Source organism: Aeribacillus sp. SP014 (assembly GCF_054055575.1).
The window spans coordinates 1,796,442-1,854,112 of sequence record NZ_JBSRXI010000001.1; the positions used below are offsets into that span (position 1 = coordinate 1,796,442).

The 57,671-nt window shown below is 38.7% G+C and carries 57 protein-coding genes (2 of these 57 cut by a window edge); 37 read left to right on the forward strand and 20 right to left on the reverse strand.

Annotated elements, in window-relative coordinates:
* On the reverse strand, window positions 1-1,034 hold the 5' portion of the coding sequence (locus ACVIJU_RS08825; RefSeq protein WP_327848549.1) for a metal ABC transporter substrate-binding protein. 4 nt of this gene lie to the left of the window's left edge; 1,034 of the gene's 1,038 nt are visible here — the first part of the coding sequence; its start codon is at window positions 1,032-1,034; its stop codon lies off the left edge, out of view.
* Window positions 1,035-1,258: 224 nt separating this feature from the next.
* Here ACVIJU_RS08825 and ACVIJU_RS08830 point away from each other — a divergent pair, with 224 nt between their 5' ends.
* The 5 genes from ACVIJU_RS08830 (at window position 1,259) to ACVIJU_RS08850 (ending at window position 4,884) form a co-directional block, all read left to right on the forward strand.
* Window positions 1,259-2,032, forward strand: a complete 774-nt coding sequence (locus ACVIJU_RS08830) for a sulfite exporter TauE/SafE family protein (RefSeq protein WP_094245630.1) — start codon at window positions 1,259-1,261, stop codon at window positions 2,030-2,032.
* Window positions 2,033-2,133: 101 nt separating this feature from the next.
* Complete coding sequence (locus tag ACVIJU_RS08835) at window positions 2,134-2,955, forward strand: LysR family transcriptional regulator (RefSeq protein ID WP_456687489.1); 822 nt, start codon at window positions 2,134-2,136, stop codon at window positions 2,953-2,955.
* Between the two features lie 40 nt (window positions 2,956-2,995).
* Window positions 2,996-3,721: an NAD-dependent protein deacylase gene (locus tag ACVIJU_RS08840; protein WP_066251276.1), complete on the forward strand. Its 726-nt coding sequence runs from the start codon at window positions 2,996-2,998 to the stop codon at window positions 3,719-3,721.
* Between the two features lie 8 nt (window positions 3,722-3,729).
* The gene (locus ACVIJU_RS08845) at window positions 3,730-4,191 is read left to right on the forward strand and encodes a DUF6884 domain-containing protein (protein ID WP_063389636.1); all 462 of its coding nucleotides are present in this window, start codon (window positions 3,730-3,732) and stop codon (window positions 4,189-4,191) included.
* A 27-nt stretch (window positions 4,192-4,218) separates the two neighbouring features.
* On the forward strand, window positions 4,219-4,884 hold the full coding sequence (locus ACVIJU_RS08850; RefSeq protein WP_269467019.1) for a potassium channel family protein: 666 nt from the start codon (window positions 4,219-4,221) through the stop codon (window positions 4,882-4,884).
* A 736-nt stretch (window positions 4,885-5,620) separates the two neighbouring features.
* Here ACVIJU_RS08850 and rnjA read toward each other — a convergent pair.
* Complete coding sequence (rnjA, locus tag ACVIJU_RS08855) at window positions 5,621-7,288, reverse strand: ribonuclease J1 (protein ID WP_063389638.1); 1,668 nt, start codon at window positions 7,286-7,288, stop codon at window positions 5,621-5,623.
* Window positions 7,289-7,294: 6 nt separating this feature from the next.
* On the reverse strand, window positions 7,295-7,504 hold the full coding sequence (locus tag ACVIJU_RS08860) for a DNA-dependent RNA polymerase subunit epsilon (protein ID WP_063389639.1): 210 nt from the start codon (window positions 7,502-7,504) through the stop codon (window positions 7,295-7,297).
* A gap of 375 nt (window positions 7,505-7,879) precedes the next feature.
* Here ACVIJU_RS08860 and ACVIJU_RS08865 point away from each other — a divergent pair, with 375 nt between their 5' ends.
* The gene (locus tag ACVIJU_RS08865) at window positions 7,880-8,650 is read left to right on the forward strand and encodes a Cof-type HAD-IIB family hydrolase (protein ID WP_339229072.1); all 771 of its coding nucleotides are present in this window, start codon (window positions 7,880-7,882) and stop codon (window positions 8,648-8,650) included.
* A 178-nt stretch (window positions 8,651-8,828) separates the two neighbouring features.
* Here the strand turns inward: ACVIJU_RS08865 and def are convergent, their stop codons facing one another.
* The gene (gene def, locus ACVIJU_RS08870; protein ID WP_063389641.1) at window positions 8,829-9,383 is read right to left on the reverse strand and encodes a peptide deformylase; all 555 of its coding nucleotides are present in this window, start codon (window positions 9,381-9,383) and stop codon (window positions 8,829-8,831) included.
* Between the two features lie 98 nt (window positions 9,384-9,481).
* Window positions 9,482-9,616: a YjcZ family sporulation protein gene (locus tag ACVIJU_RS08875; protein WP_130157987.1), complete on the reverse strand. Its 135-nt coding sequence runs from the start codon at window positions 9,614-9,616 to the stop codon at window positions 9,482-9,484.
* 518 nt (window positions 9,617-10,134) lie between these two features.
* Between ACVIJU_RS08875 and pdhA the strand changes: the two genes are divergently transcribed.
* The 4 genes from pdhA to lpdA all read left to right on the forward strand — a co-directional run bounded on the left by pdhA (window position 10,135) and on the right by lpdA (window position 15,028).
* Window positions 10,135-11,256, forward strand: coding sequence for a pyruvate dehydrogenase (acetyl-transferring) E1 component subunit alpha (gene pdhA, locus ACVIJU_RS08880; RefSeq protein WP_063389642.1), 1,122 nt, complete (start codon window positions 10,135-10,137; stop codon window positions 11,254-11,256).
* A gap of 2 nt (window positions 11,257-11,258) precedes the next feature.
* Window positions 11,259-12,236 (forward strand): alpha-ketoacid dehydrogenase subunit beta, encoded by a 978-nt coding sequence (locus tag ACVIJU_RS08885; RefSeq protein ID WP_063389643.1) that lies wholly within the window; start codon window positions 11,259-11,261, stop codon window positions 12,234-12,236.
* A gap of 74 nt (window positions 12,237-12,310) precedes the next feature.
* The gene (locus ACVIJU_RS08890; protein WP_063389644.1) at window positions 12,311-13,609 is read left to right on the forward strand and encodes a dihydrolipoamide acetyltransferase family protein; all 1,299 of its coding nucleotides are present in this window, start codon (window positions 12,311-12,313) and stop codon (window positions 13,607-13,609) included.
* A gap of 3 nt (window positions 13,610-13,612) precedes the next feature.
* Entirely contained in the window at window positions 13,613-15,028 is a 1,416-nt protein-coding gene (lpdA, locus tag ACVIJU_RS08895; RefSeq protein ID WP_066251282.1) for a dihydrolipoyl dehydrogenase, read from the forward strand.
* A gap of 303 nt (window positions 15,029-15,331) precedes the next feature.
* Here lpdA and ACVIJU_RS08900 read toward each other — a convergent pair whose 3' ends face one another.
* The gene (locus ACVIJU_RS08900; RefSeq protein WP_063388609.1) at window positions 15,332-16,552 is read right to left on the reverse strand and encodes an IS110 family RNA-guided transposase; all 1,221 of its coding nucleotides are present in this window, start codon (window positions 16,550-16,552) and stop codon (window positions 15,332-15,334) included.
* Window positions 16,553-16,946: 394 nt separating this feature from the next.
* Window positions 16,947-17,321, reverse strand: a complete 375-nt coding sequence (locus tag ACVIJU_RS08905) for a hypothetical protein (protein ID WP_311067228.1) — start codon at window positions 17,319-17,321, stop codon at window positions 16,947-16,949.
* Between the two features lie 502 nt (window positions 17,322-17,823).
* On the opposite strand from ACVIJU_RS08905, the gene ACVIJU_RS08910 reads away from it, so the two are divergent.
* Window positions 17,824-17,955: a GapA-binding peptide SR1P gene (locus tag ACVIJU_RS08910; protein WP_082830423.1), complete on the forward strand. Its 132-nt coding sequence runs from the start codon at window positions 17,824-17,826 to the stop codon at window positions 17,953-17,955.
* A 735-nt stretch (window positions 17,956-18,690) separates the two neighbouring features.
* Here the strand turns inward: ACVIJU_RS08910 and ACVIJU_RS08915 are convergent.
* Together ACVIJU_RS08915 and ACVIJU_RS08920 are read right to left on the reverse strand one after the other, a co-directional pair.
* On the reverse strand, window positions 18,691-19,620 hold the full coding sequence (locus tag ACVIJU_RS08915; protein ID WP_446650983.1) for a DMT family transporter: 930 nt from the start codon (window positions 19,618-19,620) through the stop codon (window positions 18,691-18,693).
* 173 nt (window positions 19,621-19,793) lie between these two features.
* Window positions 19,794-21,266 carry an aminotransferase class I/II-fold pyridoxal phosphate-dependent enzyme gene (locus ACVIJU_RS08920; RefSeq protein WP_456687490.1) on the reverse strand — a complete coding sequence of 491 codons (1,473 nt, stop codon included), beginning with the start codon at window positions 21,264-21,266 and terminating at the stop codon, window positions 19,794-19,796.
* A gap of 197 nt (window positions 21,267-21,463) precedes the next feature.
* On the opposite strand from ACVIJU_RS08920, the gene ACVIJU_RS08925 reads away from it, so the two are divergent.
* A complete protein-coding gene (locus ACVIJU_RS08925; protein WP_327855913.1) occupies window positions 21,464-22,429 on the forward strand; it encodes an NAD(P)H-dependent flavin oxidoreductase in 966 nt (321 codons plus the stop codon).
* 50 nt (window positions 22,430-22,479) lie between these two features.
* Here ACVIJU_RS08925 and ACVIJU_RS08930 read toward each other — a convergent pair whose 3' ends face one another.
* Window positions 22,480-23,115, reverse strand: coding sequence for a YktB family protein (locus ACVIJU_RS08930; protein ID WP_063389651.1), 636 nt, complete (start codon window positions 23,113-23,115; stop codon window positions 22,480-22,482).
* 163 nt (window positions 23,116-23,278) lie between these two features.
* On the opposite strand from ACVIJU_RS08930, the gene ACVIJU_RS08935 reads away from it, so the two are divergent.
* On the forward strand, window positions 23,279-24,073 hold the full coding sequence (locus ACVIJU_RS08935; protein WP_063389652.1) for an inositol monophosphatase family protein: 795 nt from the start codon (window positions 23,279-23,281) through the stop codon (window positions 24,071-24,073).
* 464 nt (window positions 24,074-24,537) lie between these two features.
* On the opposite strand, the gene ACVIJU_RS08940 is transcribed toward ACVIJU_RS08935, so the two are convergent.
* Complete coding sequence (locus ACVIJU_RS08940) at window positions 24,538-24,723, reverse strand: DUF5325 family protein (protein WP_063389653.1); 186 nt, start codon at window positions 24,721-24,723, stop codon at window positions 24,538-24,540.
* Between the two features lie 149 nt (window positions 24,724-24,872).
* Here ACVIJU_RS08940 and typA point away from each other — a divergent pair, with 149 nt between their 5' ends.
* Together typA and ACVIJU_RS08950 are read left to right on the forward strand one after the other, a co-directional pair.
* Complete coding sequence (gene typA, locus ACVIJU_RS08945) at window positions 24,873-26,711, forward strand: translational GTPase TypA (protein WP_456687491.1); 1,839 nt, start codon at window positions 24,873-24,875, stop codon at window positions 26,709-26,711.
* A gap of 23 nt (window positions 26,712-26,734) precedes the next feature.
* The gene (locus ACVIJU_RS08950; RefSeq protein WP_232515525.1) at window positions 26,735-27,055 is read left to right on the forward strand and encodes a YlaH-like family protein; all 321 of its coding nucleotides are present in this window, start codon (window positions 26,735-26,737) and stop codon (window positions 27,053-27,055) included.
* Window positions 27,056-27,142: 87 nt separating this feature from the next.
* Here the strand turns inward: ACVIJU_RS08950 and ACVIJU_RS08955 are convergent, their stop codons facing one another.
* The gene (locus ACVIJU_RS08955) at window positions 27,143-27,343 is read right to left on the reverse strand and encodes a YlaI family protein (RefSeq protein ID WP_063389656.1); all 201 of its coding nucleotides are present in this window, start codon (window positions 27,341-27,343) and stop codon (window positions 27,143-27,145) included.
* 553 nt (window positions 27,344-27,896) lie between these two features.
* Entirely contained in the window at window positions 27,897-28,496 is a 600-nt protein-coding gene (locus tag ACVIJU_RS08960) for a YhcN/YlaJ family sporulation lipoprotein (protein ID WP_066250243.1), read from the reverse strand.
* Window positions 28,497-28,749: 253 nt separating this feature from the next.
* Here ACVIJU_RS08960 and ACVIJU_RS08965 point away from each other — a divergent pair, with 253 nt between their 5' ends.
* A complete protein-coding gene (locus ACVIJU_RS08965; RefSeq protein ID WP_456687492.1) occupies window positions 28,750-30,096 on the forward strand; it encodes a PhoH family protein in 1,347 nt (448 codons plus the stop codon).
* A 273-nt stretch (window positions 30,097-30,369) separates the two neighbouring features.
* Here the strand turns inward: ACVIJU_RS08965 and ACVIJU_RS08970 are convergent, their stop codons facing one another.
* Window positions 30,370-30,867, reverse strand: a complete 498-nt coding sequence (locus tag ACVIJU_RS08970; protein WP_066250247.1) for a molybdopterin-dependent oxidoreductase — start codon at window positions 30,865-30,867, stop codon at window positions 30,370-30,372.
* Between the two features lie 280 nt (window positions 30,868-31,147).
* Here ACVIJU_RS08970 and ACVIJU_RS08975 point away from each other — a divergent pair, with 280 nt between their 5' ends.
* From ACVIJU_RS08975 to ACVIJU_RS08995, 5 genes are all read left to right on the forward strand, one after another.
* Window positions 31,148-31,432: a YlaN family protein gene (locus ACVIJU_RS08975; protein ID WP_063389660.1), complete on the forward strand. Its 285-nt coding sequence runs from the start codon at window positions 31,148-31,150 to the stop codon at window positions 31,430-31,432.
* Between the two features lie 226 nt (window positions 31,433-31,658).
* Window positions 31,659-32,831 (forward strand): FtsW/RodA/SpoVE family cell cycle protein, encoded by a 1,173-nt coding sequence (locus ACVIJU_RS08980; protein WP_456687493.1) that lies wholly within the window; start codon window positions 31,659-31,661, stop codon window positions 32,829-32,831.
* Between the two features lie 69 nt (window positions 32,832-32,900).
* Window positions 32,901-36,344: a pyruvate carboxylase gene (gene pyc / locus ACVIJU_RS08985; RefSeq protein WP_063389662.1), complete on the forward strand. Its 3,444-nt coding sequence runs from the start codon at window positions 32,901-32,903 to the stop codon at window positions 36,342-36,344.
* A 443-nt stretch (window positions 36,345-36,787) separates the two neighbouring features.
* The gene (locus ACVIJU_RS08990) at window positions 36,788-40,393 is read left to right on the forward strand and encodes a dynamin family protein (RefSeq protein WP_456687494.1); all 3,606 of its coding nucleotides are present in this window, start codon (window positions 36,788-36,790) and stop codon (window positions 40,391-40,393) included.
* Between the two features lie 64 nt (window positions 40,394-40,457).
* Window positions 40,458-40,724 carry a YpbS family protein gene (locus ACVIJU_RS08995; RefSeq protein WP_327862924.1) on the forward strand — a complete coding sequence of 89 codons (267 nt, stop codon included), beginning with the start codon at window positions 40,458-40,460 and terminating at the stop codon, window positions 40,722-40,724.
* A 305-nt stretch (window positions 40,725-41,029) separates the two neighbouring features.
* On the opposite strand, the gene ACVIJU_RS09000 is transcribed toward ACVIJU_RS08995, so the two are convergent.
* Window positions 41,030-41,197, reverse strand: coding sequence for a hypothetical protein (locus tag ACVIJU_RS09000; RefSeq protein WP_165381958.1), 168 nt, complete (start codon window positions 41,195-41,197; stop codon window positions 41,030-41,032).
* Window positions 41,175-41,594, reverse strand: coding sequence for a reverse transcriptase-like protein (locus tag ACVIJU_RS09005; protein ID WP_063389665.1), 420 nt, complete (start codon window positions 41,592-41,594; stop codon window positions 41,175-41,177). Before ACVIJU_RS09005 ends, ACVIJU_RS09000 begins: the two co-directional genes overlap by 23 nt.
* A gap of 353 nt (window positions 41,595-41,947) precedes the next feature.
* On the opposite strand from ACVIJU_RS09005, the gene ACVIJU_RS09010 reads away from it, so the two are divergent.
* Entirely contained in the window at window positions 41,948-42,166 is a 219-nt protein-coding gene (locus ACVIJU_RS09010; RefSeq protein WP_456687495.1) for a zinc-finger domain-containing protein, read from the forward strand.
* A gap of 70 nt (window positions 42,167-42,236) precedes the next feature.
* On the opposite strand, the gene cspD is transcribed toward ACVIJU_RS09010, so the two are convergent.
* From cspD to metA, 3 genes are all read right to left on the reverse strand, one after another.
* Entirely contained in the window at window positions 42,237-42,440 is a 204-nt protein-coding gene (cspD, locus tag ACVIJU_RS09015) for a cold-shock protein CspD (RefSeq protein ID WP_063389667.1), read from the reverse strand.
* Window positions 42,441-42,821: 381 nt separating this feature from the next.
* A complete protein-coding gene (locus tag ACVIJU_RS09020) occupies window positions 42,822-43,961 on the reverse strand; it encodes a diglucosyl diacylglycerol synthase (protein ID WP_063389668.1) in 1,140 nt (379 codons plus the stop codon).
* A 60-nt stretch (window positions 43,962-44,021) separates the two neighbouring features.
* Window positions 44,022-44,930, reverse strand: a complete 909-nt coding sequence (metA, locus tag ACVIJU_RS09025) for a homoserine O-acetyltransferase MetA (protein ID WP_063389669.1) — start codon at window positions 44,928-44,930, stop codon at window positions 44,022-44,024.
* Between the two features lie 181 nt (window positions 44,931-45,111).
* Between metA and ACVIJU_RS09030 the strand changes: the two genes are divergently transcribed.
* The 13 genes from ACVIJU_RS09030 (at window position 45,112) to ACVIJU_RS09090 (ending at window position 55,440) form a co-directional block, all read left to right on the forward strand.
* Entirely contained in the window at window positions 45,112-45,585 is a 474-nt protein-coding gene (locus ACVIJU_RS09030) for a glutathione peroxidase (RefSeq protein WP_063389670.1), read from the forward strand.
* 97 nt (window positions 45,586-45,682) lie between these two features.
* Window positions 45,683-46,807, forward strand: coding sequence for a conserved virulence factor C family protein (locus ACVIJU_RS09035; RefSeq protein ID WP_066250259.1), 1,125 nt, complete (start codon window positions 45,683-45,685; stop codon window positions 46,805-46,807).
* Between the two features lie 59 nt (window positions 46,808-46,866).
* Complete coding sequence (locus ACVIJU_RS09040; protein WP_063389672.1) at window positions 46,867-47,301, forward strand: BrxA/BrxB family bacilliredoxin; 435 nt, start codon at window positions 46,867-46,869, stop codon at window positions 47,299-47,301.
* A 373-nt stretch (window positions 47,302-47,674) separates the two neighbouring features.
* Window positions 47,675-48,256, forward strand: coding sequence for a YpjP family protein (locus ACVIJU_RS09045; RefSeq protein WP_066250261.1), 582 nt, complete (start codon window positions 47,675-47,677; stop codon window positions 48,254-48,256).
* A gap of 15 nt (window positions 48,257-48,271) precedes the next feature.
* Window positions 48,272-48,787 carry a phosphatidylglycerophosphatase A family protein gene (locus ACVIJU_RS09050; RefSeq protein ID WP_063389674.1) on the forward strand — a complete coding sequence of 172 codons (516 nt, stop codon included), beginning with the start codon at window positions 48,272-48,274 and terminating at the stop codon, window positions 48,785-48,787.
* Between the two features lie 207 nt (window positions 48,788-48,994).
* On the forward strand, window positions 48,995-49,789 hold the full coding sequence (locus ACVIJU_RS09055; protein WP_066250264.1) for a thymidylate synthase: 795 nt from the start codon (window positions 48,995-48,997) through the stop codon (window positions 49,787-49,789).
* Entirely contained in the window at window positions 49,786-50,277 is a 492-nt protein-coding gene (locus ACVIJU_RS09060) for a dihydrofolate reductase (RefSeq protein ID WP_066250267.1), read from the forward strand. Before ACVIJU_RS09055 ends, ACVIJU_RS09060 begins: the two co-directional genes overlap by 4 nt.
* 269 nt (window positions 50,278-50,546) lie before the next feature.
* On the forward strand, window positions 50,547-51,815 hold the full coding sequence (gene ilvA, locus ACVIJU_RS09065; protein ID WP_063389677.1) for a threonine ammonia-lyase IlvA: 1,269 nt from the start codon (window positions 50,547-50,549) through the stop codon (window positions 51,813-51,815).
* 87 nt (window positions 51,816-51,902) lie between these two features.
* Complete coding sequence (locus ACVIJU_RS09070; protein WP_063389678.1) at window positions 51,903-52,154, forward strand: DUF2535 family protein; 252 nt, start codon at window positions 51,903-51,905, stop codon at window positions 52,152-52,154.
* Between the two features lie 214 nt (window positions 52,155-52,368).
* Complete coding sequence (locus tag ACVIJU_RS09075; protein ID WP_456687496.1) at window positions 52,369-53,217, forward strand: DegV family protein; 849 nt, start codon at window positions 52,369-52,371, stop codon at window positions 53,215-53,217.
* 107 nt (window positions 53,218-53,324) lie between these two features.
* Window positions 53,325-53,897 (forward strand): SCO family protein, encoded by a 573-nt coding sequence (locus tag ACVIJU_RS09080; protein WP_094245660.1) that lies wholly within the window; start codon window positions 53,325-53,327, stop codon window positions 53,895-53,897.
* Between the two features lie 131 nt (window positions 53,898-54,028).
* The gene (locus ACVIJU_RS09085; protein WP_339199787.1) at window positions 54,029-54,856 is read left to right on the forward strand and encodes an SGNH/GDSL hydrolase family protein; all 828 of its coding nucleotides are present in this window, start codon (window positions 54,029-54,031) and stop codon (window positions 54,854-54,856) included.
* Window positions 54,857-54,861: 5 nt separating this feature from the next.
* Window positions 54,862-55,440 carry a YpmS family protein gene (locus ACVIJU_RS09090; RefSeq protein WP_066250274.1) on the forward strand — a complete coding sequence of 193 codons (579 nt, stop codon included), beginning with the start codon at window positions 54,862-54,864 and terminating at the stop codon, window positions 55,438-55,440.
* Window positions 55,441-55,472: 32 nt separating this feature from the next.
* On the opposite strand, the gene ACVIJU_RS09095 is transcribed toward ACVIJU_RS09090, so the two are convergent.
* Window positions 55,473-56,852 carry an RsmF rRNA methyltransferase first C-terminal domain-containing protein gene (locus ACVIJU_RS09095; RefSeq protein WP_130157591.1) on the reverse strand — a complete coding sequence of 460 codons (1,380 nt, stop codon included), beginning with the start codon at window positions 56,850-56,852 and terminating at the stop codon, window positions 55,473-55,475.
* Window positions 56,853-57,079: 227 nt separating this feature from the next.
* Between ACVIJU_RS09095 and ypmT the strand changes: the two genes are divergently transcribed.
* Window positions 57,080-57,220: a protein YpmT gene (gene ypmT / locus ACVIJU_RS09100; protein WP_456687930.1), complete on the forward strand. Its 141-nt coding sequence runs from the start codon at window positions 57,080-57,082 to the stop codon at window positions 57,218-57,220.
* Window positions 57,221-57,371: 151 nt separating this feature from the next.
* Window positions 57,372-57,671, forward strand: the start of a protein-coding gene (locus ACVIJU_RS09105; RefSeq protein WP_066250280.1) for an MFS transporter. 906 nt of this gene lie beyond the right edge of the window; the window shows 300 of its 1,206 coding nt (coding positions 1-300); it begins with the start codon at window positions 57,372-57,374; the stop codon falls past the right edge of the window.

The window sequence follows — 57,671 nt, forward strand, 5'->3', positions numbered from 1 at the left end:
TTTAAAGCTTCAGATAACGTTTCAAGATTGCGTTTCATAATGCTGAAGTAGTCTTCGTTATTGTTTAAATCTGTTTCCGAAACACTTTCTAAATTATGTAGCGTTAATGATTTGGCACCAATTTCTTGTTGGATGATTTTTGCTACTTTTTCAGATACATTTTGTTCAAAGATCACATGTTTTAAATGATGTTTTTTCGATAGTTCAATGATTTTGACAAGCTGCTTTTGACTAGGCTCATCTGTTGGAGATAATCCCGATATTGGAATTTGTTCAATATCGTAGCGGTCTTCCCAATAACCATAAGCAGCATGAGCCACAAGAATATATTTTGTTTTCGATTTTTTAATTGTTTCTTGAAATGATTGATCCAGTTCTTCAAGATCTTGTTTAAGTTGAGCGAAATTTTGTTCAAAATATTCTTTTTGATCAGGAGCCGCTTCCGTTAAAGCGTTCTTGATGTTTTCCGCAAGAGTAATGGCCCTATTTGGATCAAGCCATACATGAGGGTCAACATCTCCATGTGCATGATCGTGTTCCTCTTCGTTTTGGTTCCCATGTTCTTCTTCATGATCTGAATCTTCTTCATGATGTGAATGCTCTTCTTCTCCACTTTCATGGTCATGTTCATCTTCGGACGCACTTAATAATGGGATTCCTTCAGCTGCTTTTACAATTTTGACATTACCGTCTTTCAGCGTTTTTTCTGCCTTATCAGCAAATCCTTCTATACCAGCTCCAGTATAGATAAATAAATCCGCTTTCGCAATTGCTTCCAAAGTTTTTAATGTAGGTTCATACGTGTGGGCTTCTACATTCGGTGGGTAAACACTTTCGACGTGAACGTATTTACCGCCGATTTTTTTAGTGAAATCTGTCAGTGGATAGATTGTTGTATAAATTTCAATTTCTTTTTGATTGTTTTTGTCCTCATTATTATTGTTCGTTTCGGAAGCATTGTTGTTATTTTGGCCGCAGCCGATAGGAAAGATTGCAAGCATTGCCATTAAAAATGCAAAAAAGACTTTTTTCATCGATTTGAACTCCTTTCAAAATATATGTGTACCCCGCTGTATTAAATCGTAATGATTTCGATTTAATTATATATAACATTTTCTAAATGGGCAAGGCTAGAAGCACTAAAAACAAAAATATCACAAACTATAACATTTTGTTATACCCCATGTTGAATAAGCATTTCACACCAATCCTTCTCACTGGTACCCTTTAATTAGGATATTAACAGAGGTGAACTTGAATGGTGGAAATGGTTTTGCTGCTCGCTCTTGGACTTTTGTCAGGCGCTTATGGGGTAATGGTGGGAGCAGGGGGAGGATTTGTGTTTGTTCCTGCTCTCTTATTGCTGTTGAAATTGCCTCCTGAAATTGCAGCTGGTACGGGTCTTGTTGTGGTTTTTCTCAATTCTATATCAGGGTCGATGAATTATATACGGCAAAAGCGTGTTCATTTTTCTATCAGTTGGCCGATCATCTTCGGCTCCATCCCGGGAACGTTTATCGGCACTTGGCTGTTGGGAATTATTTCACCCGACTTTTTTTATTGGATATTTGCCGCTGCTTTATTCATGCTCGGGATGTTTTTGCTTTTAAAAAAAGCTCCGGAAGAGCCGGAACATAGTATGAAAGCAGGTTTTTTCAATGAGGGCAGAAACCGTTTAAAAGCTGTTTTTTTATTCATCATCGGACTTTTGTTGGGAACTTTATCGAATTTTTTTGGAATTGGCGGCGGATGGTTGCTCGTCCCCATTTTAATTTATTTATTGAAGATTCGTCCTCACGACGCAACTGCGATTTCTCTTTTTGCATTATCGATCTATTCACTTGTTGGTGCGCTGAATCAAATTGCATTAGGGAATGTTAATTGGACGGCCTGCTTGTGGGGCGGAATAGGAGTGATGATCGGCTCTCAACTGGGAGCTATCTTATCAACAAAAGTGCCTGGAAAATGGATTTTGCAAATGTTGTCTTTTTTGCTGATAGGTGTTAGCATGAAGTTGTTTTTAAGTGTTTAAATTGTAAGGAAGTGATTCCGAATTGGATTTGGAAAGTTTAAAAATGTTTTTGTCTTGTTGTTGAGGAAGGGAGCATCAGCCGTGCTGCAAAGCTTGTCTATGTGTCCCAGCCGGCTGTTACGAGAAAAATCCATCAACTAGAGGATTATTATGGAACCCCATTGTTTGACCGTTCGAACGGAAAAATGACTTTGACAAAAGCCGGCAAAATATTATATCCGATTGCCAAAAATATTGTGGAAGAAATTCAACAATCAAAAGAAGCAGTAAAGGAAATAACCGGACACAAAGATTTTACACTAAGTGTCGGAGCGACGTTGACAATTGGGGAATATCTTTTGCCTAGTCTGCTCGGAAAATTTAAAAAAGAAGTGCCAGATGTAAAGCTTTCATTAGCGATTTCTAATACTCCGGGCATTATTGATCGGCTTGTTGACCGCAAAATTGATATCGGATTTGTAGAAGGAGTTGTAGAAAACAGCATTTTTCATGTAAAAAAGCTTGTCGATGACGAGCTTATTTTAGTATGCGGAAGAGAGCATCCTTTGAAGGAGAAAAAACAAATTGACATTGAAGAGCTGGCAAAAGAAAAAATGATCTGGAGAGAAAAAAATTCAGGAACCCGTCTCATTATCGAAAATACTTTAAAAAAATATGGGGTGTTAGATAAAATAAATTATTATATGGAGCTAGGAAGCACGCAGGCTGTAAAAGCTGCTATAGAATCCGGGCTGGGAATCGGCTTTTTGCCGAGGATTACGGTGTCAAGAGAACTGAAATACGGCTACTTACATGAATTGAAAATAAAAGATGTGGAAATTAAACGGCATTTATCGATATTGTCTCGGACTGAACGGTTCCGCAAAGAAATTGTTGACGAATTTATTGATTTCATTTATAAAAAAATGGTAAGTTCAGGTTAAAATAATTGTTTTCACAATTAATAAAAAAGGATGAAAAAAGATGGCTTTGATATCCGAAATCGCTGATCTTTTGCAACAATCTGAACATGCTGTTGTATTTACTGGCGCAGGGATGTCCACTGCCAGCGGAATTCCGGATTATCGTTCAAAAACTGGTTTGTGGCGCAAAAAGGATCCGAGTAAATTGGCAAGCATTGAAGCGATGGAGACAAACCGTGATGAATTTATTCAATTTTATAAAGAACGCCTTCAATTATATAAAAGCAAATCTCCGAATGAAGGACACTACTTGCTGGCAAAATGGGAAAAGGAAGGGAAGATTCAATCGATTATTACTCAAAACATTGATGGGTTCCATCTCTTAGCAGGAAGCAAAAACGTAATTGAACTTCATGGAACACTTCAAACGTTTCACTGCCACAATTGCGGCCAACGCTTTCTAAATGATGTATACTTGAAAAATCAATATTATTGCGGCTGCGGGGGCTTTATTCGTCCTTCCATTACACTGTTCGGAGAGCTGCTTTCGGAAGATGCTTTTAGAGATGCGGAGCTTGAATGTGAAAAAGCAGACATTATGATCGTGCTTGGTTCATCTTTAACAGTTCGGCCAGCGAACGAAATACCGCTCTTGGCAAAAAGGATGGGAGCGGTATTAGTGATTGTCAACCAAGAACAAACAGACTTCGATGAATGGGCTGATTTTGTTTTTCATAACGATATTATACAATTTTTGAATGAATTGAATAATCGATTGAACAGGTGAAATGTTAAATGAGAAGGATTTGTGTCATACCTTGCGGAACAAAAAAAGTATGGGATAAAGAGCCCAGTGCAGGTGCTGTTTCCGCAGAAAAAGCGTATATAGGAGTTTTTCACCGCCTTTGCCAGGCGTATGCTAAAAAATTTTTCGATGAATGGGTGATTTTGTCTGCCAAGCATGGCTTTTTGCGGCCAAATGATTTTGTGCCTGGTCCTTACAATGTTTCCTTTAGCATGAAAAAGCATCCTGAATTAATGACAATCAACCAATTGAAGGAACAAGCGGTTGAAAAAAATTTGTTAGATGTAGATGATATTGTTCTTTTGGGAGGAAAGAAATTCCGTCCATATATAGAACAAGTGTTTACAAATAAGACAGCTTTTCATTATCCTCTTTCCGATTGCAAAGGAATAGGGTTTATGCAGCAAAAGTTGAAACAAGCGATTGATTTTGGCCAAGAAATACAAGAATAATGTCATTCAAGTTGTAATGGGGGAGTATTGATGAAAAAGGAGTTTGCCGTAATCGGGTTGGGGCGGTTCGGCGGAAGCATTTGCCGAACGTTATCGGAAGAAGGAGCAGAGGTGCTTGCCATTGATGTGGATGAGGATCGAGTAAACGAATTTGCCAATATTGTTTCACATGCTGTTGTAGCGGATACAACGGATGAAGCCGTATTAAAAAGCTTGGGAATCAGAAATTTTGATCATGTGATCGTAGCCATCGGCGACAATATTCAAGCGAGCATTTTGACAACCATTATGTTGAAAGAACTAGGAGTTAAGCATATAACGGTGAAAGCTCAAAACGACTATCATGAAAAGGTTTTGTCAAAAATAGGAGCAGATACAGTTGTTCACCCTGAACGGGATATGGGGCGGCGGCTTGCCCATAATCTTCTTTCGAACAATGTGTTGGACTATCTTGAGCTGTCGGAAGAGCACAGCATTGTTGAAATTGCTGCTAACCGCAACATTGCCGGCCATTCTCTCATCGAGCTCGATATTCGTGCGAAATACGGAATCAATATTGTTGCGATTAAACGAAATAACGAAATTATCGTATCGCCGCAAGCTACAGAAGTAATCAAGGCAGGAGATATTTTAATTGTCATCGGAGCTGACGTCGATATTGATCGGTTTGAAAAGAAAGTGCTAGGAGAATAATGAAAACTTCTATACATTCTTTCGGAGCTTTAAATGTTTCATCCGCATTTGGCAAAATCAAAATCTACTGAAGAACGAACTGAACTTATCCAGTCAAGTAAAAACAATCATTTGAAGCTTACATGGTAATTGAATGAGAAGCAGCTGTCTAGAATGCCTCAAGACAGTTCTTCTCATTCTTTTTTTGTTTGCCGGCTCAAAATCCTTCCTTATTGCAAGAATGTCGTTGTTTTTTCTGGCAATCGAATACATGTCTTCTTTAACTACAAATTGATTTCTTTATTATCTCCCTTTACTGCTGCCACTTGCAGCACCTGCTCCTGAAAAATTCTGATTATGACATTATCCAAGTCGAATTTTTTCATGAAATGTTTTTCAAATGATTGCGTATAAATTTATATGATGGCACAAACGTACATAAAATGTCTTTCTGCTCTTCTATTAAACACTTGTATATCGAAAAAATTAACCATAAAACTTTTCGGTATTTTTCATTTACATGTTTTGATCTCCGTCTTTCTTCTCTGCAAGCACTCACTTTTTCGTTTTTTTATAAGAACTTTTAGCTGACGGCTGCCCGCTTTAAAACCATCTACCTAAAAAAGCAAGAGCGGCCGGATGCTGTGTGTTATGAGCCGACAAAATAACAACTGGACATTTTTGCAAAATAAATCCCTCTTATGTTAAACAGTACGTTCCACTGTCAACACAAGAGGGATCGATCACAAGTTATTACTTAAATTTCCATTATAATTGGCAAGATCATCGGTCGGCGTTTCGTTTTTTCATATAAAAACGGAGCGAGTGTATCGGCGATTTCATTTTTGATTTCCGACCACTGCGTAGTTCTTCTTTCCAATACTTTATTTAAGTGCTTAGTAATCAGTTCTTGGGCATCTTTAATTAAATCTCCGGATTCTCTCATATAAACGAAGCCGCGCGATATAATGTCAGGTCCTGCAGCAATTTTGAACTCTTTCATATTGATGCTGACGACAACGATTACGAGTCCTTCTTCAGATAAAATTTTTCGGTCTCTTAACACAATGTTTCCAATGTCGCCAATTCCGCTTCCGTCAATATAAACGGATCCGGATGGAATTTTACCGGCAATGGATGCTTCGCGGTCGTTCATCGCCAGCACATCTCCGTTATCCATAATAAAACAGTTTTCCTTTGGAACTCCGCAATCGACAGCTAGTTTCATATGCATGATCTGCATTCTATATTCTCCATGAATCGGCATAAAATATTTTGGCTTCATTAGCCGCAGCATTAATTTTTGCTCTTCCTGTCCGCCGTGGCCAGATGTGTGGATGTCATTTAACGACCCGTGAATTACTTCCGCACCGGCGCGGAAAAGCAGATTGATCGTTCTTGAAACCGATAAAGTGTTCCCTGGGATGGGCGATGATGAGAAAACGACAGTATCGCCGGGAATAATTTGGATTTGCCGATGAGTTCCATTTGCAATTCGGGATAGAGCGGCCATTGGTTCGCCTTGGCTTCCTGTACATAAAATCACGACCCGATGAGCGGGCAGACGGTTTATTTCATTTGCATCAACAAACGTATCTTTCGGGCAGCGAATATACCCGAGTTCTTGACCAATTTGGATAGCTGCTTCCATACTTCTTCCAAAAACAGCTATTTTTCGATTGTTTTTAACAGCTGCTTCTGTTACTTGCTGAAGTCGATGAATATTGGATGCAAATGTTGCAAAAATGATGCGGCCGCTTACTTTTCGGAAAATGTCGTGAATGCTTTCGCCGACCCGTCTTTCAGACATTGTAAATTCAGGAATTTCGCTGTTTGTGCTGTCCGATAAAAGACAGAGCACACCTTCTTTGCCGATTTCCGCCATTTTAGTTAAATTTGCAGGTTCCCCGACTGGAGTAAAATCAAACTTAAAATCTCCTGTATGAACGATATTTCCTGCGGGAGTTTTGACAACAATTCCATATGAATCTGGAATGCTGTGAGTTGTACGGAAAAAAGTTACGGCAGTTTTTCTGAACCGAATCACATCATCCTCCTGGATGATGTTTAGTTTAGCTTGTCTTAAAAGTCCATGCTCTTCAAGCTTATTGCGAATCAGTCCGATCGCCAGTTTACCGCCGTAGATTGGTACATTAATTTCCCGTAGCAAATAAGGTATACCGCCTATATGATCTTCATGGCCATGTGTGATGAACAAGCCTTTAATTTTTTCTTGGTTTTTTACTAAGTACGTATAGTCCGGAATCACATAGTCAATCCCTAGAAGTTCGTCTTCTGGAAACTTAATTCCAGCATCAATTAAAATGATTTCATCTTGAAATTGCACACCGTACGTATTTTTTCCGATTTCGCCCAATCCGCCGAGGGCGAATGCTGCTACTTGGTCTCTTTTTACAAATTTCATATACTATCATTTCTCCAATACAGAAAAATTTTCGCTTTGTTTTTCAAATTCATAAAACGGACCGCTGATCGGTTGAATATATTCTATGTTTATGGAGCGGCCTTTTAATTTTTCACGAACTTCTCTTTCTGATTCCGCTTCAACGAAAAATGTTTTCGTTCTTTCCCGAACAGGCGGTTCATTCGGGTTTTCCTGATAAAAAACTTTAAACATCATTTGCGTAATCTCTCCTTACTTTCCATGTTAAACTAGCTTTTATTATTATAGTCGATTCTGATGGCAAATCCAACCTTCATTGAAAATAACGAAAACCGGGCTAAAGCCGCCCGGTTTCTTTAAGCAATCGATTTTCTGCGAAGCAATTGCTTCCACTGTTTTTTAATTTTTTTCTTTAAACGTTTTAACATATCAACTCCTCCTTCATTAAGATGTCAAAGTCGAGTCCGATTGTATTTACTTATATTATATGCTATTTTTTTATTTTTTTTATGGCTAAACGTGGAAAAGCTCTATTGACATAAAGCGTTTGCATACTATACCGTTTTGTTTAGTGTAAATAAGGTTTTCACGAAAGAGAAAAGGAGATTGAACATGGGGAAAAAATTTATTTTTTTTGATATAGACGGTACTTTATTGGATCATGATAAACGTTTGCCGGAATCTACTCTTGACGCGGTCACCCGTTTGAAAAAAGCCGGACATCACGTCGCCATCTCAACCGGCCGCGGCCCTTTTATGTTTAAAAAGCTAAGAGAAGAGCTCGAAATCCATTCTTATGTCAGCTATAACGGACAGTATGTTGTGCATGAAGGAGAAGTTATTTATGAAAATCCTTTGAAGGTCGATGCGTTGGAGCAATTAATCGAAGCGACTGAAAATACTGATTACCCGCTTGTATTTTTGAGTGAAGAAGATATGAAAGCAAATGTGGAAGATCATCCGTTTATTCATGAAAGTTTGAAATCTTTGCACCTCTCGCATCCTGAGTACAGACCTGATTATTTTCAAGAAAAACATATTTACCAAGCGCTTTTGTTTTGCAAAGAAGGAGAAGAAGAACAGTTCAATATTTCTGAAGAGATAAAATTTGTCCGCTGGCACCAGCTTTCAACTGATGTTGTTCCAAAAAAAGGATCGAAAGCAGAAGGGATCAAAAAGATAATGGATATGCTTGGCGTTAGCCGTCAAGATGTGGTTGCTTTTGGAGACGGTTTGAATGATATAGAAATGATCTCGTTTGCTGGAACAGGCGTTGCTATGGGTAATGCTGTTTCGCATGTGAAAAAAGTAGCTGATTTTGTTACAAAGCCTGTTGATGAAGATGGAATATTTTATGCTGCAAAGCAATTGCAGTTGATATAAATCCGAAGCTAAACTTAAAAAAAATGCCTTGCAAAGGCGATTTCAAATGGTAGTGTGCACAAAAAATTTCTCTTTATGAACAAAAAATCCCGAAAGAACTATTCGGGATTTTTTGCATGGATTTTCGTTTTGCTTCAAAATATTCCGCGGCTTGGATGCCGGGCGCTAACTTCTGGCTTCATCTGTCAATTGGAGTTGCATTTTCCGGTTCTTTAAAAGGATTCTCTTTATTGATCCGATCATAAAACATAATGCCGTTTAAATGATCTATTTCATGCTGAAACACAATAGCGACAAGACCTTTTAAACGAAGGTCGACTTCATTGCCTTCAAGGTCAACCCCTTTGACGCGGATGCGTGCATAACGCGGAACATATCCTGGAACCTCTCTGTCAACGGAAAGGCATCCTTCACCGCTTGTTAAATAACTTTGTTCCACTGAATGGCTTACAATTTTTGGATTGAACAGGCCGTACGAATATAATTTTCCTTTTTCATCCGTCACATGAACGGCAATCATTCGTTTTGATACATTAATTTGCGGGGCGGCAAGACCGATCCCAGGCCGCAATCCATATTTTTCTGCAATCTCTGGATCTTGACTGTTTTTTAAGTATTGAAGCATCTCCGCTAAAATTTTTTTCTCCTCTTCAGAAGCGGGCAATTCCACTTCCTTGGCAACTTGACGAAGAGTTGGATGTCCTTCCTTAATAATATCTTCCATTGTAATCATTGCTAATCACTCCTGAACCTATATCAACAAATTTCATTATACATAAATCTTTTAAAAGAAACAAAAAAAGAATTGCCCGAAAATCGGACAATCATCAATTAATAGTTTAAGCAGGCAGCGCCAACAATAATGAGCAAAATAAAAAGCACAGCGATCAATACAAATGTCCAGTTTGAAACTGGAAAATATCCGTATGATGGGTAATGATAAGACGGATTGTAATAATAATGCATCTCTTTCACCTCCACATAAGGACTCCATATCGCCTTATTTAGGTCAAATGTCTATATCATCGTATGATGAAGCAAAATAAAGGTATAGACGTTTGCCTAGAAGACTTCCTTATTTATATAAATTCTTCTGTAATTTATATAGAGAAGCAACACGCTCTCCAGATAAATGATTCGCTTCCGTCTGTATCTGTAATAGTGATACAGAATTATCTGTTGTATTAGTACAGATTTAAAAGTAAAAATATTTCCAATTATCTTGAAAGCGTTTTATATATTGTTTTAAAAATAAACAAATTAATTGACGCATGTGAAAAAAGGGTGTACACTATGAAGTGAAATCGATGTGTATTACTATTTTAAATAAAAAAATTAATACAGTTTGTAAAGCGATCTTGCAATGTACTTGACGATTTTGGCAATTAAAGATCCGCAATGTGTGTCTCCATGAACAATTTGGGGTAATCTAGTTTTATGGATGAATTTAAAGGCTGAGAAAATGAAACGAAGAGGTGTGTTGAATGGCAAAAAAGGCGAAAAATGTTGTCGTTGACAGCGAAAAGCAATTTGATGCGATTCGCAAGGAATTCCAAACGTTCCAAATTTTAAACGAAAAAGGCGAAGTCGTGAATGAAGATGCGATGCCTTCCCTTTCTGATGAAGAATTAAAGGAATTAATGAGACGAATGGTATTTACCAGAGTGTTGGATCAGCGTTCAATTTCTTTAAATCGTCAAGGTCGTTTAGGTTTTTACGCACCGACTGCCGGACAAGAAGCATCACAAATTGCTTCTCATTTTGCCTTGGAAAAAGAGGACTTCATTCTCCCGGGCTATCGTGATATACCGCAGTTAGTTTGGCATGGATTGCCTTTGTATCAAGCATTTTTATATTCCCGCGGGCATTTTCATGGAAACCAAATGCCTGAAGACGTAAACGCTTTTTCACCGCAAATTATTATCGGCGCCCAATATGTGCAAGCTGCAGGGGTAGCATTAGGCTTGAAAAAACGCGGCAAAAAAGCAGTTGCTGTTACGTATACAGGTGATGGAGGAACGTCTCAAGGCGACTTTTACGAAGGAATAAACTTTGCTGGGGCATTTAAAGCACCTGCTATTTTCATCGTTCAAAACAACCGGTTTGCAATTTCAACACCTGTAGAGGTGCAAACTTCAGCTGAAACACTTGCACAAAAAGCTGTTGCAGCTGGAATCCCTGGTATACAAGTAGATGGAATGGATCCGCTTGCTGTTTATGCAGCTGTGAAGGAAGCGCGTGAACGGGCAATAAACGGTGAAGGTCCGACATTAATTGAAACATTATGCTACCGCTACGGTCCGCATACAATGGCAGGAGACGATCCAACGAGATATCGGGCAAAAGAGCTTGATGACGAGTGGGAGGCAAAAGATCCGCTTGTTCGTTTCAGAAACTTCCTTCAAGCAAAAGGATTGTGGAGCGAGGAAGAAGAAAACGAAGTTATCGAAAAGGCGAAAGAAGATATAAAAGAAGCAATCAAAAAAGCGGATGAAACTCCAAAACAAAAAGTGACAGACTTAATCAACATTATGTTTGAAGAAGGAAGCTGGCCTTATAACCTAAAAGAACAATATGAAATTTATAAAGAGAAGGAGTCGAAGTGAGCATGGCGCAAATGACAATGATTCAAGCAATCACTGATGCGTTGCGTACGGAACTGAAAAACGACGAAAATGTGTTAGTATTTGGGGAAGATGTTGGTGTAAACGGCGGTGTGTTCCGTGCAACAGAAGGACTTCAAAAAGAATTCGGCCCAGACCGAGTTTTTGATACACCTCTGGCAGAATCAGGAATTGGCGGCTTGGCAATCGGTTTAAGCACACAAGGCTTTCGTCCGGTAGCTGAAATTCAATTCTTCGGTTTTGTTTATGAGGTTATGGATTCCATTTCTGGACAAATGGCGCGTTTGCGTTATCGCTCCGGGGGCCGCTGGCATGCTCCGATCACCATTCGTTCTCCTTTCGGCGGCGGCGTTCATACCCCTGAGCTTCATGGGGACAGCTTGGAAGGCTTGATGGCGCAGCAGCCTGGTTTAAAAGTCGTTATTCCTTCCACCCCTTATGATGCAAAAGGGTTGCTTATTTCAGCAATTCGGGATAATGATCCGGTCATTTTCTTGGAGCATATGAAGCTTTATCGTTCCTTCCGTGATGAAGTTCCGGAAGAAGAATATACAATTCCGATCGGCAAAGCGGATATAAAACGTGAAGGGAAAGATATTTCGATCATCACTTACGGGGCAATGGTGCATGAATCTTTAAAAGCTGCTGACGAACTTGAAAAAGAGGGCTTTTCAGCAGAAGTGATCGATTTACGTACAGTAAGTCCGCTGGATATAGAAACGATTATTGCTTCAGTAGAGAAAACAAACCGCGCGATTGTCGTGCAGGAAGCCCAAAAACAAGCAGGAATTGCTGCTAATGTTGTTGCAGAAATTAATGAAAGAGCGATTCTTAGCTTGGAAGCTCCTGTTTTCCGCGTAGCAGCTCCGGACACTGTCTATCCATTCTCACAAGCGGAAGATGTATGGCTTCCAAACTACAAAGATATCGTTGAAACGGCTAAAAAAGCATTGAATTTCTAATTGGCTAAAAAGAGGAGCATCATCTTTTCTTCTTTTCGGCCATCAACTGAAAATTATTTAGGAGGTTGAAATCTGTGGCTTTTGAATTTATAATGCCGGATATCGGTGAAGGCATTCATGAAGGTGAAATAGTAAAATGGTTTATCAAACCTGGTGATGAAATCAATGAAGATGATGTTCTTTGTGAAGTGCAAAATGACAAAGCAGTAGTTGAAATCCCTTCCCCTGTAAAAGGAAAAGTATTAGAATTAAAAGTGAATGAAGGGGAAGTTGCAACTGTCGGTCAAGTATTAGTCACAATTGATGCTCCAGGTTATGAAAATCAATCAAAAGGCGATGAAAGCGGTGAAGCAGCAAAAGAAGAAAAGCCTTCCACAGAAGAGCAAAAAGTGGAAAGCAACGCTTCACAGTCTGCTTCAGAAGACGTAGATGTTAACCGACGCGTTATTGCAATGCCATCCGTCCGAAAATATGCGCGTGAAAAAGGCGTTGATATTCGATTGGTACAAGGCTCAGGAAACGGCGGGCGCATATTGAAGGAAGATATTGATGCTTATCTGAAAGGTGGACAAGAAGAAGCAAAACCTGTTGAAAACGTGGAAAAAGAAGCTGCAACAGGCGTATCGGCAGGAGAAAAAGCAGCGCCGGCTCCGGTTGTCCTTGAAGGAGAATTCCCAGAAACCCGCGAGAAAATCAGCGGTATTCGAAAAGCAATTGCAAAAGCGATGGTTAAATCGAAGCAAACTGCGCCACATGTAACATTAATGGATGAAGTCGATGTAACAGAGCTTGTTGCACATCGGAAGAAATTTAAAGCTATTGCGGCAGAACAAGGCATTAAGCTTACATATTTGCCTTATGTTGTCAAAGCTTTAACATCGGCACTGAAAAAATATCCAGTATTAAACACGTCATTTGATGATGAAACAGAAGAAGTTATTCATAAGCACTATTACAATATCGGAATTGCAGCTGATACGGAAAAAGGACTTTTAGTTCCTGTTGTCAAACATGCAGATCGAAAATCGATTTTTGAAATCTCTGCAGAAATTAATGAATTGGCAACAAAAGCGCGTGAGGGCAAACTTACTCCAAATGAAATGAAAGGCGCATCATGCACGATAACCAATATCGGTTCCGCTGGCGGCCAATGGTTTACTCCTGTCATTAATCATCCAGAAGTAGCCATTCTAGGTCTCGGACGTATTTCTGAAAAACCGGTTGTGAAAAACGGAGAAATCGTTGCAGCCCCTGTTTTAGCGCTGTCTTTAAGCTTTGACCATCGAATGATCGACGGTGCAACTGCACAAAATGCGCTTAACCATATTAAGCGTTTATTGCATGATCCCCAATTATTACTAATGGAGGCGTAATAAATGGTAGTAGGAGATTTCCCGATTGAAACTGACACTCTCGTCATAGGAGCTGGTCCCGGCGGCTATGTGGCTGCAATAAGAGCTGCGCAATTAGGGCAAAAAGTTACGATCGTTGAAAAAGGATCTCTTGGCGGCGTCTGCCTCAATGTTGGATGTATTCCTTCTAAAGCATTAATTAGTGCAGGACACCGTTATGTAGAGGCTAAAGAATCAGAAGATATAGGAATAAAAGCTGAAAATGTAACACTAGACTTTTCTAAAGTGCAAGCTTGGAAAGAAAGTGTAGTCAAAAAACTTACAGGTGGTGTTGAAGGCCTTTTAAAAGGAAATAAAGTTGAAATTGTAAAAGGCGAAGCATATTTTGTTGATCGCAACACCGTCAGAATCATAAACGAGAATTCAGCTCAAACGTATAAATTTAAAAATGCAATCATTGCAACTGGCTCCCGTCCAATTGAAATTCCAAGCATTAAATTTTCTGAGCGAGTCATTGACTCAACAGGAGCGTTGTCCCTGCAAGAAGTTCCGAAAAAAATGGTTATCATTGGCGGGGGAGTCATTGGCATAGAGCTTGGAACTGCTTATGCGAATTTCGGCACTGAAATTGTGATTATTGAAGGAGACAAAGAAATTCTTCCAGGATTTGAAAAACAAATGACAGCTCTTGTAAAAAGAGCGTTGAAGAAAAAAGGTAATGTCGAAATTCATACTAGCGCACTTGCAAAAGGTGTTGAAGAAACAAAAGACGGAGTAAAAGTGACATTTGAAGCAAAAGGAAAAGAGCAAGTAGTGGAAGCGGACTATTGTTTAGTTACAGTAGGACGCAAACCAAACACTGATGAACTTGGTCTCGAACAAGTCGGAGTAGAAATCGATGAAAAAGGCTACATTAAAATTGACAAACAATGCCGGACAAATATTTCAAATATTTATGCTATCGGCGACATCGTTCCAGGACCTTCACTTGCTCATAAAGCTTCATATGAAGGGAAAATTGCTGCAGAAGCGATTTCTGGAAAACCTTCTGAAATCGATTATAACGGAATTCCTGTCATTGTCTTCTCAGAACCTGAGTTGGCTTCTGTCGGATATACGGAACAACAGGCTAAAGACGAAGGAATTGACATTGTGGCAGCTAAGTTTCCATTTGCAGCAAACGGCCGCGCATTGTCATTAAATGCAACCGATGGATTTGTAAAATTGATTACACGAAAAGAAGACGGCCTTGTTATTGGGGCTCAAATCGCAGGTGTCAGCGCATCAGATATGATTGCTGAACTTGGACTTGCGATCGAAGCAGGCATGACGGCAGAAGATATTGCCTTGACGATTCATGGCCACCCGACATTAGGTGAAATTGCAATGGAAGCTGCCGAACTTGCACTTGGAACACCGATTCATATTATAAATAAGTAATGCAGCCCAAAGGGGGCAGTCTAATAAGTCGTTTTTTCGGCTTATTGACTGCCCCTTTTAATGTTATAGAAACGTTGATATATCGGTGTTTATGATTATTTGTTTTCAATGGGGATTTGACTTTTTGGACAACCCCTTTCTTACCTCTAGTCAAGTATTTTTTATTAAATAATTTGGTTAATATAGATTTTATTTTGGAAGGAAGGGGGACCCCTTCCTTCCAAAATAAATTTTCGCATGACAAATAGACCTCACGATTTCCATTTTTTTCGTCAGGTCTTTGTGATATAATCTTACTTACGATTACTGATGCATTGTTGCCTTTTCGTAATCGTATTTCAGATTATGTGTGATAAGGTGATAAGCCGATTTCAAGAACTTATTCACGCATGCTATGGACGCAACTTTATGAGGTTTCCTCTGGGGTTGCGTTTTTAATTTATCATAATAATCTACAATATGATTTTGTGTGTTTTTCCGTAGTTGGATCATGGTCTGGATCATGTAAAATAGAATCTTTCTAAGTTTGTTATTTCCTCTTTTATTAATCTTGTCTTTATAAAAGGTATTCCCAGATTGATATCTCATAATATCAATACCGACGTAAGCATTCAGTTGTTTATGGTTTTTGAATCGTCGAATATCTCCTAATTCTCCAATTAAACGAACTGCAGTCGTTTCTCCGATTCCTGGAAATGAAATTAAAATCTGATACTCTTGTTTATCTTTCGATAATTTAACCATCTTTTGGACAAGTTGATCTCTTTTCTCCTTCAAGTCTGCAATCCGTTTGGCATAATCCCGCACTTGTTCACAGCGAATATCATCTTTTGAAATTGCTGGATACGCTTCTTTTGCTGCTTCGATTAAAGCGATCCCTTTTTCTTCAGCACGTGCCAATGATAAGTTTTTTCTTGTGTTGGCTTTTAAACGATTACGAATCACTGTTTTTGAACAAACTAACACATGATCCGGATGAGGGTATAATTGAACGACATTCAAAAATAAAGCAGAACGTTTACTGAATAGCTTTTCTAACTCGGGAAAACTCAATTGTAGAATCGCATGTAAACGACTATATAAATGCGTCATTTCACTACTTAATTCATCATAATATCTCGTCATTGCACGCATTTGTTTATAATATTCCCCTTCTTGATAAGTTTGTTCACGTTCAACTCTAAAGTGAGTTTTCGCAAGTTCATGAGCGTCGCTTTTATCTGTTTTTTGTCTCCTCATTGAAGCCATTTGAATATTCGCTTCGAGTGGGTTAACTCGATAATACATATAACCTTGATCACCTAAGAATCGTTCTAGTGGTTTTGAATATACGCCTGTTGCTTCAAAGACAATATCAGGTGCCTGTGCATCTTTTTGTGTTAAAGATATAAGGGTTTCGTTTAATTTCTCGAAAGAGTAGCGGTTATGGGTTATTTCACCCTCATATTCGCATTGACGATAACGGTCATAAATGACCATTGTACTTTTCCCCATACTGACATCAAATGCCACTACGTGTTTCATATTTTCTGCCTCTCCTTTTTAGCCAAACATAGAAGTTCTTCACATTGCCTTATTGATTCCATTTTCTTATACACGGTCTCTTCGGACCCAACATACTAAACTGATTCAAATAAGGATGTGAAGTTGGTCTGTTTTTAATACGGACTCTATTTGGTCCCAGGGGATGTTCGACCTTCCTTCACTTCTACTATAAAAAAATAGTAGCACAAACCTTGGCCTAGGTCTGTACTACTAATGTTAGTATGTTTTTATGATGAAAAATAAATGATGGAACAATTCTCTCACTGTTGTGAAAGTTTTTTCACAAAAATATGTTGTGCAGAGATTTTGAGCACAAATCCTATTTAACTAAAGAATCTTCTCAGCGCTTAATTACCTCAAACCGACATTCTCATTATTCGGAAAGCACTTCTGAGACCGGCTCTACAATTTCATCTTTTGTTGAAACTGATCCTTTAATATGCAAAATGATGCCGTCATGATCCATCACGATAATGGAAGGATATGTTTTAATATTAAACCGCTTAGATTCAGGATTATCAGCTTGGTAGATCATCATATTGTCCATTTCCTCTGGAAATTGTTTTTTTAAATCTAATAAAGCATCGTAGTAAATTGATTCTTTTTCCATCATTTTTTGGTCGGTAAAAAAAAGAATTTGTTTTTTGTCGGAGCTTGAAATCGAGTGATTGTCTTTCGGATCAGCAATACAAGATGACAATAGAAGCAGTACGGCAACGGTATAGGTATATGCAATAAATTTCACCATTGTCCTACCTCTTTCGTTTAAAGAAAACTGGTAAAATGTGTTCATTTTTTCTTAACGCCATTTTAACATATTTAATTCCGTCACTTTTGAATGTTATGCAAATGTTACAAAAATAAAATATTATTTAAACAAATTAAAAAATTTCAAATCGTGTACGAGAAGTATGATATCTAGAGCGAATGTTTGAGTTGTTGGGTTGTAGACTTTAGATGCACGTAATGGATCATACTCAGCAATCATGTAATGCTAATGATCATAACAGATAAAGGTCATTTGAAAGCTACTTTGAACCAAAAAAATGTCCCCATCCCCATATAAAATGTACAAAACTTTAATTGTAGCGGATAAAATCAATTTACATATTTTTTAATGCATAAAAAAATAAATGTGTTATACAATTTTCTGCTTGACGAATATAATGTGACATATTAATATATAACTATCAGGTCATTTTGTCTCCACTTTATTCTTTATGACGCTATATGGAAAAGGGGAATACAGGATGGGAACAATTGTCTGTCAAGACTGCAATTCAACAATTCATTTCTTTGATGATGAAAAAGTTACGGTATTGTATGGTAAATGCAACAATTGCTGTACAGAAAAGAATCGTAAAAAAAGCAATCATCAATAACATATTGAATAACACGTGTAACAAAGGGGTTTAAGATAAATGGGCTGTCTTTAAGGCAGCTTTTTTTTATGTAAAGCAAATGCTGGTGATCTTAATGAAATGGATGCTTGCAGGATTGTGATTGAGAGCTAAGACAGAAAAACATCGTTTGAATTCATTTTTTATCAATTCACCTTTGTCTTTTTCAGTAAGTACGGTCATTGCGGTTTTTAAGTGTTAAAACGACAGCGATGCGGTTTGTAAAGATTGATGAAACATATACCAAATGTCACTTGTGCATAAAAGGTTGGATGAAAAATTTATTGGAGTTACGACAAATTTCGCAGCCAATATTGGAACTGGCAGCAATTCGATATAGCGAAGTTTGTTATCGATGTCTTTTCAATAAAAGTATAAAAAGTGGTGTCTATTCCATTCATTAGGCGGTAAAATGTAGCTAAAGGACTTTTGTGAAAGGAGCTTTACAATGGAGGTAATGGCAGCAAGCGTCTTTTCGGCAATTATTATATTTATTACTGTCTTTTCTATGATAAGGGTATTCATCATCGCTTTTAAGAGGAAAGAAATATCGCTTCGGAAGTTCATCATCTTCACCATATCTTCAATTGTTACAGGTTTAATTATTGCTTCCGTTTTACCGTTTGTTTATCAAAAAATATTTCATTACATCTATAAACTGTTTTTTTAATGAAAGACCTTCCCCACGAAGCAGGAAGGCCGTCGTCCATATTTTAGTTATGTATTAGCACTTTTTACAGAAGCATTCGCAGTCAATTCCTTATTAGAAAGTCCTTTATTTTTCAAAAACATACTGACTCCAATTAAAGATAGCGCTCCGCCAATCATTTGGGAAATAGATGTAGCTTCTCCTAAAAATAAGTATGCTAATATAATTGCCCCTATTGGTTCACCTAAAATACTCATTGAAATTGTCGTAGCATCCAAATATTTTAAAAGCCAATTAAATAATGCGTGACCAAAAATATTGGGGACTAGTGCTAGAAGTACAAATATGCCCCAATCATGAACTGAATAATGAATCAGCGGGATCTCGTAACTAAGATTGTAAATCAATAATACAAATCCACCTATAAAGAACACACAAAAACTATATATTGATGTTGGAATTTTTTTGCATAATACTTGTCCAAAAAGCATATGAATGGCTACTGCTAACGTTCCTGCTAATGAAAGGAAATCTCCATATAATGCTTTTGTAGAAAGATTAATATCTCCCCATGCAATAATGATTGAACCGCTAACAGCTATAAAAATACTCACAATCCCAATAAGGTTTGTTCTCTCTTTAAAAATAAAATAAGCTCCTATCATAACAAATACAGGCTCTAATGTAGTTATAATCATTGAACTTGCTACTGTTGTATATCTAAGGGAATCCATCCAAAATAAGAAATGAAAACCTAGGAAGATTCCAGATAAAAGTAGTTGAATCCAATCCTTCCATTGAATGTTAATAGCTCCTGTTTTGATTTTCTTCCAAGGGAGAAACGGCAGCATAACGATCACCGTAAAAAGCAGTCTATACATTCCTAATATAGATGCAGGCGCATCAGACCATTTAACAAAAATAGAAGAAAATGAAATAGAAATAACACCAATTAGTAAAATAAAAATAGGCGGAACGGGAAATTGATATTCTTTCATTGTTGTCGCTCCTTTTAAAAGAATTGAATATTATTATAAATTAAATACGGTAATGGTTTTAGCCATTACCGCAGCAAAATTATTTTATGATCGATCTTCAGCAAAATTTGGTTTCATCCGTTTTTCGACTTGTCCTCGAATGTATGGATTTATAAAGCTTCTTCAGCGATTTCTCATTTAATCGGTTTATGCTCTTTAATAACGCGAATGTAGGAAAGAGTTGGATCTTCTGTACCTTGAACAGGCAGGCCGGCATCTAAATTTTTTCGGATGTAATGCAAATTTTCTTTAGTGATGATTTCTCCTGGTATGAAAATCGGTATGCCTGGTGGGTACACCATGACAAATTCTGCAATAATGCGTCCGACAGATTGTTCAAAAGGTACCATTTCCGTCTCTGCATAAAAAGCATCTCTAGGTGTCAGCGCCAAAACAGGAATATCGGGCAGAAGGACAGAGACTTCCGCTTGCTTGTTTGCCTGATGGGAAAATTCTTTTGACAAAGCACGAAGCGCTTTTATTAAAAGTGATGTTTCATATTCTGTATCACCGGGCGTGATCAGACAGAGCAGATTGTACAGATCGGAAAGCTCCACTTCAATGTTGTAATGTTCTCTTAACCACAGCTCTGCATCATATCCCGTTATGCCTAGTTCCTTCACAGAAATAATTAATTTTGTCGGATCATAATCATACGTTGCATTCGTTCCTAAAATTTCTTCTCCTACACAATATAGATGATCAATTTTGTTAATTTCGCTTCTTGTCTGATTCGCCAATTGAATCGTTTGCTCTAATAATTCATAGCCCTTCGTTGCCAGCTGCTTTCGAGCTGCATCCAGTGATGCAAGAAGCAAATAGGATGTCGATGTCGTAGTCAGCATACTTAAAATCGATTGAACACGGTCAGGAGACACAAGACCTTCCCGAACATTTAAAATAGAACTTTGCGTCATCGATCCTCCCAGCTTATGAACGCTAGTTGCCGCCATATCTGCCCCTGCCTGCATGGCGGATAATGGCAGCTTGTCATGAAAATGAATGTGGACGCCGTGCGCTTCGTCTACAAGAACAGGGACATCATATGAATGAGCAATATTTACGATTTGTTTTAAATCAGCTGAGATTCCGAAATACGTTGGATTAATGACTAAAAGCCCTTTTGCATCAGGATATTGCTGAAGAGCTTTTTCAACTGATTCTGTCGTTATTCCGTGAGAAATGCCGAGGTTTTTATCCACTTCAGGATGTATAAAAACGGGGGAAGCCCCTGAAAAAATGATTGCTGACATGACCGATTTATGAACATTTCTTGGAACAATAATTTTATCTCCAGGTCCGCAAACCGACAGGACCATTGTCATAATGGCTCCGCTCGTACCTTGTACCGAGAAAAAGGTGTGATCGGCCCCGAAAGCTTCAGCAGCCAATTTTTGTGCTTCTTTAATAATTCCTTTTGGCGAATGAAGATCATCCAAAGGACCGATATTAATTAAGTCCATCGCCAGAGCATTATGTCCGATAAATTCTCGGAATTTTGGCTCCATTCCGGCTCCTTTTTTATGGCCGGGAATGTGAAATTGAATTGGATTTTTTTGAATATGTTCTAAAAGACCTGTAAACAATGGTGTATCATGCTGTGACAATTTTCCTTTTCACCTACTTTTTAAAGGTTCCCCAAAATTAAAAACAAATGAAATTATAGCACTTTCCTTTAAAACCTGCAAAAGGCATTAAATATGGTTTTTAATATCTTTGTGCTTCTCTTTGTTTGAGCTACGTTTTTATAAAGGAGGAATTTAATGCGTGGAAAAAGAATAATACGAAATGGGGAGGGGTAAACATGGTATTTTCAACAAAAATTACCGAATTGCTAGGGATTAAATATCCGATCATTCAAGGGGGACTTGCTTATTTAGCGTATTCAGAATTAGCAAGTGCAGTAAGCAATGCAGGAGGGCTCGGTCAGATCACGGCTATGTCTCTTCCGAATCCAGCTGCGCTTCGAGAGGAAATACGGAAGGTGAAACAAAAAACGGATAAGCCGTTTGGAGTGAACTTCGCCATCGGTCAGCATGGCCGTCCATTTTCCGATATGCTCGATGTGGCGATTGAAGAAAAAGTGCCGGTCATTTCCATCACTGGCGGGAACCCGGCTCCGCTTTTTGACCAATTAAAAGGTGCCGATGTAAAAAAACTAGTTCTCGTTGCGGCAAGAAGACAAGCGGAGAAAGCGGAAGAGCTTGGAGCAGATGCAGTGATGGTCGTCGGACAGGAAGGCGGCGGTCATTTAGGAAAAGACGATATCGGCAATTTCGTATTAATTCCACAAGTAGTGGAAGCTGTCTCCATTCCGGTGATTGCTTCTGGAGGCATTGCGGACGGGAGGGGACTAATGGCAGCATTGGCTCTTGGAGCTGAAGGGATTGAAATGGGAACTCGTTTTATTGCAACGAAGGAATGCGTTCATGCACACCCGTTATATAAAGAAGCAATTGTCAACGGTACTGAACTTGATACCGTCATTATTAAAAGGTCGTTAGGGGCACCAGGTCGGGCGCTTCGAAATAATTGGACCGAAAAAATTTTGGAAATTGAAAGAGAAAGAGGAGATTATGAGTCGCTTAAAGATTTCATTAGTGGAGAAGCGAACAAAAAATATATTTATGAAGGCAAAATCGAGGAAGGATACGCATGGGCCGGTCAATCTATAGGACTGGTAAAAAATATTCCGTCCGTTGCGGAACTGTTTGACGAAATCATTGAACAGGCGAAAGAGATAAGGCGGAAATGGTCCAGCATTGCTTAATTGTTTTCAAAAGAAATAATGGTCAGCGATGCAGCGCATCCTGACCATTTTTAAACAGTGCTTTTTTGTGTGATTTGATAAAGCGGCATTAACGTTTTAAACGTCTCGTCAACCTTTTCCAAAAATTGCTCCCTGCTCATGGAGAGAACTTCATTTTTTGGAAGGTTGATGCCGCATAACATTTCTGCTTTTTTCACCGATTGCAGACGTTGAAAAATTCGTTGAAAATCTTCGTCAGATAAATTTTTTTGTTTTTCCGCATCCGGTTTTGTATGATCGGCTGACCAGAAATAATCTTCAGGAATTTGCTTTCGAATTTGCTGCCAATTCTGTAGAAATTGTTTTCCGATTTCTTCTTTCACAGGGGATTCATAAATAATGGCAAACCAAACAAAGACGTGTGTGCTCCATAATCCGATTTGAAAATGAGGGAGCTTCTTATAACCCCGTTTACTGTTTGCAAATGCAACCCATGTGTCATTGGGAGGATGAACGGTACGGCGGGCATGTTTTGCTACATGATAAAATATTTCATCTCCCGTCAAAGCAGACAAAGTAGGTGCAAAATGCTGTCCCAGCGCTTCAAGTTTTGGGCGCACCCGTTTTTTTAGCTCATCCATTCTCGCTTCTAAACCGTCTATTTGAAAAACTTCAAAATCTTCCTTCACAAATGGCACAAAATCCATAAAAATCCTCCTTGTGTTGTTTGTCCACATTGTAGCACAAACCGACAGAGAAAGAAAAATAATGTGGGTGAAATATTGCAATGAAAAAGGTGAAAAACTTGATTTTCTCCATTTCTTTACAGTATGCTAAAAAAGGTGATTGAATAGAAAGTGGGTAAGATAGATGAACTGGCATGAAATAGATCAAAAAGCAAAGCAATGGATTTATGAGGCTGGTGAAAGAATTCGCCAATCATTTCAACAAAAGCTGGTCGTTGAAGCGAAATCAAGTCCAAACGATTTAGTGACGAATATTGACCGGGAAGTAGAGCATTTCTTTTGGGAAAATATTCGCAAAACGTTTCCGGAACACAGCATTTTAGGAGAAGAAGGTTCCGGTCATGAATTGAAATCATTGGACGGTATCGTTTGGATAATTGATCCGATTGACGGCACAATGAATTTTGTACATCAAAAGCGGAATTTCTGCATTTCGGTTGCTGTTTTTGCGGATGGTGTCGGTCAAATAGGACTGATTTATGATGTCGTCAGAGATGAAATGTACCATGCGATAAGGGGGAACGGCGCCTATTTAAACAAAACGGAGCTTCCGCCGTTACAAAAGAAAACAATAGAAGAATCCATCATCGGCTTGAATGCATCATGGCTGGTGGAAAACAGACGAATTGACCCAGCAATATTAAGTCCGCTTGTCAAACGTTTAAGAGGAACGAGATCATTTGGTTCAGCCGCTCTTGAATTTGCCTATGTAGCCGCAGGCAAGCTGGACGGCTATATTACAATGAGACTTGCTCCTTGGGATTTTGCGGCAGGTTTAATCCTTGTCGACGAAGTAGGCGGGGTTACGACAACGCTTGACGGAAAACCAGTCGATTTGCTTAAAAAGCAAAGCATTTTCACCGCTAACCAAACCATTCATCAACAAATTATCGAGGAGTATATTAAAGGGAAAATATAAAGCTGCAAATGCTGTTGACAGCTTATAGATCATCATAGCTTGCTAAAAAACAAGCATGAAGAAAGCAGTATAAAAAGTCTCTTATAAAAATATGAAAGAGTTGGTATCGTTCGGCAAACTTCACATCGTGATGGCAGGCGAGAAAAATGGAACAAGTGTGGAGCAATTGAAATGTAGTAGCAATCAACGTTTTGTAAATAGGGCTAAAAATCGGGTTGTTTAAAAAAATTTACATAAAATGGAACTTCTTTGTATCCATTTCATTTCAGGCTGGTCTTTTGAAAAAGGCTATTGTAAATGAGTTTTAGCTAAAACTGAACATATTGTGAAACAAAAGATGGGTCTTTGTAGGTTTGAAAGAAACTAATGCCATGTAATAAAGCCCCTCTATCAGTAGAGGGGACGATCTATGTATCATAAACCGTTTGAAAGTATAAAATGGCCGATGCCAAGATGTAAATTCTTTATAATAATCCTCTCTCTCGCATTTTCTTTTTCTGGGTAAAGCCGAGTCCAAATACAATAATAATTCCAATGATGCTAACAACTACTCCCAACAGGCTGCCAGCCCCTATTGCAAAGCCGACCGACACAATAAGCAGCGCCGCAATGGTGGCGAGAACCCAAAATATCCATTTTCCGTTGCCCATTCCCATCCTCCTTTCATCAATCCAAGACGAAAACCATTAATAGCCTTTAAGCCTCTTTCCATCTTTAGTTTATCGAAAAACGTTCAACGTTTCCACAGTATTTATGGTATAATAGCCTAGGTTCAGTTTAGCAAATAGGAGATGACAGTGTGAAAGTTAGAAACGACTTACGCAATATTGCTATTATCGCGCACGTAGACCATGGGAAAACAACATTGGTTGACCAATTGCTTCGCCAATCAGGAACGTTCAGGGAAAATGAACAAGTGGCGGAGCGCGCATTAGATTCCAATGACTTGGAGCGCGAGCGCGGAATCACCATCTTAGCCAAAAATACGGCGATTGAATATAAAGGAACGACCATTAATATTTTAGATACGCCTGGTCATGCCGACTTTGGCGGAGAAGTAGAACGAATTATGAAAATGGTCGATGGCGTGCTGCTAGTTGTCGACGCCTATGAGGGCTGCATGCCGCAGACAAGATTTGTTTTGAAAAAAGCGTTGGAACAAAACTTAACACCGATTGTCGTCGTGAACAAAATTGACAGAGAGTTTGCCCGGCCTGAAGAAGTTGTCGATGAAGTGCTTGAGCTGTTTATTGAGCTTGATGCAAACGATGATCAATTAGAATTTCAGGTTATTTATGCTTCGGCCATCAACGGAACGGCAAGCACTGATCCAACTAAACAGGATGAAAATATGGAAGCTCTATTTGATGCGATTATCGAACATATTCCTGCACCTGTTGATAACAGCTCAGAACCCCTTCAATTCCAGGTGGCGCTGCTGGATTACAATGACTATGTTGGGCGGATCGGCATCGGCCGCATTTTTCGCGGAGAGATGAAAGTCGGACAACAAGTCGCATTAATGAAGCTTGACGGAAGTGTGAAGCATTTCCGTGTTACGAAAATGTTTGGATTTAAAGGATTAAAACGATTGGAAATTGAACAGGCAAAAGCTGGTGATCTTGTCGCTGTTTCTGGTATGGAAGACATTAATGTCGGGGAAACGGTTTGTCCAGTTGATCATCAAGAGGCGCTACCTGTTCTTCGGATTGATGAACCGACGCTGCAAATGACGTTTTTAGTTAACAACAGTCCTTTCGCAGGCAGAGAAGGAAAATATGTGACGGCGAGAAAAATCGAAGAAAGGCTGCATGAACAACTGCAAACAGATGTTTCGCTAAGAGTGGAGCCGACGGATTCCCCGGATAAATGGATAGTATCAGGGCGAGGCGAGCTTCATTTATCCATTTTAATTGAAAACATGCGCAGGGAAGGGTATGAGCTGCAAGTTTCGAAGCCTGAAGTAATTGTAAAAGAAATCGATGGAGTACTTTGCGAACCGGTTGAACGGGTGCAGGTGGACGTTCCAGAGGAATACACAGGTCCTGTCATGGAATCATTGGGCGCGCGCAAAGGGGAAATGGTCGACATGATCAATAACGGAAATGGACAAGTCCGCTTGATTTTTATGGTGCCATCGCGCGGATTAATCGGCTACACGACCGAATTTATGTCTTTAACAAGAGGATACGGCATCATAAACCATTCGTTTGACTCGTATCAGCCTATGCAAAAAGGACAAGTTGGCGGAAGGCGTCAAGGGGTTCTTGTTTCAATGGAAACTGGAAAAGCTACCTCTTATGGCATCCAACAGGTCGAAGATCGCGGAACGATTTTCGTTGAACCCGGAACAGACGTGTACGCTGGGATGATCGTAGGTGAACATAATCGTGAAAATGACCTTGTTGTAAATATATGTAAAGTAAAACAACAAACAAATATCCGTTCTTCGACGAAAGAACAAACGGTCGGAATGAAAAAAGCTCGGATTATGTCGTTGGAAGAAGCACTTGAATATTTAAATGATGATGAATATTGTGAAGTCACGCCTCAATCGATTCGTTTAAGAAAGAAAATCTTGGATAAAAACGAGAGGGAAAAAGCAGCGAAAAAGAAAAAACTGTCAAATCAAAGCTAATGAGTGAAAGGGGGAGGGACGTAGTGACAGAAGAACAAGTAATTGAAAGGCTGTCTTTTTTTGCGCGTCTTTTCCGTGTTCATGAGCAGCATGATGTCGGAATGTGGTATTTGTATATTACCATTCTGATTTTATCAATTATTGTATATAAACTGGGATTTGCTAAGAAGCTCCCGATTTTAAAGTCTGCTATAATCTATTTATTTCTCGCTTTGGGCTGTACGGTGCTGACGTTTTTGGCAATTTTTCTGCCGATTGCAGAAGGATTGGTAGTCGCTGTCCTTATTTTAAGCATATATAAAATTCGGCTTTACTATTCGAAAAAAAATGAAAACAACACATAGCTTTAAAGAAAATAAAAACAGATGTCGGTATGTGCCAGTGCGCACCACCTTCATCTGTTTAACTTTTTTCTGAGTATTTTTCTGTTCTCAAAAAAGCTCATTCCTTTTTCTTTCGCGGTACAAACGGAACTTTCCGGTTGATAGTCTTTTGTTTGTTTTTTCCGTAATTCGATTATAGCAAGTATTGCACATATATGTATGAATCGGTCTATTCCTCAGCTGTTTTGCCTTCAATGATTCGTCATCAATTGTTTCGATTTTATCGCATAAAACACATTTGACTTTCATCTTGCTTCTCACACTTTCTAATCAAATTTTTAAGCTTTGTACAACGTTGTTCGTCTCAGCATCAAAAGGCTTCGATGATAGTTTGGATTGCTTTCAGACAACACGCCTCTATACTCACTCGCCTCTCGCATAGTATATCACGTTTTGCTTCCGCTCACACAATTTCTTTTGCAACTTTGCAAAAGAATCAAGCCAGCAGCGGCTTTATACGACTTACACACAATACAATTTCTATAAGAAAAGACAGAAAAATAAGCTATTGAGCCACTTTCGAGCATTGCAAAAAACATTGTGAGACAGGTCAATACTCTTTATCCAAACCAGAGCCATTTGCATTTCCGTTCCGACTTGGGATCGTGAATCATCCGGCGATAGTCAAGCTATTATTAAAATGAATAGACATACTGATCTTCAGCCGCGCAGGTCAATAGTGAAACAATGTTTTATGAGTTGTTATTTTATTAAATATGACAAAATATCATCGGATTTTGACTAAAAGGTGTTGAAAGCAATGAAAAACGCTTAAGCTTCGGACTTAAGCGTTTTAATGTCTTTATTGTTGTTTTTGGTTTGATTGATCACGCTGTTCTTTATTCAGCTCTTGATTTTTTGACTTCGGAAGCTGATCTTTTTCATTCATCGGCTGCTTTTGTTGATTGTCTGTAGCGTCACCAGGAAGATCCGGCATCAATCTTCCGACAATTTGAGCGAGCTCATCTAGAATGCCGCCAATGGGCCGGCCGTTTTGAATTTCCTCTCCAATTTGGCGGATTCGTTCATTTGTGTCTGGATCGGCAATAACTACAGCATAAGCCCCGTAAGGATCGTTTTTTAATGATTCTGCAACGGAATACTTAATCGATTCAACTTTTGAACGATCCAGCTTTTTGTCGACATCAATTCCGACGACTGCATAATTTCCAAGAACAACTGCAGTTGCATCATTTACATCTGGAACATTTTCGGCTATTTTTGCCAAGCGGCGGGCGATTTCCTGGCCGGATTTGCGATCAACATTTTCCCGCACGGAATCTTTGACAGTAATTGTTCTTGAATAGTTTTCACCACGATTTTCCTCTCGTGCATTTTCGTTTGTGGAACAACCGTTTAAATATAAGCCGACAAGCAAAATAAACATCAAAAAGCTGCGCATGCTATCACTCCTTTTCTTACAAGTAAGGTGTAAAGTAATCCATTACTTATTTCGTGCTTCCGTCTTTGACGAATAACATTGGTTCTAGTTACAAAACTTATAAAGAAGCCTGAATCTTTCGGAGTTAACTCCCGACTGGATTGTAGAAGACATCGGCTTAGGCAGCATCTTTCTTTATTTATTGTTTAATAAACCTTCTATCTTTATTCATAAAGACATATATTTTAGCTAAGGAAGCCTCCAATAATTTCGGATGAGGGAGGAAGAAAGATTGGGCAAGATATATGTGCTGGATACGAATGTTTTGTTGCAGGATCCGAATTCCATTTTTTCCTTTGATGAGCACGAAGTTGTAATACCTGCCGTTGTTCTTGAAGAGGTGGATTCCAAAAAAAGATATATGGATGAAGTTGGACGAAATGCGCGCCAAGTTTCAAAAATCATTGATCAGTTGAGGGAACAAGGGAAATTGCACGAAAAAATTCCTCTGCCAAACGGCGGATCTTTAAGAATTGAATTAAATCATCGTTCGTTTCATGATCTGCAGGAGATTTTCGTGGAAAAAACAAATGATAACCGAATTTTGGCAGTAGCCAAAAATTTATCACTGGAAGAGCAATCAAAGAAAGATGGAAAATCGGTAATTTTAGTCAGCAAAGATGCTTTAGTGAGAGTGAAGGCAGATGCGATTGGACTTCATACTGAAGATTTTCTGAGCGATCGTGTAGTAGAAATTGACCATATCTATACAGGGTTTCTTGACCTTTACATAAGTATGGAAAACTTAAACCGATTTTATGAGAAAAATGAGCTGCTGCTGTCGGAAATAACCAATCATCCTTTTTATCCGAATCAATTTATTTTGCTGAAGGATGCTTTAGGAGGCAAATCATCTGCCATTGGGATTGTCGATAAAACAGGGAAAAGATTGAAAAAGCTTGTTTTTCAGCATGACCATGTTTGGGGAATTCAGCCGAGAAATGTTCAACAAACGATGGCATTCGAACTATTAATGAGACACGATATTCAGCTCGTGACTTTGATCGGCAAAGCAGGTACAGGAAAAACGCTTTTGGCTTTAGCGGCCGGGCTGATGCAAACAGAAGACATGGAATCATTTAAAAAGCTTCTTGTCGCCAGACCAATTGTTCCAATGGGAAAAGATATCGGTTTTTTGCCGGGAGAAAAAGAAGAAAAACTGAGGCCTTGGATGCAGCCAATATGGGATAATTTAGAATATTTATTTAATACGAAAAAAGCTGGCGAGCTTGATGCGATTTTAGCAGGTATGAATTCGATCGAGGTGGAGGCGCTGACTTATATTCGCGGCAGGAGCATCCCGGAACAATTTATCATCATCGATGAAGCGCAAAATTTGACGAAACATGAAGTGAAGACGATTTTAACAAGAGTTGGCGAAAAAAGCAAAATTGTGTTGATGGGGGATCCAGGACAAATTGATCATCCTTATTTAGATGAATATAACAATGGGTTGACCTATGTAGTGGAAAAATTTAAAGATCAAGCAATTGCCGGGCATGTAAAATTACTGAAAGGCGAACGATCCCAATTGGCGCAAATAGCAGCAGATTTGTTATGAAAAAGTGAGATGCTGTAGTTTCAAAAGCCTCAGGGGTCAGAGATAAAAGTGTGAGCTTTGCAGAAGCTGATTTATCTTAAGCTCTTTGCAGCATCCAAAAAGATTTTTTGCGCTAACATTTGCGATTCTGCTCAAATTGTGAGCAATGGAAAAAAAGGGATTGTCCAGAAAGTCAAATCGCCATTGGTAATAAACACCGATATATCAACGTTTCTAAAACATTAATGGGGGCGTCAATAAGCCGTAAAACGACTTATTAGACACCCCCAAAAATTATTTTACGATTATTGCTCTCACCTTTTTAATTGGATCATTGCGGTTCGAGCCATCTCCGTAAATGATGTGGACAGGGCCGTCTTCTTTTAACGGTTTTCCTTCCATGCTAAATGCCAAAATGCATTCTTCTGCTTTTTCAATCGGCATTTCGACTTCGCCGTTTTCGGTTTCAAAAACGACCGTTTTGGCGTTCGTTAACGGTTCAGCATTTGATAAAAACGGTTTAAGCGGCATGCCGAAAGTCCCGGTAAGCACCTTTTCTTTTTCAAATTTTTGTTCCGTTTTTAAAGTAGGCGGAAATACAGCTCCCTCCTGAATCTCCCGTTGCCATTGATTTGCTGTTTTTTGCACATAGTCCTCTTCTATGTTTTCCTCTTTGCGGCCTTGATCAAAATATGTATTTAAATCAATGCGGCGGTCATCAAAGATCCAAACACCTGGGTCCAAAGTAATTGGAAATTTTACATTCCCTTTTATTTGAATAATATCGCTCATGAGCATCCCTCCACGTTAAAGTATAAGCGCTTTTATGGATTTTGTCACATTCCGTTGCCCATTTCAGTTCAAAAAGGCGACAGTCAGGCGGCTGAGTCCAGACGCGGCAAATCAATCAGACGAATTCTTCTAGCATTTTTTTGGAAGGTTCATACATATATATGAACAACTTTAAAATTATTAGGGAAGGAGGGTGCGTGTTTCCTTGCAATTTTCCTTTATAACATTTAATATTAATAGATAGAATAGGGATTCCTTAATGGGGAACGGAGGGATTCAGATGGCATCATTTGAAATGGTTCTTAGTCACCGGGAAAAGGCTCTTTCGCTTTTAAAGGCGGATGCAGATAAAATCATGAAATTGATTAAAGTACAAATGGACAATTTGACAATGCCTCAATGTCCTCTTTATGAAGAGGTTTTAGATACGCAAATGTTCGGATTATCTCGGGAAATTGACTTTGCTGTCAGACTAGGCCTGATTGAAGAACGCGAGGGAAAAGCTCTGCTTGATGAGCTTGAGCGTGAGCTGTCAGCTCTGCACGAGGCATTTGTACGAAAATAAAAAGCTTGCTCAAACCGGTAAAAAAAGGTTTGGGCTTTTATTTTATCTTTTCCATTTATCATATCGACCTTCCACAATAGGTGTTCCTTCGCAATTTTTATTTTGCCATTGAGAAAATGAATTGTTCAAAGTATAATAGAAAATAAATTTTCTTTACACTTATGAAAACAATGACTGTGTATTTATTTTGCAACAAGAAGAGCAGCAAGTCGTAAGGAAGATGAACATGTTGAAACGAATTTTAAAATCATATGATTATTCGCTTATTTTAGCAGTTTTCTTATTATGCGGTTTCGGCTTGGTCATGGTGTACAGTTCAAGTATGATCATGGCAGTCACGAGGTATTATACGGAAAGCGATTATTTTTTTCGCAAGCAATTGTCCTCGCTCCTGCTTGCAACGATAGCTTTTCTAGTAATGATGTTTTTTCCGTACCGCGCTCTGCTGAACGGAAAATTTATAAGAATTTTGTTTTTTGGATCGATTGCTGTTCTCGGGCTGTTATTTGTTTTTGGACATGTTGCCGGCGGTTCGCAAAGCTGGTTTAAAGTTGCCGGAAGAGCCATTCAGCCGGGAGAATTTGTCAAGCTTTCCGCCATTATTTATTTATCAGCTGTATACGAAAAAAAGCAATCGTACATATGGCACTTTGGAAAGGGAGCATTGCCTCCGGTAATCTTTACCGTATTGATTTGCGTTTTTGTTATGCTTCAGCCTGACATTGGGACATCATTCATTATTGGAATGATTGCCTTGTCTATTATTTTATGTTCAGGTATGGGCATCAAAAACATGTTAAAGTTAGTATTGCTTGCTTTATTTTTCTTATTGCTGCTAAGTCCGCTCATTTTATTTAAGGCCGATGATATTTTTAGTAAAGAACGTCTTTCCCGCTTTACAGGGTATACGGATCCATTTGAACATGAAGACGGAGCAGGTTATCAGCTCGTCAATTCATATATTGCGATCGGATCCGGAGGTCTTACTGGACTGGGGCTGGGGGAAAGCGTGCAAAAATACGGATATTTGCCGGAAGCGCACACTGATTTTATTATGGCCGTTGTAGCGGAAGAGCTAGGTATTTTCGGTGTATTATTTGTTCTTACGCTTTTGGCGTTTATCGTTTTAAAAGGCCTCTATATTGCAAGAAAATGCACCGACCCGTTTGGTACATTGATTGCCGTAGGAGTTTCAAGCATGATCGCCATTCAAACGGCCGTCAACTTGGGAGGAGTGACAGGGCTGATCCCGATCACTGGTGTTACATTGCCGTTTGTCAGTTATGGAGGCTCATCGTTATTAGTACTATTAATATCGATGGGATTGTTAGTGAATGTTTCAATGTTTGTCAATTACCGGGAGCAATATAAAAAAGAAAAAGAAATTGCAAGCATGTAATCGTTCCGCCATATGCTGCTCTAATTTTATTTTCTTGAAAATCTAATATACACTGCAAGGGGGATTTATATGACGAACAGAAAAATTGAAAAAATCTTAGTAGCAAACCGTGGAGAAATCGCGATTCGGGTATTTCGAGCTTGCAATGAATTGAATATCCGAACCGTTGCAATTTATTCCAGGGAAGATTCAGGTTCTTATCATCGATATAAAGCAGATGAAGCTTATTTAGTTGGCGAAGGAAAAAAACCGATCGAAGCATATCTCGATATTGACGGTATCATTGAAATTGCAAAAGCTCATGACGTGGATGCTATTCATCCCGGATACGGTTTTTTATCTGAAAATATCGAATTTGCTAGAAAATGCGAAGAAGCCGGAATCATTTTTATCGGCCCTAGAACAGAGCACTTAGATATGTTTGGCGATAAAGTGAAAGCTAGACATCAGGCGGAAAAGGCCGGAATTCCAGTCATTCCAGGCAGCAACGGTCCAGTCAAAAGCTTGGATGAAGTGATTCAGTTTGGTGAAGAATACGGGTATCCGTTTATCATTAAAGCTGCTCTTGGCGGCGGAGGCCGGGGTATGCGCATAGTCCGTTCAAAGGCTGGAGTAAAGGATTCTTATGAACGAGCTAAATCGGAAGCAAAAGCTGCATTCGGCAGCGACGAAGTGTATGTAGAAAAGCTGATCGAAAATCCGAAGCATATTGAAGTGCAAATCATTGGTGACCACGATGGAAACATTGTTCATCTTTATGAGAGGGACTGTTCTGTCCAACGTCGTCATCAAAAAGTCGTGGAAGTTGCTCCAAGCGTTTCTTTAAAGCAGGAATTAAGGGATAAAATTTGCGAAGCGGCTGTACGGTTAATGAAAAATGTCAACTATGTCAATGCAGGTACGGTGGAATTTTTAGTTTCCGGCGATGACTTTTATTTCATCGAAGTAAATCCGCGTGTTCAAGTAGAACATACGATTACTGAAATGATTACAGGGATAGATATCGTTCAAACACAAATTCTTGTGGCAGAAGGCCACTCAATTCACAGCCCGGAAGTTGGAATTCCAAGACAGGAAGACATTAAAACATGGGGATATGCTATTCAAGCAAGGGTGACGACGGAAGATCCGCTGAACAATTTCATGCCGGACACTGGAAAAATTATGGCGTATCGTTCCGGAGGCGGCTTTGGCGTTCGATTGGATACCGGAAACAGCTTCCAAGGCGCTGTTATTACACCTTATTATGATTCATTGCTTGTAAAAGTATCGACATGGGCGCTATCGTTTGAGCAAGCTGCCAGAAAAATGATTCGAAATTTAAGAGAATTTCGAGTTCGCGGAATAAAAACAAATATTCCTTTTTTGGAAAATGTCATTAAACATGAGAAATTTTTATCTGGAGAATATGATACGTCCTTTATTGATTCATCACCTGAGCTGTTCGTTTTCCCGAAACAACGAGATCGGGGAACAAAAATGCTCACATATATTGGGAATGTGACGGTGAACGGTTTTCCAGGCATCGGGAAAAAGAAAAAACCAGTATTTGATGAGCCACCAATTCCGCACGTAAAATTATCGGAGCCTATTCCAGAAGGAACGAAACAAATTTTAGAGAAAGAAGGAGTCGACGGCCTTGTTAAATGGGTAAAAGAACAAAAACAAGTGCTGTTGACGGATACGACTTTCCGAGATGCTCATCAATCATTGCTGGCAACTCGCGTGCGTACAAATGATATTAAAAAGATTGCTGAACCTACTGCGAGATTGCTTCCAAACCTGTTTTCGCTTGAGATGTGGGGAGGAGCAACGTTTGATGTTGCCTATCGCTTTTTAAAAGAAGATCCGTGGGAAAGACTTCAAATTGTCAGAAAGCATGTGCCAAACTTGCTTCTGCAAATGCTTTTGCGCGCATCGAATGCTGTCGGATATAAAAACTATCCAGATAATGTAATTAAAGAATTTGTCGAAAGATCAGCGGAAGCAGGCATTGATGTGTTCAGAATCTTTGACAGCTTAAACTGGGTAAAAGGGATGACCCTTGCCATCGATGCCGTCCGTAAAACCGGAAAAATTGCCGAAGCAGCCATCTGTTATACAGGGGATATTCTCGATCCAACAAGAAGAAAATATGATTTGAATTATTACAAACAGATGGCAAAAGAATTGGAAGCATCAGGTGCACAAATTTTAGGCATTAAAGATATGGCAGGACTGTTGAAGCCACAGGCGGCATATGAGCTTATTTCAGTGTTAAAAGAAACGGTCGATCTGCCAATTCATTTGCATACACATGATACGAGCGGAAACGGCATATACACATATGCCAAAGCGATCGAAGCAGGAGTCGATATTATAGATACGGCGTTGAGCTCAATGGCCGGTTTAACTTCTCAGCCAAGTGCCAATTCTTTATATTATGCGCTTGAAGGTTCGGAAAGAAGACCGAATGTTAACATTCAATCATTGGAAAAGCTGTCTCAATATTGGGAAGAAGTTCGCAAATATTATCAAGACTTTGAAAGCGGCATGAAAGCTCCTCATTCAGAAGTTTATGTACATGAAATGCCTGGCGGACAATACAGCAATTTACAGCAGCAGGCGAAGGCTGTAGGTTTGGGTGACCGCTGGGAGGAAGTGAAAGAAATGTACAGCCGCGTCAACCAAATGTTTGGCGATATTGTCAAAGTAACTCCGTCATCAAAAGTTGTTGGTGACATGGCGCTCTTTATGGTTCAGAACAATTTAACGGAAGAAGACGTATATGAGCGTGGAGAATCGCTTGACTTCCCAGATTCAGTCATTGAATTTTTTGCCGGATATCTCGGCCAGCCGTACGGAGGCTTTCCGAAAGAGCTCCAGCGCGTGATTTTAAAAGGCCGTGAGCCGATTACAGTTAGACCTGGGGAGCTATTGGAGCCGGTTAATTTCCAAGCATTAAAAGAAGAACTGGAGCAGCTGCTCCATCGTGAGCCGACGCCTTACGAGACGATTGCTTATGCACTGTATCCAAAAGTGTTCACGGAATATTTGAAAACATATGAACAATATGGAAACATTTCTGTTTTAGATACACCGACATTCTTCTACGGAATGCGTTTAGGCGAAGAAATTGAAGTGGAAATAGAAAAAGGAAAAACGCTGATTGTGAAGCTAGTTTCCATTGGCCAACCGCAGCCTGATGGAACGCGGATCGTGTACTTTGAATTAAACGGTCAGCCGCGTGAGGTTGTCATTAAAGACGAGAGCATCAAATCAACTGTTCAGCAAAGAGTCAAAGCAGATCCGCAAAACCCTGAACATATTGGAGCGTCTATGCCTGGAACAGTAATTAAAGTCTTGGTAGAAAAAGGCGAAAAAGTAAATAAGGGCGATCATTTAATGATCACTGAATCAATGAAAATGGAAACGACTGTTCAAGCTCCATTTGCAGGTGTTATTAAAGATATTTATGTGAAGAGCGGAGAAGCTATTCAAACAGGTGATTTGTTAATCGAAATCACTAAATAATAAATTTTGTGCCAGCCATTTTTGGCTGGTTTTTTTATGTAAAATTTTAAAATTTAAAACTTCGTTTCGAAAAAACTATTGAAAATGATTTTCACTCATGTTATTCTTTAATTAATGATGAAAATCATTCTCAAGAAAGGCTGTGACGACATGACAATGCTTTTTGTCGGTAGTACGGTTTTGATTTATAGCATTTTAATCGGATATGTTTTGAAGCGAGTCGACTCAAATTCATAAATAAATTTTTCATATATTACATAGCGGGGATTGGCAAAAAACAGTCAATCTCTTTTTTATGGGAAAACTGAGCTTTTTAACAGTCGCTTGGGAGGAAGCGAAGCGGGTTTTTTCTTGTCCAGGCTCCTGAAAATAATTTTTTTGCCTTCATTTACGGGCAATATGGTAAAATCAACATGAGGAATTGACGAAAAGGAGCCTGAGGTATGGGAAATGTAGTTGAGCAAGAACGAATCAGCAGCTTGATTCAAATATTTGAAAAGCTTCCTAAAGAAGTCAAAGCTTCCTATAAACAAAAATGGAAAGAATTAATTGAAAAAGAAATGCAGGATCAAATCCAAATTGCATTTATGGGCCATTTTTCGGCAGGAAAATCATCGCTGTTAAACAAGCTTGCAAACGGAACCATTTTGCCTTCGAGTCCGCTTCCGACCAGCTCCAATATCGTCATGCTGGCGAAAGGCGAACGTTTGACCCGTGTGCATCTGTTTAATGGCAAAATGTATGAATCGAAAGACGATTTGGATAATGAGCTGATCAGCAAGCTGTGCAAACAAGAAAATGAAATTGAAAAAGTATTTATTCAACGGCCTTATTTTACGATTCGTGAACATCTGATTTTAACAGATTCGCCGGGAATTGATTCAACGGATGACGATCATCGCAAAAGAACAGAATCGGCGCTCCATTTAGCGGATTACATCGTATATGTGACGGATTATCATCACGTTCAGTCGGAGCTGAATTTTTCTTTCTTGTCAAAGCTGAGGGAGATGAATAAACCGATCATCGTCATCATCAACCAAATTGATAAGCATCAAGAAGATGAAATACCTTTTTCAACGTTTAAAACAAACATTGAAGCCTCGCTGACAGCTATCGGAATTGAAAAGGAAAATATTTATTATACGACAACGAAATCGCCTGAGCATCCTTTAAACGAATTTAAGCAGTTAGAGGAGCGGTTAAATGGGCTAGTCGATAATAAAAAGCATTTAGTGCGAAAAAATGTATTGGAGCAGGCAAAAATTTTGCTTCAACAAATGAAGGAGGATTTGTCTAAAGAGAAAGCGGAGAGCCTTCATCTCTCATTGGATGAATGGAATCAGCTTGATCAGCTGCTTCAAAACAGCCAGCAAAAATTGTCGGAAATAGAACAGAAGCTCAAACTGATAGATGAAGACATTAAACAGTTTGAAGCAGCATTTGATCAAGAACTTGATGGTTTGTTGAGAAACGCCAATCTTATGCCTTATGATACAAGGGAAAAAGCGGCAAAATTAATTGAAACCCAGAAAAAAGATTTTAAAGTTGGTTTGTTTTTCTCAAAAAAGAAAACAGAAGAGGCAAAACGAAATGCACTTATTCAATTTTATGAAGAGCTGGCCAAAAATGTGGAATCGCAAATTGTATGGCACATCATCAATATGGCGAAAAAATATTACGAAAAGCATCATATCGACCAACCTTCTCTTTTACAGCAAATACTAAGCTTTTCGATCGAATTTGATGAAAATATGCTGCTTGACGTGATCAAACCAGGGGCTGAATTAAACGGTCAATATGTGCTCCAGTATGGGAAAGATGTTTCAAATGCTGTACAGCAATTGTGCAAACGAGAAGCTCAAAGCTTGCGCGATCACATGATCAAAGCGTTACACAAGATGAATCAAACAGAAAGAGAACGGATGAAGCAGGAGCGGGAACAGCTTACAGTCAAACTGATGCAAATGTCTAAAGCGATTGATGAGAAAGAACAATTTATGAATGAGTTTAAACAGCTTTCCGACATATTAAATGGTCAAGGAACTGTTGACAATATTGATATCGAGCGATGGAAAGCCGAACATCTGCAAAAACAAATCATGGAATGGAATTCTCTTCAATTCCTTATTTCGAATGAAAAGCAAAGAAAAGATAAAAAAATAGAGAAAAAAGAAACCGAACGAAAACATGAAGCGGCGAAGAAAGATCAAATGATAAATAAGCTGCAAAAAGGGATTGAAATTTTAAATGAGACTGGGCTGGAGCATTCAGCCAACCGCTTAAAAGAAAAACTTTCTCAAATTGAGAACCGCTCCTTTCAAATTGCAATTTTTGGCGCGTTTAGTGCAGGAAAATCGAGCTTTTTAAATGCCTTGATTGGTGAAAAAATTTTCCCTTCCTCGCCAACTCCAACAACCGCTGTTATCAATAAATTAACCGGTGTTAAAGATGGCAAAAAACACGGGGATGTGGAAGTAGTCTTTAAAAATGAGCAACAAATTTTAGAAGAAATTAATGAATTGCTAGCACCGCTTTCTCTTAAGGCGGAGCGATTTTCCGGTTTGCGCGAAGCGATGCTTCAAGCAATGAAACGAACGGAAGATGAAATGGTTCAACGAAGGCTGAACACCTTTTTAGAAGGAATCTCATTTTATGAAAAAGAAGATCAAAAAGTGAAATGGATCAAGGCAGATGAGCTTGAGTCATTTGTTGCAAAAGAAGAACGGTCATGTATGATTCAGGATGTAACGATTTATTATGATTGTGATCTGACTAGAAAAGGGATTACTCTTGTTGATACTCCAGGTGCGAGTTCATTTCACGGCCGGCATACAGAACTTGCTTTCCAATATATAAAACATGCGGATGCCATTATCTTTTTAACTTACTACAACCATCCATTTTCAAAAGGAGATCAGCAGTTTTTGGATCAGCTTGGTCTTGTAAAGGACGCCTTTACGTTAGATAAAATGTTTTTTATCATCAATGCAATTGATTTGGCGGAACATGATCAAGATGCAGAAGATGTTCGAAATTATGTCGAGCAAATGTTATTGTCCCATTCAATCCGACAGCCGAAGCTTTTTCAAGTTTCAAGCTTACAGGCATTGGAAAAGAAAAAGATTTCAAAGGTTCGAGACGAGTTTCCGCATTTTCTCAAGTCGTTTGAACATTTTATCCATCATGAATTGATGACCGTTTTAATTCAAGCGGCTGAACATGAATTTCAACAGGCGGTCTCAGAACTTTCAGATATGATCAAGCTTTTGGAGCTTGATGAAAGCGAACGCGATCAGAAAATTCTCGAATTGAAGGATCAGCTCAATCGCATGCAGGAATTAATTCGTACGCAATCAGTTGACGAATACGTTATAACATTCCAACAGGAAACGGAAGAATTGAACTATTACGTAAAACAGCGGCTTCTTCATAAACTTCCGGAGCTGTTTAAAGAGGCGTATCATCCTGGCAAATTTACAAACAACACAAAGGGAGAAGCAGCCATTTTAATGGATTGTTTTAACGAAATGATAGAAGGACTGAATATTCAGCTCCAGCAGGAAATGAACGCTACAACACTTCGTATTGAAAATTATTTAAACGGAATATTGCAAAAAATCAATCAGAACCTTTCCGACATGGTTGCTAAACAATGTGAAGCAGTTCCGTTTTCAAGTATAGAAGAGGTTCAATGGGAAGAAATCCGGATCCAAGTTTCCGTTTTCCCTTACATTCAATTTGATGTTTCAAAAGCACATAAAGTGTTCCGAAATACGAAATCATTTTTCGAGCAGAACGAAAAGCAAAAGCTGTTTGATATTTTAGAACAGAATTTGAAAGATACGATTGACATGTCGGTGAGAGCTTTTGAAGAGCATCTGGCTCGCCATTACGAAGCATTATTGAAAAAGGAAATCGAACAGCTGAAGGAAAAAATGATTCATGAAGGGGAACAATTTATTCAAGCTAGATTAAAAACGTTGACAGCACCAAATGATGTACAATGGATGAAAGAAAAATTCAATGAATTAACATCGCTTTCATAAAGAGGGGCAGAAGCTCCTCTCTTCCTTTGAAAGTGCTCGAACTTAAAAATTAGGGGGAAAAAAGATGGCAGAAGTACATAAAGAGATAACAAAGCATTCAAACCGCCAGCACGAGATCGTGAAAAGGTTTTTGCATCTAGAAGAAAAACGGGAGCAGGCAATCGATGAAGCTGTAATGCTTTGCGAAAAGGGGCTTCATTTTTCCGTGCAAACGATTAACGAAATTACAAAAGAAATGAATGAGCTGGCCAGAGCAACCGGAATCGTTCCGCAGCGAAAATACGTAACGGAAGAAATGGTAAAAGAATATGTAAGTCGGAAGCAAAGCTGAAAGGAACTGGATGACCCAGTTCCTCATAACATTTATGGAAGAGTCTTTATTTTCTGGATGCTAACAGAACGTGCAAAATGGTTTGTGGAAATGTTTTTTGCCGGGAGAAGCCGCAAAAACCAAGCTCATCCCTCTGATCAAAAAGCGGATGATCTCATGGGGCCCCGCTCTTGATGGAACGCTCATAAACGTTGTTAGTTTATCGTGTTCTAATACATTAAAGGTCCCGGTGAATGTTCACAAACGTTGTTAGTTTATCGCGCTAATACATTAAGGTCCTGCTGAACGCTCCGAACGTTGTTAGTTTATTGCGTGCTAATACAATAAAGGGTTCCAATGAAAGACCACAACGTTGTTAGTTCTTCTTCAATAATATGAGTTAACACATAAAGCCCTCCGAACGATAAAAAATGCTGTTTCCAAATATAAGCAACACGAAAAAACTTAAAATCAGCCGCTTGTTGTTCCTTCATGATCAATCCCTTTTTGAAGCTGCAATGCTTTTTTGGCTAATTCATCAGCCGTTTTGTTTTGCTTTTCGGGAATCCATTTAATAAAAAACAAATCCAATTGATCGATGAGCTTTAACGCTTCTTGAAGATGGCTGTTATAGCGTTGATTTTTTGCATAACGTTTAAGCACTGCTTGCTCCACTGCCTGTGAATCGGTTCTGAAAGAGACGATCTTATATCCTTTTTCAAGGCAGATCATAAGTCCTTTGACTAATGCAGCAAATTCAGCTTCATGATTATCCATGACGCCAAGGGGGAAAAAATATTTTTCTTGAATGTTCGTTCCTTTTATATAAATACCGGCGCCGGAAAGTCCGGGATTTCCTTTTGCCGCACCATCTATGTAGACTTCTACCAATCAATTTCACTCCCTTAGAGGAATTTTTTTAAAAATGAAGAATATAACATGTCATCAAGATCATGATAAGGATGAAAAAAGCTTAAAATAGATGTGAGGAGCTTTTGATCTTATTAAGTAAAACATCTATTTGACTGCCTTTTTCTTTTCAAAAAAATCGATGTGATTATACCATACAATTCGATCAATGTCTGTAAAAACCCTTTTGAGTGAATCGGTTGCAAGGTTGAACAGAATATGGTATAAAAAATTAGTCTCTTCAATTGAGAATGCGAAAGATACATTTTCGAGAAAGTACAATCTCTTTTTGTGAAACAGCATAATGATAAATAAAAAACAGTGGAGATGGAATGATGAAAGATCGTGCGGCTATATTTGAAAAAATGACTGAATTAATGGATGAATATTGCGTAAATTGTTTTTTAAAAGCTCATTTTCGAAAAGAATACGGAAAAACATATGCCCATTCATTTTGTATTAATAAATGCACGGTGGGACAGCAAATTAAAGAGCTGGGGAAAAATTTGAGGGGGACACGCAAGCGCGGCGATCGAAAATTCAGTAATAAATAAAAATTCCGAAAATAAAAAATAAAAAGAGGCAAAAGCCTCTTTTTATATTTGAAGATCAAATGATCATCGATTATAATTTTACAACGTTCGCTGCTTGTGGTCCACGATTTCCTTGGACAATTTCAAAAGATACCGCTTGACCTTCTTCTAAGGTTTTGAAACCTTCGCCTTGAATTGCAGTGAAGTGGACAAAAACATCGTCTCCGCCTTCAACTTCAATAAAACCATAACCTTTTTCATTGTTAAACCATTTTACTTTACCATTTTGTTGCATATTTCGATTTCCTCCTAATACTTTCCGCACAAAGCCGTGCTTAAAAAATTTTTTATCATTTAACAGGAATATAATGCAACAAGCAAGGTCTCAAAACCTTAGGCTGCCTATATTCAGCTAAATGATATATCTACTATACACTAACCAATTATTGAAAGTCAAGTTTATTCCAATCATTCGAATTTTTGTCAAAACGCTAAGATGGAAATTGATTGGGAATAAATCAGCTTAATTGCCGGCTACATGACAAGGATGCTTTCACCGTGAAAATCGGTGCTGTTTTCTCGCAAAAAAAAAAAGCATTTTCCAGGTAATACGAGGAAGTTAATACGATAAAGCGACATCATTTTATAAAAAAACGAATGTCTTATTGACACTCGTTTATGAAATATGTTCATGAATATATTTAGACATTCGTTCACTTTCTAACTTTATGTCGTCTAAAATGGTGTCCACAGCGTTTGGATGGTACAGTTGAAAAATATTTTTACGCATCCGTTTTAATTTATCAGGTGAATGCAATAATTTGTTCACCTCATCAATCATATCAGATACATTGTTGACGATGACCGCAGCACCGTGTTTTGCAAAGAATTCCGCGTTTTCTTTTTCCTGCCCAGGAACCGGGTTGTATAAAACGAGAGGAACCGAAAGGGAAGAAGCTTCTGTTAACGTAATTCCTCCGGGTTTTGTAATCAACAAGGAAGCAATTCGAAACAGCTCGTCCACTCTTTCGACGTAACCCAAAACTTTCAATTGATCTCTGCTTGCTTTAGCAAGAGGGGCTAAGCGGTCTTTGAGCGCATGATTGTTTCCGCATACAACAACGGTTTGGACGTTTTCTGAATAGCGCATCGCTTCGCAAATTTCTTTCACATTTTTTAAGACGCCGTGAGCACCTGCCATAATAAGCAAAATATGTTTGTTCTCACTTAATCCATATTTGCGGTACAACGGTTCTATCTCAATATTTTCTTCAAATCGGCTGCGTATAGGAATTCCGGTAACTTTTACGTCTTTTTCGTCGATCCCTAAGCTGAGAAGTTTTTCTTTTACATCTTCACATGCAACATAATATTTATCTATGTTTTGATGCACCCAAATTTTATGTAAACAAAAATCTGTCATGACATTAAAGGTCGGAATCACGTGACCGGTGCGTCTCCGGTATTCGGGTACGACGATCATTGGAAACGTATTGATGATGATATCGGGTTTTTCAGCAGCAATCACTTGTTCGAGTTTTTTTCTGCCCATTGTGTAATAAACATTCATGACTCGTTTATTGTACATTTTATCTACACCATAATAAAACAAACGGTAAAACTGTTTTCCAAACGAAAAGCTCTTTAAATACAGGTATTTTGTGAATTCAGTTATGAGTGGATGAGACTCTTGATATAGATCGCAAACGATGACGTCCATACCCCGTTCCATACATCGCTTTTCCAGCGTCTTTGCCACTTGAATATGCCCGTTTCCGTACTTTGCTGTCAAGATCAAAATTTTCTGCTTATTCATAAACGATTTCATCACCTCAATTTCAGAACGTCGTATTTTAATCCGACCAGGTTGCTATTATTATTCCCAAATATAAGGAGTTTCTTGATATACATAATAGTTAAGCCAGTTGACAAACAGCAAATTCGCATGCGACCGCCAGCGATTGTAAGGCGATTTCGTCGGGTCGTCATTAGGGAAATAATTTTTTGGGATTTCGATGTCAAGTCCTCTCGCCAAATCTCGTTCATATTCATCTCTTAATGTTGTTGCATCATATTCAGGATGTCCGGTTAAAAAAATAAATCTCCCGTCTTTCGAAGAAATAAGACATACACCCGCTTCATCCGAATAAGACAAAATCTCTAAATCTTTTTGTTTTTTCACTTCTTCCACATCGATGTCCGTATGGCGAGAATGAGGAACGTAATAGATTTCATCGAAACCTCTTAACAGCTTGACGGAAGGATCTGATATTTTATGTTCAAAAACGCCGAAGCATTTTTTCGGCAGCATATATTTATCGATGCCGTAATGATAGAATAGGCCTGCTTGAGCACCCCAACAAATATGCAAAGTAGATGTCACATTTTCTTTCGTCCATTCAAAAATGTTCGTCAACTCTTCCCAATAATTAACAGCATTAAAAGGCATTTTTTCAACAGGAGCCCCTGTTACAATCAACCCGTCGAATTTTCGATGCTTGACTTGATCAAACGTTGTATAAAATTGTTCTAAATGCTGCTTTGCCGTTGTTTTTGGCGTATGGGTTTTCGGACGCAAAAACGTGATATTAACTTGAAGCGGAGAATTTCCTAAAAGTCTGAGAAGCTGGGTCTCCGTTTTTTCTTTTTCTGGCATTAAATTTAAAATGGCAATATTTAATGGGCGGATATCCTGAGTGTAAGCCCTTTTTTCATCCATCACGAAAATGTTTTCCTTCTCCAATATTTCTTTTGCCGGCAAATTTGCTGGTATATTAATTGGCATGTATGTGCACCTCCGGAATGTAATCGAAAAACAAAAAAATGAATCATGTGCAGAGCGAAACAGAACATGATCAGACTAAGTTTTGCTAATATTATAGATAGTTTAAAATGATATTTCAATTTTAGATTTGTTATTATTATGACTGTAATGTAAAATCAACGTAAATGGAGGGGGAGGCGTGATGACTGTTTATGACTTTGATGTAAAAACCGCAGATGGGCAAACAATATCACTATTACAGTATAAAGGAAATGTCATGCTCATTGTCAATACTGCAAGTTATTGCGGCTTTACGGAGCAATACAAAGATTTGCAAAATTTATATGAAACATACAAAGAAAAAGGATTTGTCGTACTGGCGTTTCCGTGTAATCAGTTTGGCAATCAGGAGCCGGGAACGGACGAAGAAATCCAAACATTTTGTGAAAATTATGGTGTGACATTTCCCGTCTTTTCAAAAATTGATGTGAGAGGCCCGAATGCCCATCCTTTATTTGTGTATTTGACCGAACAAATTCCAGGCGTGTTTGGAACAAAGATGATTAAATGGAATTTTACAAAATTTTTGATCGACCGCGACGGCAATCCGGTAGAGCGATTTGTTCCGCAAACAAATCCGAAAGACATCGCTCCTTATATCGAAAAGCTTTTGTAAATTCTCCATTATTTCACTGCAAGTGCTTTTGGAAAGAATTTTGCAGACTGGCATGTTAAAATGGAACTAGCTAAGAGGAAGTAGGGAGTGACATCTTGTGAACATTAAGTCGATTGAACCTACCCCAAGCCCTAATACGATGAAAGTAATTCTCGACCAAGAGCTTCCGGCAGGTAAAAGGAACAATTATAAAAAAGAAAATGCTCATGAAGCACCAAAGGAAATCCAATCCATTTTAGCAATTGAAGGGGTGAAAGGGGTTTATCATGTTGCAGATTTTATGGCCATTGAACGAAACAGCAAATATCATTGGCAGGATATTTTATCAGAAGTAAGAAGCATTTTCGGCGAGCAGGTTGAAGATAACAGCCAGGACGCCTATTCTCCTGAAGAAGGATATGGCGAAGTAAAAGTGTTTATTCAAATGTTTCACGGCCTGCCGATGCAAGTAAAGCTGACAGACGGACATGAGGAGCGCCGCTACGGGCTGCCTGAACGCTTCCGAAACATGATCATGGAAGTTCAAAAGCATGCGAACAACGTTGTTTTAGAAAGGGAATGGAAGGAGCATGGCGTCCGCTACGGAGATTTGGATGCAATCGGCCAGGAGGTTGTCGATGAAATATCAGCAGCCTATCCGGATGACAGGCTGGAACGCATAAAAAATAGAATCATTCATCAAAAGGATGAAAAGGAAACGTTTAAGCGATTCAGCTACAAAGTAACGGTTGACATGCTTGATGATCCTGATTGGCAAAAGCGGTTTGCCCATTTGGAGCAAATGGATCCAACGCTTGAAGATTTAGATGTGCTGGAAAAAGCGTTGAATGATGAGAAAGCATCGATACGAAGACTTGCAACGGTCTATTTAGGAATGCTCGAAGATCCGGCTGTCCTTCCTTTGCTCTATAAAGCGTTAAAAGATAAAAGCGTTACTGTTAGAAGAACAGCAGGTGATGCGCTATCTGACATCGGGGACAAAGCGGCTATTCCTGAAATGGCGAAAGCATTGAAGGACAAAAGTAAACTTGTTCGTTGGCGAGCAGCCATGTTTTTGTACGAAGTAGGAGATGAATCTGTTTTAAAGGAACTGAAGGAAGCGGAAGACGATCCAGAATTTGAAGTGAAAATGCAAATAAAGATGGCAATAGAAAGGATCGAAAAAGGAGAAGAAGCAAAAGGATCCGTTTGGAAGCAAATGACCGAAAGCCGGCAAAAGTAGCATATTTCTGTTTCATAAACGAATAATGTTAAATATAGTAAAAATTAGGGGGATTGAAAATGTCAATGGCTTATGAAGAGTATATGCGTCAGCTCGTTCAACCGATGAGAGATGAGTTGACAAATGCTGGATTCCGCGAATTAGTTACACCTGAAGAGGTGGATCAATTTATGGAATCAGCGGAAGGGACAACGCTCGTCTTTGTGAATTCCGTTTGCGGCTGCGCAGCGGGACTTGCAAGACCAGCGGCAACACAAGCTTTAGTAAGAAGCGAAAAAACCCCTGACCATCTCGTAACTGTTTTTGCGGGTCAAGATCGGGAAGCGACGGCAAAAATGAGGGAGTATTTTATCGGTTATGAACCGTCGTCGCCGTCAATGGCTCTTTTAAAAGGAAAAGAAGTTGTCCATTTTATCCCAAGACATGACATTGAAGGCAATACGCTGGAAGGAGTTATGGAAAATCTTCTTCAAGCATTTGAAAAGCATTGCTAATGATATTCAGCTTCTTAAAAGTAAAAGAGCTCATGGTCTTCCATGAGCTTTTAGTCTGTAAGTTCCATTACAATTAAATATGCAAGTGTAATAAAGCTACCTATTATGAACATTGCATCATACATATGTACTTTCCTCCAATCAACTAGAAAAAATTTTGCAGGATGAGTTGAACGGTCATTTTCTGCCGGTTTCCCAAATTGTCGGCTTCCGATCTGCTGCCTCCAACTTCTGATTTTTATTTTACCCTTTTTTCTCGTTTTTTTGAACCCATTTCTTTTCAGTCAAAAAACTCTATCAAATATCTATTTTGATTAAAATATGATAGAATGATAGTATCGTTTGTTCATTTGGCGGAAAGGATGTTGGGAACTTGAAAAATTGGATTCGAAAATCGCTTGTCGTTTTATTTACACTCGCAACATTCGGGCTTGTAGCGCCTCCGTCCGCCTTAACCGTCAATAAACAGGCTCCTGACGCAAACTATGCACCGGAGGCCGAAGAGAAAAAACTATTACTGCATCGTGATTCACAAGATCAGTCAGCAATAGAACAGCCAAACATTGTCGATCAATTTTTGTTTGAAGCGGAAAAACAATCATTTGAAAAATTCGGCAAAAAAATCAGCGGTGTGATAGAAGATGAGTTTCGCAACTTAGTTTTGCCGCAAATGGAAGAAGTGATCAAAACCTTCTTGGCAACGGAGAAGGAAAAATTTGCAGATTTGGCTATATCCCAAAAACCTGCGAATGGAAAAGGAGAAAAAATTTTTCACATTTATGATCGTACGAGCGGAAAAGACTTGATACGATTTCATGTTCGCGTCGATCATCCGCCAAAACAAGGCTATTGGTTTGATTTTCATTACCATACATACCATGACCACTTTCAAACCCATTATGCATTGGGGAAAATTTATTGGGACACAAACACACCTCCAAATTGGATGCAGTAAAGGAAGTGATTGAAAATGGCGTATTCACTTGAAAAGCTCCAAAAAAAAGCGATTGAATTATTGGAAGATCGGGGAGTAACATTAAAAGACATTGGACAAATCGTGTTGGAGCTGCAAAAAAAATACATTCCCGATCTGTCTCTTGAAGAATGCACATACCATGTTGAAAAGATTTTAAGAAAACGAGAAATCATTCATGCTGTCTTGACAGGAATTGCTTTAGACAAGCTTGCGGAACAAAAATTGCTTCCTGAACCTCTTCAGCAAATTATCGAATCAGATGAACCGCTATATGGAATTGATGAAATTTTATCGTTATCGATTGTAAATGTTTATGGGTCAATTGGATTTACGAATTATGGCTATTTAGACAAAGAAAAATTTGGAATCATCAAAGAGCTGAACAATAGCCATGACGGGAAAGTCAATACATTTTTAGACGATATCGTGGCAGCCATTGCTGCAAGTGCAGCTAGCCGCATTGCTCATAATAACGAAGATGTAAATGATAAGCTGGAAGAGATAAAATAATTTCAGAAAGTGTGCAGCGGGAAATAATTGGCGATTCGCCAATTTTTCCATTTTTAAAGATGGAGATTGCAAAAATAAGCTGCATGAGACGGCTTTTTCGATCCGGATTTTGAAAAAATTTTTTCGTTTGACAAACGGTTTAATAGCAATGAGAGAACGAGCCGATTGTAAACTAAAGTAACATTTCAACTAAAGGATGTGTCATCAATGGAACAATACTTAAATTTATGCAGACATGTGCTTGAGCACGGGGTTAAAAAACAGGATCGGACGGGGACAGGAACCATCAGCACATTTGGATATCAAATGCGTTTTGATTTGGCTAAAGGGTTTCCTCTTGTTACGACGAAAAAAATTCATCTAAAATCGGTCATTTATGAGCTGTTATGGTTTTTAAAAGGTGATACAAACGTAAAATATTTACAAGAACACGGTGTCCGAATTTGGAACGAATGGGCAGATGAGAACGGCGACTTGGGCCCCATTTACGGCTACCAATGGCGTTCGTGGACAGGTGCAGACGGAAATACCATCGACCAAATCTCAAATGTCATTGAACAAATTAAAACGAATCCACATTCACGGCGATTGATTGTAAGTGCTTGGAACGTCGCTGATTTAGATAAAATGGCTCTACCGCCGTGCCATGCGTTTTTCCAATTTTATGTTGCGGAAGGAAAGCTTTCGTGTCAGCTTTATCAACGATCCGCAGACCTTTTTTTAGGTGTGCCGTTCAATATTGCTTCCTATGCGCTTTTAACGATGATGATTGCTCAAGTTTGCGACTTGGAGCTCGGGGAGTTTATCCATACATTCGGCGATGTTCATATTTATAACAACCATATTGAGCAAGTAAAATTGCAGCTGACGAGGGAGCCGCGGCCTCTTCCGACAATGAAATTGAATAAAGAGGTAAAATCCATTTTTGATTTTACTTATGAAGATTTCACGCTGGAAGGGTATGATCCTCATCCTCACATTAAAGGTGAGGTGAGTGTATGATTTCCTTTTTGTTTGCGATGGATGAAAACCGGCTGATCGGAAAGGACAATAAGCTTCCTTGGCATCTTCCGAATGATTTAAAATATTTTAAAGAAACAACGATGAACAAAAAGATCGTCATGGGCCGTAAAACCTTTGAATCGATTGGACGGCCCCTTCCCGGAAGAGAAACGATTGTGTTAACAAAGAATGAAAAGTTTTCTTGCGAAGGCTGTCTCGTTTTTCATTCGATAAATGAATTTTTGCAATTTGCCCAAAACAATAAGGAAGAAGAAATGTTTGTAATTGGCGGAGCGAAGATTTTTGAAGCGCTGCTTCCGTTTGCCGATCGGCTCTATGTAACAGAAATTGAGGGGGAGTTTGAAGGCGACACATATTTTCCAAAAATTGATTTTTCTGAATGGAAGCTTATTTCCCAAAAAGATGGAGTAGTTGATGAAAAAAATGTTTATCCGCACCGCTTCCTTGTGTACGAGCGAAATAAATAAGAACGGTCTGAGTCAATTTGAAGTCAAGGAAGCATTGCTTCTTTCGCCGGCTTCTATAGGACATTAAAAAAGGCGCTGCAGCGTCTTTTTTAGTTGTGCCATATCTTGCAAGTAATACATATAAGAATCATATAATTTCACATGTAAAATTGGATTCAATCGGTCAAAAAAGCCGATTTCTAAATAAAAACAATAGATGTAATTTTATTTTTATTTGAATCGTGTTATAATTTAAAAATTAAGAAATTGTTTAAGGGCAGGGATGTACGATGACGAATTTGACAAAAGTTGAAGCATTCGTCCAAGTAGAAGATATATTAAAAGCGCATCAATCATTAAAGGATGTTGTGACACATACTCCATTGGAATTTAACCAAAGATTATCTGAAAAATATGGTTGCCGGGTATACTTGAAAAGGGAAGATTTGCAAGTTGTACGCTCTTTTAAAATAAGAGGAGCTTACAACAAAATGAAACATTTGACTCCTGAGGAAACGAAAAATGGGGTTGTCTGTGCAAGTGCTGGAAATCATGCGCAAGGAGTCGCATTTTCGTGCAGAGCGTTAAAAGTGCATGGAAAAATTTTTATGCCTTCCACAACTCCAAAACAAAAAATATCTCAGGTGGAATTGCACGGAAGAGAGTACATTGAAATTGTGTTGACAGGCGATACATTTGATGATGCGTATAAAAAAGCGCTTGAATGCGCCGAAAAAGAAAACCGTACGTTCATCCATCCGTTTGACGATAAAGATGTCATTGCGGGCCAAGGCACCATTGCTGTTGAAATTTTAAATGACAGCGATGAGCCAATTGATTTTTTGTTTGCTGCTATCGGCGGCGGAGGGTTAATGTCTGGCATCGGCACATACTTTCAAAGCGTATCGCCGGAAACAAAATTAATCGGCACGGAACCTTCCGGCGCACCAGCTATGGCGAAATCACTCGAAAAAGGCGAAGTAGTCGAACTGGATGAAATTGAAAAATTTGTGGATGGAGCGGCGGTCCAGCGGGTAGGAAATCAGACATTTTCCATTTGCCGGACAATTTTGGACGATCTTTTACTTGTGCCGGAAGGAAAAATTTGTACAACGATCTTGAACTTATATAATGAAAATGCAATTGTAGCAGAACCAGCAGGTGCGCTTCCAATCGCAGCGCTTGATTTTTACAAAGATCAAATAAAAGGAAAAAATGTCGTTTGCATTCTTAGCGGAGGCAATAACGATATTGAGCGCATGCAGGAAATTAAGGAGAGATCCTTAATTTATGAAGGCTTGCAGCATTATTTTATCGTTAATTTTCCGCAGCGTGCGGGTGCTTTACGTGAATTTTTAGATGAGGTATTAGGTCCGACGGATGATATCACTCGCTTTGAATACACGAAGAAAAATAATAAAGACAGCGGTCCTGCGCTTGTCGGCATCGAAGTCAAGCATCGGGAAGATTACCGCGGATTAGTCGAAAGAATGAAAAAGAAAGGTTTTCCTTTTACAGAGGTTAACAAGGACAGCAACTTATTCAATTTGTTAATTTAAAATATTTTTGTATATGACAAATTTTTGCAAAATTCGCTCCTATTTTGTTGTATAATAGAAGAAACGGGTAAAAAGAGGATTGATACTTTGCTATTTAAAAGCCTAGAGTTCAAACTTGAAAATGGACAGAAGGTGAAGATTGTTGAAATCCCAGTATTGGAGGAGGATAACTCTTACCGTTTCATGTTAAATATTCATTTGCAGCTTTTTATAGCGAACATTTGCAAAGAATCAAAGCCAAAAAGCCTTTATAATTTTCGAAGCTATTTGAAGCATGCTTTAAAGTGGAAAGATTATGAATCAATTTTTCAAGACAACCGATTAAAACATAACGCTTAAAGAAATATCCCTTGCAGATATTTGATTATCGGCAAGGGCTTTTTATTTTTTTAAGCGTTTTGGAGAAGAAGGAGAGATCTGCGAAATTGACCGTTTTTTGAATTTTTAAGTTTCAAAATATGTTAGGACGGGTAAAGATTAGAGACTGTTTCTTTTCTTTTGATCAGAAACGTGATAAGGTTGAAATATTATTGTTTGATAGGAAGTGAATGTATTGACACAAAAGGTAAGGATCGTTACCGATTCAACAGCAGATTTAGATAAAAATATTTTGGAGGAATACAATATTGAAGTTGTTCCGTTAACCTATACATTGAATGGTGTATCTTATACGGACGGCATTGATTTTGAACCAGCGGAATTTATTGAAAAAATGATGGAATCAGCAGAAATACCGAAAAGTTCTCAGCCTTCTCCGATCCATTTTAAGGAAGTGTATAATCGCCTTCATGCAGAAGGTTTTCAAGTGCTATCCATTCATATGTCCGGTAAACTGAGCGGAACAGTGCGCGCCGCACAGCAGGGGGCAAGCCTGACCGAGGGAGAAGTTACGGTCATAGATTCCAACTATATATCTAGCGCTTTAGGTTTTCAAGTGATTGAAGCGGCAAAAATGGCAAAAAAGGGAGCAATGTTAGACAAAATAATCTCTCATATAGAACAAGTGCGAAAAAACACTTTTCTTTATGTCTCAGTAGACACTCTCGAGCATTTGGAAAAAGGGGGACGGATTGGAAAGGGAAAGGCTCTATTAGGCTCGTTATTGAATATTAAACCGATCGCTTCTTTACAAGACGGGATCTTTACGCCAATCACAAAAGTTAGAAGCCATTCGCAAGTTGTTAAATTTTTTATGAAGCAATTGATTCAAGATATAAAAGATCGCGATTTGCTGAGGATTGGGGTGGCGCATGCCAATGCATTAGATTTGGCGCTGCGCTTAAAAGAGGAATTGTTGAAGATCACAACCGCCGATAAAATTGATATTTGCACAACGACACCAATCATTTCCATTCATACCGGCAAAGGAGCTTTAGGAGTTTCTTACTATGTGAAGCCATAAGTAAAAACTAGTTTTTTGAATCTTTTATGAATCATTTTGGAATTTGTTTTCACTTGAATGAAAATTTGATACACTTTCGATGAGAATAGGTGAAAGGTGAATGATCGATGAAGAAGAAAATGTTCATTTCCTGTTTTCTGTTATTGATCTTTTTAACGGCTTGCAGCGGAAATAAAATAAAAGATCCGTTGAATTATAAAGTGGAAAATTTTGAATTTACGGATCAAAACGGACAGCCCTTTGCTTTAGCAGATTTAAAAGGGAAGGTTTGGGTAGCTGATTTTGTTTTTACAAGCTGTGAAACCGTTTGTCCGCCGATGACAGCCCATATGGCTCAATTGCAGGAAAAAGCGGAAAAAGAAGGTGTTGAAGTCGAGTTTGTATCATTCAGCGTTGATCCGGAAGTAGATACACCAGAGAAACTGAAACAATTTGCAAATCAATTTTCCGATTCTCTTGACAACTGGCATTTTTTAACCGGATACAGCCAAGAGACAATTGAAAACTTTGCAAAAAACAGTTTTAAAACGATCGTTCAAAAACCGGAAAGCGATGATCAGGTCATTCATGGAACGAGCTTTTATTTAGTGGATCAAAACGGAGTTGTTTTAAAAAGCTACAACGGTGTTGAAAATACGCCGTATGACGAAATCATCAACGATATAAAAGCTGTTCAATAAAGTTTAAAGTTGGCCTAAAGCGTCTGACAGCAGGGGGAAAGGACCCTCTGTACATGATGCCTTTGGGTCAATTTTAAACTTTTTTTCGTATGATATAATAAAAAGAAAGAGATCGTCACAAGGTGATAGGAATGCTGTCGAAAAAATTTTCTCTTCTTATTATGACTTTTTTCTTATTAACCGGATGTGTCCAAAAATCCACTGCTTCTCCTTCAAATCAAGCGAAGGCGGAAGAGGAAGAGAGCAAACCGATTGAAACTGAAATCGCTGTCGCGGGGAATGAAAGTAGGTCCAGCTCTTTTCAATTGCAAGGAGATATCAAAATTGTTGCACTTGGCGACTCCCTGACAAAAGGAGTGGGCGACCGAACAAAAGAAGGCTATGTTGGTCTCGTTTCAGATGAATTAGAAAAAAAGGAAGACATTTCATCTGTTTCAACAGTCAATTTTGCAGCGATGGGGCATTCAACGGAAAATTTGTTAAAAAAGCTTGATGAAGATCAAGTAAAAAAGGAATTGGAAGATGCCGATCTCATTTTCATGACGATTGGTGCAAATGATTTAATGAAAGTCGTGCGGGAAAATATTTTTGAATTAACAGTTGAACTTTTTCAAGAAGAACGCCTTCTTTATGAACAACGTTTAAGAGACATTATGAACAAGATCCGGTCGACAAATGAACAGGCAGTCATTGCGTTTATTGGGCTTTATAATCCGTTTGCGTGGAAATTGGCAGAATTTCCGGAAATTGATATGATTATTTCGGAATGGAACGAGCGGACGAAACAAATTTTGCTCGGAGATGGACGTGCGGTATTCGTTTCAATTCAGGATATTTTTCAAGAAGGAGAGGACAAAAACCTCTTATATACAGATGAATTCCATCCGAACGAGAACGGATATGTATTGATTGCGGCAAGGGTTATGGAAACATTGGAAAATGGAACAAAAAAGGATTGAAGTAAATGAATAAATGGAAGCTTGCATTTTTTATCTTGTTGTTTTCCAATTTTTTGATTATTCTCATCTCCTCTGGTCTTCTGCTTATGCCTGGGGAAAAGCCGCCTCTGAAAAAGGAAGCGGAAGGTAGTAAAGATTTTGCTGTCTTTAAAGTGGAAACAGATAAACAGACAGTAACTAAGGTCATCAATGATTATTTAAAAAAGGAAGCCGTTCATCAGCCTCTCACATACTGGGTTGAAATTACGGATGATATTAAACTGTACGGCAGCCTTCTCGCTTTCGGCCGGGATTTGGACATGGTCATGTCTTTTGAACCGAGTGTACAGCAGGGAAACGTCATTTTAAAGGTGAAAAGCTTATCGGTTGGGAGACTTTCCGTTCCGGTTTCTTATGTGTTGAAATATATTGATTCCCAATACCACTTTCCAAAAGAAGTGCAGATTGATGCAAAAAATCGCCAGATTGTAGTCTTTCTTGATCAGCTGGCATTGGAAAACGGGTCTAAAATTCAAGCTGAAAAAATTGATTTGGAGGAAGGGGTAATTTCAGCAAATTTGTATGTTCCGCTCCCTCTCAAATAAGTAAGCGGGTATCAAAACCCGCTTTTGTTTTGTCAAAATTGAACACGAAGACCTTTTGGATAAAAGTTTTTAATGGTTCCTTTCGTTTCTTTTCCCCAACCGATCGATTCGCCGTCTATTGTCATTAATATCCATCCCCTGTCTACACCCAATGGAGATGAAATCGTTTCTCCCGTTAAATAAGCTTGCCAATCTTTTTCGTTCGTTGAGAAGGAATAACTGTATTTCACATCATTTGGTGTGAGTGACAGGGCAAGATGATGATTCGGTTCAAATCGTTTCTTTTTGATTTCTCCAAGATGGAGACCCGCCCGCAAAACGTTCAACGAAGTAATATCTGGGCATTTTTCAGGTAATACATACAGCTGTTGTTTTTTCAAGAAAAATGCCCCGGTTATTCTTTTCTTTAAAAAAGAATGTTCGAATTGCTGAAACTCAGCTAATTGCTGTTTTTTGACATTTGATTTTAAATATGAAACGCTGCTTCTCGTATTGTTTTCGCCATTTTTGATTAATTTCGCAACGAAATGCCCTTCACCTTTGATTTTATGCGGCCAAAGGCGGATGCATTTTGAAATTTCTTCAAAATTCGTTTTTGTCCATTCCACTCTTCCTCGATCAAAACCTTCACGTTTAGGAATTTCAACAAGAGACATTTCTGGATGCATGCTTACAAATGCCTCAATAACCTGTTCATTTTCTTCAGGAGAAAACGTGCAGGTGGAATAGACGAGAGTTCCGCCGGGTTTTAACATTTGAAACGCTAAAGATAACAGCTTTTTTTGCGTGTACGAGCATTTTTCAACAAGATCCTCGCTCCAAAATTCGATGGCGTTATCATCTTTTCGAAACATTCCCTCTCCAGAGCACGGGGCATCAACTAAAATTTTGTCGAAATAATTAGGAAAGTGTTGAACCAGTTTTTCGGGCCGTTCATTTATCACAATAGCGTTTTGAATTCCGAAACGTTCAATATTTTCCGATAGTGCTTTCGCTCGTTTGAAATGAATTTCATTTGAGATAAGAATTCCTTCATTTTCCATCGCCGCGGCAATTTGCGTCGATTTTCCTCCTGGCGCAGCGCACAAATCTAATATTTTTTCTCCGGGTTTTGCCTGAAGCACTTCAGCAGGAACCATAGCACTCGGTTCTTGTATATAATAGAGCCCAGCTGCATGAAAAGGGTGTTTTCCGGGCTCGTCTTGTTTTTCATCGTAATAAAATCCGTCTTCACAAAAGGGAACTGAAGAAAGAGAAAAAGGTATTTTCCGAATGAACGTTTCTTTTTCTATTTTTAGACGATTGAAGCGCAGTCCCTTGATCGGTTCATCTCGCAAAGCAGAAAAAAAATCATCTGCTTCATTTTTTAACAATTGTTTCATTTTCCGGCAAAAATCATCAGGTAATGCCATATTTCAGATCTCCTTTCCTAAAATATTATAGCGGAATATGAAACATAATGGCGAAAATTCTTTCTGGCGAATTCTTGACGGAGAGGTGAAGATAAGAGAAAATAAATTGTTAGAGATGAAACATTTTTATAGAAAAAGAAAAGCAAGGGAATTTGGTGTAGGGGTGATGTATTTGAAAAAAATATATTTAATTGCTAGCATCGTCATGTTCCTCCTTGCTGTTTATTTTGGGCGGTATGGCATATAAACAATACCTTGCTGGAAACTTAGATTACAATTTAGACAAAGTTTACATAAATGTCGGTTACTGCGCCTTGTTTTTAAGCATTGCTGTATATGTACTTCATTTGCGCGAGCATAAAAGTTAAAGAAAAGCGAGATAGAAAGGGGATCCAGAAGGATGAAAAACGTCCTTTGATGGATCGCCTTCTTTCTTTCCTGTAAAAGTAAAAATTTTACATCGTAGTTGATTCTTGATACATAAAAATTTAAAGTCAAAGATATGCAGGTGAAGTTATCATGTTACGTTCAAATAAACAAAATATCTCCCTCATATTGCTGCTTTGCAATGTTTTTATCGCTTTTTTAGGAATCGGACTCGTTGTTCCGGTTTTGCCTGCTTATATGAATGAACTAAATTTATCGGGCGTTTATATGGGATATCTCATAGCAGCATTTTCAACTGCCCAGTTGTTTTCCTCGCCGGTCACGGGGATTTTTACTGACCGTTTTGGCAGAAAGATTATGATTGTCATCGGTTTAGTTTTGTTTGCTGTATCCGAATTTTTATTTGCAATAGGTTCTGCGTTCTTCTTGCTT

Bases quoted from the DNA above. Each gene is read 5' to 3' on its own strand.
- ACVIJU_RS08940 (WP_063389653.1), bottom strand. From the start codon at position 24,723: ATGGGCAACGGAAAATGGATATTTTGGGTTCTCGCCACCATTGCGGCG.
- ACVIJU_RS09040 (WP_063389672.1), top strand. From the start codon at position 46,867: ATGTCAATGGCTTATGAAGAGTATATGCGTCAGCTCGTTCAACCGATG.
- ACVIJU_RS08960 (WP_066250243.1), bottom strand. From the start codon at position 28,496: ATGCGCAGCTTTTTGATGTTTATTTTGCTTGTCGGCTTATATTTAAAC.
- rnjA (WP_063389638.1), bottom strand. From the start codon at position 7,288: ATGAAATTTGTAAAAAGAGACCAAGTAGCAGCATTCGCCCTCGGCGGA.
- ilvA (WP_063389677.1), top strand. From the start codon at position 50,547: ATGACGAATTTGACAAAAGTTGAAGCATTCGTCCAAGTAGAAGATATA.
- ACVIJU_RS09060 (WP_066250267.1), top strand. From the start codon at position 49,786: ATGATTTCCTTTTTGTTTGCGATGGATGAAAACCGGCTGATCGGAAAG.
- ACVIJU_RS09095 (WP_130157591.1), bottom strand. From the start codon at position 56,852: ATGGCATTACCTGATGATTTTTGCCGGAAAATGAAACAATTGTTAAAA.
- ACVIJU_RS08935 (WP_063389652.1), top strand. From the start codon at position 23,279: ATGAACTGGCATGAAATAGATCAAAAAGCAAAGCAATGGATTTATGAG.
- ACVIJU_RS08995 (WP_327862924.1), top strand. From the start codon at position 40,458: ATGGCAGAAGTACATAAAGAGATAACAAAGCATTCAAACCGCCAGCAC.
- def (WP_063389641.1), bottom strand. From the start codon at position 9,383: ATGATTACAATGGAAGATATTATTAAGGAAGGACATCCAACTCTTCGT.
- ACVIJU_RS08990 (WP_456687494.1), top strand. From the start codon at position 36,788: ATGGGAAATGTAGTTGAGCAAGAACGAATCAGCAGCTTGATTCAAATA.
- ACVIJU_RS08900 (WP_063388609.1), bottom strand. From the start codon at position 16,552: ATGAAACACGTAGTGGCATTTGATGTCAGTATGGGGAAAAGTACAATG.
- pdhA (WP_063389642.1), top strand. From the start codon at position 10,135: ATGGCAAAAAAGGCGAAAAATGTTGTCGTTGACAGCGAAAAGCAATTT.
- ACVIJU_RS09085 (WP_339199787.1), top strand. From the start codon at position 54,029: ATGCTGTCGAAAAAATTTTCTCTTCTTATTATGACTTTTTTCTTATTA.
- cspD (WP_063389667.1), bottom strand. From the start codon at position 42,440: ATGCAACAAAATGGTAAAGTAAAATGGTTTAACAATGAAAAAGGTTAT.
- ACVIJU_RS08930 (WP_063389651.1), bottom strand. From the start codon at position 23,115: ATGGATTTTGTGCCATTTGTGAAGGAAGATTTTGAAGTTTTTCAAATA.
- ACVIJU_RS09010 (WP_456687495.1), top strand. From the start codon at position 41,948: ATGAAAGATCGTGCGGCTATATTTGAAAAAATGACTGAATTAATGGAT.
- lpdA (WP_066251282.1), top strand. From the start codon at position 13,613: ATGGTAGTAGGAGATTTCCCGATTGAAACTGACACTCTCGTCATAGGA.
- ACVIJU_RS08885 (WP_063389643.1), top strand. From the start codon at position 11,259: ATGGCGCAAATGACAATGATTCAAGCAATCACTGATGCGTTGCGTACG.
- ACVIJU_RS08875 (WP_130157987.1), bottom strand. From the start codon at position 9,616: ATGCATTATTATTACAATCCGTCTTATCATTACCCATCATACGGATAT.
- pyc (WP_063389662.1), top strand. From the start codon at position 32,901: ATGACGAACAGAAAAATTGAAAAAATCTTAGTAGCAAACCGTGGAGAA.
- ACVIJU_RS08975 (WP_063389660.1), top strand. From the start codon at position 31,148: ATGGCATCATTTGAAATGGTTCTTAGTCACCGGGAAAAGGCTCTTTCG.
- ACVIJU_RS08915 (WP_446650983.1), bottom strand. From the start codon at position 19,620: ATGAAAGAATATCAATTTCCCGTTCCGCCTATTTTTATTTTACTAATT.
- ACVIJU_RS08910 (WP_082830423.1), top strand. From the start codon at position 17,824: ATGGGAACAATTGTCTGTCAAGACTGCAATTCAACAATTCATTTCTTT.
- ACVIJU_RS08860 (WP_063389639.1), bottom strand. From the start codon at position 7,504: ATGATGTTTAAAGTTTTTTATCAGGAAAACCCGAATGAACCGCCTGTT.
- ACVIJU_RS08830 (WP_094245630.1), top strand. From the start codon at position 1,259: ATGGTGGAAATGGTTTTGCTGCTCGCTCTTGGACTTTTGTCAGGCGCT.
- ACVIJU_RS09055 (WP_066250264.1), top strand. From the start codon at position 48,995: ATGGAACAATACTTAAATTTATGCAGACATGTGCTTGAGCACGGGGTT.
- ACVIJU_RS09030 (WP_063389670.1), top strand. From the start codon at position 45,112: ATGACTGTTTATGACTTTGATGTAAAAACCGCAGATGGGCAAACAATA.
- ACVIJU_RS09050 (WP_063389674.1), top strand. From the start codon at position 48,272: ATGGCGTATTCACTTGAAAAGCTCCAAAAAAAAGCGATTGAATTATTG.
- ACVIJU_RS09000 (WP_165381958.1), bottom strand. From the start codon at position 41,197: ATGAAGGAACAACAAGCGGCTGATTTTAAGTTTTTTCGTGTTGCTTAT.
- ACVIJU_RS08980 (WP_456687493.1), top strand. From the start codon at position 31,659: ATGTTGAAACGAATTTTAAAATCATATGATTATTCGCTTATTTTAGCA.
- ACVIJU_RS09090 (WP_066250274.1), top strand. From the start codon at position 54,862: ATGAATAAATGGAAGCTTGCATTTTTTATCTTGTTGTTTTCCAATTTT.
- ACVIJU_RS08970 (WP_066250247.1), bottom strand. From the start codon at position 30,867: ATGAGCGATATTATTCAAATAAAAGGGAATGTAAAATTTCCAATTACT.
- ACVIJU_RS08905 (WP_311067228.1), bottom strand. From the start codon at position 17,321: ATGGTGAAATTTATTGCATATACCTATACCGTTGCCGTACTGCTTCTA.
- ACVIJU_RS08845 (WP_063389636.1), top strand. From the start codon at position 3,730: ATGAGAAGGATTTGTGTCATACCTTGCGGAACAAAAAAAGTATGGGAT.
- metA (WP_063389669.1), bottom strand. From the start codon at position 44,930: ATGCCAATTAATATACCAGCAAATTTGCCGGCAAAAGAAATATTGGAG.
- ACVIJU_RS08965 (WP_456687492.1), top strand. From the start codon at position 28,750: ATGAGGGAGGAAGAAAGATTGGGCAAGATATATGTGCTGGATACGAAT.
- ACVIJU_RS08865 (WP_339229072.1), top strand. From the start codon at position 7,880: ATGGGGAAAAAATTTATTTTTTTTGATATAGACGGTACTTTATTGGAT.
- ACVIJU_RS08840 (WP_066251276.1), top strand. From the start codon at position 2,996: ATGGCTTTGATATCCGAAATCGCTGATCTTTTGCAACAATCTGAACAT.
- ACVIJU_RS09020 (WP_063389668.1), bottom strand. From the start codon at position 43,961: ATGAATAAGCAGAAAATTTTGATCTTGACAGCAAAGTACGGAAACGGG.
- ACVIJU_RS08925 (WP_327855913.1), top strand. From the start codon at position 21,464: ATGGTATTTTCAACAAAAATTACCGAATTGCTAGGGATTAAATATCCG.
- ACVIJU_RS08955 (WP_063389656.1), bottom strand. From the start codon at position 27,343: ATGAAAGTCAAATGTGTTTTATGCGATAAAATCGAAACAATTGATGAC.
- ACVIJU_RS09080 (WP_094245660.1), top strand. From the start codon at position 53,325: ATGAAGAAGAAAATGTTCATTTCCTGTTTTCTGTTATTGATCTTTTTA.